The organism is Catellatospora methionotrophica, from assembly GCF_011297335.1.
Taxonomy (GTDB): Bacteria; Actinomycetota; Actinomycetes; order Mycobacteriales; family Micromonosporaceae; genus Catellatospora; species Catellatospora methionotrophica.
Genome location: NZ_JAAOTJ010000009.1, coordinates 56448 through 114118, shown reverse-complemented (window position 1 = coordinate 114118; position 57671 = coordinate 56448). Strand labels below are relative to the sequence as shown.

General features: G+C 71.9%; 41 protein-coding genes and 1 pseudogene (2 of these 42 cut by a window edge). 22 read left to right on the top strand and 20 right to left on the bottom strand.

The annotated features are described in order from the left end of the window. Positions 1-153, bottom strand: partial view of an NAD-dependent epimerase/dehydratase family protein gene (locus tag HAV40_RS21065; protein ID WP_166383853.1) — the 5' portion only. It extends 741 nt beyond the left edge of the window; only the first 153 of its 894 coding nucleotides appear in the window; it begins with the start codon at positions 151-153; the stop codon falls past the left edge of the window. A 211-nt stretch (positions 154-364) separates the two neighbouring features. Between HAV40_RS21065 and HAV40_RS21060 the strand changes: the two genes are divergently transcribed. Continuing rightward, a complete protein-coding gene (locus HAV40_RS21060) occupies positions 365-1555 on the top strand; it encodes an MFS transporter (RefSeq protein WP_166383851.1) in 1191 nt (396 codons plus the stop codon). 31 nt (positions 1556-1586) lie between these two features. On the opposite strand, the gene HAV40_RS21055 is transcribed toward HAV40_RS21060, so the two are convergent. Further along, the gene (locus HAV40_RS21055; protein ID WP_166383849.1) at positions 1587-2720 is read right to left on the bottom strand and encodes a hypothetical protein; all 1134 of its coding nucleotides are present in this window, start codon (positions 2718-2720) and stop codon (positions 1587-1589) included. Between the two features lie 262 nt (positions 2721-2982). Here HAV40_RS21055 and HAV40_RS21050 point away from each other — a divergent pair, with 262 nt between their 5' ends. Both HAV40_RS21050 and HAV40_RS21045 read left to right on the top strand, forming a co-directional pair. Further along, positions 2983-4083 (top strand): type I restriction endonuclease, encoded by a 1101-nt coding sequence (locus tag HAV40_RS21050; RefSeq protein ID WP_166383847.1) that lies wholly within the window; start codon positions 2983-2985, stop codon positions 4081-4083. Positions 4084-4244: 161 nt separating this feature from the next. Continuing rightward, positions 4245-4706, top strand: a complete 462-nt coding sequence (locus tag HAV40_RS21045) for a hypothetical protein (protein WP_166383845.1) — start codon at positions 4245-4247, stop codon at positions 4704-4706. 88 nt (positions 4707-4794) lie between these two features. Here HAV40_RS21045 and HAV40_RS21040 read toward each other — a convergent pair whose 3' ends face one another. Genes HAV40_RS21040 through HAV40_RS21030 form a run of 3 tightly spaced genes read right to left on the bottom strand, consistent with a single transcriptional unit; the run spans position 4795 to position 8910 of the window. Next, complete coding sequence (locus HAV40_RS21040; protein ID WP_166383843.1) at positions 4795-6039, bottom strand: amidohydrolase/deacetylase family metallohydrolase; 1245 nt, start codon at positions 6037-6039, stop codon at positions 4795-4797. Between the two features lie 40 nt (positions 6040-6079). Further along, the gene (locus HAV40_RS21035; RefSeq protein ID WP_166383841.1) at positions 6080-6982 is read right to left on the bottom strand and encodes an HAD family hydrolase; all 903 of its coding nucleotides are present in this window, start codon (positions 6980-6982) and stop codon (positions 6080-6082) included. Next, on the bottom strand, positions 6982-8910 hold the full coding sequence (locus HAV40_RS21030) for an arylsulfatase (protein WP_166383840.1): 1929 nt from the start codon (positions 8908-8910) through the stop codon (positions 6982-6984). The genes HAV40_RS21035 and HAV40_RS21030 overlap by 1 nt, the downstream gene beginning before the upstream one ends. Positions 8911-9022: 112 nt before the next feature. Here HAV40_RS21030 and HAV40_RS21025 point away from each other — a divergent pair, with 112 nt between their 5' ends. The 5 genes from HAV40_RS21025 (at position 9023) to HAV40_RS21005 (ending at position 14450) form a co-directional block, all read left to right on the top strand. Beyond that, positions 9023-9730 (top strand): ZIP family metal transporter, encoded by a 708-nt coding sequence (locus tag HAV40_RS21025; RefSeq protein ID WP_166383838.1) that lies wholly within the window; start codon positions 9023-9025, stop codon positions 9728-9730. A gap of 163 nt (positions 9731-9893) precedes the next feature. Further along, positions 9894-10682 carry an HdeD family acid-resistance protein gene (locus HAV40_RS21020; RefSeq protein WP_166383836.1) on the top strand — a complete coding sequence of 263 codons (789 nt, stop codon included), beginning with the start codon at positions 9894-9896 and terminating at the stop codon, positions 10680-10682. Positions 10683-10750: 68 nt separating this feature from the next. Continuing rightward, on the top strand, positions 10751-11650 hold the full coding sequence (locus HAV40_RS21015) for a formylglycine-generating enzyme family protein (RefSeq protein ID WP_166384149.1): 900 nt from the start codon (positions 10751-10753) through the stop codon (positions 11648-11650). Positions 11651-11775: 125 nt separating this feature from the next. Continuing rightward, positions 11776-13020, top strand: coding sequence for a hypothetical protein (locus tag HAV40_RS21010; protein WP_166383834.1), 1245 nt, complete (start codon positions 11776-11778; stop codon positions 13018-13020). A 101-nt stretch (positions 13021-13121) separates the two neighbouring features. Then, positions 13122-14450: an ATP-dependent 6-phosphofructokinase gene (locus HAV40_RS21005; RefSeq protein WP_166383832.1), complete on the top strand. Its 1329-nt coding sequence runs from the start codon at positions 13122-13124 to the stop codon at positions 14448-14450. A gap of 95 nt (positions 14451-14545) precedes the next feature. On the opposite strand, the gene HAV40_RS21000 is transcribed toward HAV40_RS21005, so the two are convergent. Then, complete coding sequence (locus HAV40_RS21000) at positions 14546-17128, bottom strand: MGH1-like glycoside hydrolase domain-containing protein (protein ID WP_166384147.1); 2583 nt, start codon at positions 17126-17128, stop codon at positions 14546-14548. A gap of 185 nt (positions 17129-17313) precedes the next feature. On the opposite strand from HAV40_RS21000, the gene HAV40_RS20995 reads away from it, so the two are divergent. From HAV40_RS20995 to HAV40_RS20950, 10 genes are all read left to right on the top strand, one after another. Next, positions 17314-19275 carry an amylo-alpha-1,6-glucosidase gene (locus HAV40_RS20995; protein ID WP_166383830.1) on the top strand — a complete coding sequence of 654 codons (1962 nt, stop codon included), beginning with the start codon at positions 17314-17316 and terminating at the stop codon, positions 19273-19275. A 140-nt stretch (positions 19276-19415) separates the two neighbouring features. Then, positions 19416-20756: a glycosyltransferase family 4 protein gene (locus HAV40_RS20990; protein ID WP_239086465.1), complete on the top strand. Its 1341-nt coding sequence runs from the start codon at positions 19416-19418 to the stop codon at positions 20754-20756. Positions 20757-20893: 137 nt separating this feature from the next. After that, entirely contained in the window at positions 20894-22735 is a 1842-nt protein-coding gene (glgB, locus tag HAV40_RS20985; RefSeq protein ID WP_239086473.1) for a 1,4-alpha-glucan branching protein GlgB, read from the top strand. 170 nt (positions 22736-22905) lie between these two features. Beyond that, positions 22906-25212 (top strand): sensor histidine kinase, encoded by a 2307-nt coding sequence (locus HAV40_RS20980; protein WP_166383824.1) that lies wholly within the window; start codon positions 22906-22908, stop codon positions 25210-25212. Further along, positions 25209-25613, top strand: coding sequence for a roadblock/LC7 domain-containing protein (locus HAV40_RS20975; RefSeq protein ID WP_166383822.1), 405 nt, complete (start codon positions 25209-25211; stop codon positions 25611-25613). The genes HAV40_RS20980 and HAV40_RS20975 overlap by 4 nt, the downstream gene beginning before the upstream one ends. Beyond that, entirely contained in the window at positions 25603-25992 is a 390-nt protein-coding gene (locus HAV40_RS20970) for a DUF742 domain-containing protein (RefSeq protein ID WP_166383820.1), read from the top strand. Before HAV40_RS20975 ends, HAV40_RS20970 begins: the two co-directional genes overlap by 11 nt. Further along, positions 25985-26581 (top strand): GTP-binding protein, encoded by a 597-nt coding sequence (locus tag HAV40_RS20965; protein ID WP_166383818.1) that lies wholly within the window; start codon positions 25985-25987, stop codon positions 26579-26581. Before HAV40_RS20970 ends, HAV40_RS20965 begins: the two co-directional genes overlap by 8 nt. A 77-nt stretch (positions 26582-26658) precedes the next feature. Next, positions 26659-28938 carry a hypothetical protein gene (locus HAV40_RS20960; protein WP_166383816.1) on the top strand — a complete coding sequence of 760 codons (2280 nt, stop codon included), beginning with the start codon at positions 26659-26661 and terminating at the stop codon, positions 28936-28938. 9 nt (positions 28939-28947) lie between these two features. Then, positions 28948-30135, top strand: a complete 1188-nt coding sequence (locus tag HAV40_RS20955; protein WP_166383814.1) for a YibE/F family protein — start codon at positions 28948-28950, stop codon at positions 30133-30135. 85 nt (positions 30136-30220) lie between these two features. Beyond that, positions 30221-30634, top strand: a complete 414-nt coding sequence (locus HAV40_RS20950) for a DUF7144 family membrane protein (protein ID WP_166383812.1) — start codon at positions 30221-30223, stop codon at positions 30632-30634. A gap of 98 nt (positions 30635-30732) precedes the next feature. Here HAV40_RS20950 and HAV40_RS20945 read toward each other — a convergent pair whose 3' ends face one another. Together HAV40_RS20945 and HAV40_RS20940 are read right to left on the bottom strand one after the other, a co-directional pair. Further along, positions 30733-32298: a CocE/NonD family hydrolase gene (locus HAV40_RS20945; RefSeq protein WP_166383810.1), complete on the bottom strand. Its 1566-nt coding sequence runs from the start codon at positions 32296-32298 to the stop codon at positions 30733-30735. A 170-nt stretch (positions 32299-32468) separates the two neighbouring features. Next, entirely contained in the window at positions 32469-33227 is a 759-nt protein-coding gene (locus tag HAV40_RS20940) for an SDR family oxidoreductase (RefSeq protein WP_166383808.1), read from the bottom strand. Positions 33228-33452: 225 nt separating this feature from the next. On the opposite strand from HAV40_RS20940, the gene ddaH reads away from it, so the two are divergent. Continuing rightward, a complete protein-coding gene (ddaH, locus tag HAV40_RS20935) occupies positions 33453-34262 on the top strand; it encodes a dimethylargininase (RefSeq protein WP_166383806.1) in 810 nt (269 codons plus the stop codon). Then, positions 34259-35479, top strand: a complete 1221-nt coding sequence (rocD, locus tag HAV40_RS20930) for an ornithine--oxo-acid transaminase (RefSeq protein ID WP_166383805.1) — start codon at positions 34259-34261, stop codon at positions 35477-35479. The genes ddaH and rocD overlap by 4 nt, the downstream gene beginning before the upstream one ends. Positions 35480-35668: 189 nt before the next feature. Here the strand turns inward: rocD and HAV40_RS20925 are convergent, their stop codons facing one another. The 4 genes from HAV40_RS20925 to HAV40_RS20910 form a co-directional block, all read right to left on the bottom strand. Continuing rightward, positions 35669-36721 carry an FHA domain-containing protein gene (locus tag HAV40_RS20925; RefSeq protein ID WP_166383803.1) on the bottom strand — a complete coding sequence of 351 codons (1053 nt, stop codon included), beginning with the start codon at positions 36719-36721 and terminating at the stop codon, positions 35669-35671. Positions 36722-36790: 69 nt separating this feature from the next. Continuing rightward, positions 36791-37429, bottom strand: coding sequence for an SHOCT domain-containing protein (locus HAV40_RS20920; protein WP_166383801.1), 639 nt, complete (start codon positions 37427-37429; stop codon positions 36791-36793). Positions 37430-37491: 62 nt separating this feature from the next. Next, positions 37492-41259 (bottom strand): SCO7613 C-terminal domain-containing membrane protein, encoded by a 3768-nt coding sequence (locus HAV40_RS20915; RefSeq protein ID WP_166383799.1) that lies wholly within the window; start codon positions 41257-41259, stop codon positions 37492-37494. 28 nt (positions 41260-41287) lie between these two features. Further along, positions 41288-42874 (bottom strand): hypothetical protein, encoded by a 1587-nt coding sequence (locus HAV40_RS20910; protein WP_166383797.1) that lies wholly within the window; start codon positions 42872-42874, stop codon positions 41288-41290. A 126-nt stretch (positions 42875-43000) separates the two neighbouring features. Between HAV40_RS20910 and HAV40_RS20905 the strand changes: the two genes are divergently transcribed. Further along, positions 43001-43603, top strand: a complete 603-nt coding sequence (locus HAV40_RS20905; RefSeq protein WP_166383795.1) for an HdeD family acid-resistance protein — start codon at positions 43001-43003, stop codon at positions 43601-43603. A 231-nt stretch (positions 43604-43834) separates the two neighbouring features. Here HAV40_RS20905 and HAV40_RS20900 read toward each other — a convergent pair whose 3' ends face one another. The 4 genes from HAV40_RS20900 to HAV40_RS20885 form a co-directional block, all read right to left on the bottom strand. Beyond that, positions 43835-44650: a patatin-like phospholipase family protein gene (locus HAV40_RS20900; RefSeq protein ID WP_275413488.1), complete on the bottom strand. Its 816-nt coding sequence runs from the start codon at positions 44648-44650 to the stop codon at positions 43835-43837. Positions 44651-44783: 133 nt separating this feature from the next. Further along, on the bottom strand, positions 44784-47390 hold the full coding sequence (locus HAV40_RS20895; protein WP_166383793.1) for a chitinase C-terminal domain-containing protein: 2607 nt from the start codon (positions 47388-47390) through the stop codon (positions 44784-44786). Positions 47391-47820: 430 nt separating this feature from the next. Then, positions 47821-49305 (bottom strand): sensor histidine kinase, encoded by a 1485-nt coding sequence (locus HAV40_RS38925; protein WP_275413489.1) that lies wholly within the window; start codon positions 49303-49305, stop codon positions 47821-47823. After that, positions 49302-50015, bottom strand: coding sequence for a response regulator transcription factor (locus HAV40_RS20885; RefSeq protein WP_166383791.1), 714 nt, complete (start codon positions 50013-50015; stop codon positions 49302-49304). Before HAV40_RS20885 ends, HAV40_RS38925 begins: the two co-directional genes overlap by 4 nt. 323 nt (positions 50016-50338) lie before the next feature. Between HAV40_RS20885 and HAV40_RS20880 the strand changes: the two genes are divergently transcribed. Beyond that, entirely contained in the window at positions 50339-53542 is a 3204-nt protein-coding gene (locus tag HAV40_RS20880) for an efflux RND transporter permease subunit (RefSeq protein ID WP_166383789.1), read from the top strand. 234 nt (positions 53543-53776) lie between these two features. Here the strand turns inward: HAV40_RS20880 and HAV40_RS38515 are convergent. From HAV40_RS38515 to HAV40_RS20860, 4 genes and pseudogenes are all read right to left on the bottom strand, one after another. Continuing rightward, positions 53777-53935, bottom strand: a pseudogene (locus tag HAV40_RS38515) (SDR family NAD(P)-dependent oxidoreductase); the annotation flags it as partial. A 322-nt stretch (positions 53936-54257) separates the two neighbouring features. After that, a complete protein-coding gene (locus HAV40_RS20870) occupies positions 54258-55826 on the bottom strand; it encodes a trypsin-like peptidase domain-containing protein (RefSeq protein WP_166383787.1) in 1569 nt (522 codons plus the stop codon). Positions 55827-55933: 107 nt separating this feature from the next. Beyond that, positions 55934-57478, bottom strand: a complete 1545-nt coding sequence (locus tag HAV40_RS20865) for a sensor histidine kinase (protein ID WP_166384141.1) — start codon at positions 57476-57478, stop codon at positions 55934-55936. A gap of 56 nt (positions 57479-57534) precedes the next feature. After that, positions 57535-57671, bottom strand: partial view of a response regulator transcription factor gene (locus tag HAV40_RS20860; RefSeq protein WP_166383785.1) — the 3' portion only. It continues 559 nt past the right edge of the window; 137 of the gene's 696 nt are visible here — the last part of the coding sequence; the start codon falls outside the window, past its right edge; it ends in the stop codon at positions 57535-57537.

Genomic DNA, 57671 nt, shown 5'->3' with positions numbered 1-57671 from the left:
CCGCTCGTCGACGATCTCGTTGTCGTGGCGGCCCGTGAAGTAGTTGTCGACGGACACGATCCGCGCGGTCGGGCGCGTGTCCAGCAGCGCCCGGATGAGGTGTGTGCCCACGAAGCCGGCACCACCGGTGACCAGCAGCGTCTCGTTCGACATGATTCTCGGCTCCCGCAGTTCTCGACCGGCACGGATCAGCTCCCGGCCGGCCGTGAGCGGGCACGCCGCTCGAACCCAGAGCCTGGCCAGGGCACTGCGCAGCATACAGGCTCAGGCGTGGACCCGGCCGGGCTGCGGGGCGGGCGGACTGCGCATACATTCATGATGTTCGTCCCCGCAGAGGTCTGCCACACCCCCCGGAGCGCCAGCCTTGACCTCGTCACCGCACGACCACGTCCTGCCCCGCCGTGCCCGGCTGGCCGTCTGCCTGCTGTTCGGGCTGTACGGCGTGATCCTCGGCACCTGGACCACCCGCATCCCGGCGATCAAGCAGGACCTGTCGCTCACCGACGGGGCGCTCAGCCTCGGGCTGCTGGCCTTCGCTGCCGGGGCGATCATCGGCATGCAGGCCGCGGGACGGCTGGTCGACCGGTACGGCACGTACCGGCTGCTGCTGCCCGTGGCGCTCGCCGACGGCCTGCTGCTGGTCTCCCCCGCGCTGGCCCCGAACCTGATCGTGCTCGCCGGTTGCCTGCTGGCCTTCGGCATCACCCACGGACTGCTCAACATCACCATGAACACCGCCGCCGTCGAGGTGCAGCGGGCCTGGCAGGCGCCGATCATGTCCTCGTTCCACGCCGTGTACAGCGTCGGCGGCTTCCTCGGGGCGGCCGTCGGCGGGCTGTGCGCGTACGCCGGGCTCAGCGCGGCAGCCACCTTCCTCACAGTGGCCGCGGTCGTGGCGGTGATCGCACCGGTGGCGGCGCGCTGGCGGCTCGCCCCGTCGGCTGTCCCCGTGGCGGAGACCGGTGCGGGCCGGGGCGGGCTGCCGGGCGTGACGTTCCTCGGGGTGCTGGTGTTCTGCTGCCTGGTCGGCGAGGGCGCGGCGGCCGACTGGAGCAGCGTCTACCTGCACGACAGCCTCGGCAGCACGCCGGGCTTCGCCGCTGCCGCGTACGCCGCCTTCTCGATCATGATGATGGCCGGCCGGATGGTCGGCGACCGGCTCACCGCCACCCTGGGCCCGGTCCGCCTGGTCCGCTACAGCGGCGTGCTCGCCGCCCTCGGCCTCGGCACGGCGCTGCTCATCGGGCACCCGGTCGCCGGAGTCGCCGGATTCGGCCTGCTCGGCGCGGGCCTGGCCTGTATCGCCCCCCAGGTCTTCTCCACCGCCGGCGGCCAGGACCCCGCGCGGGCGGGCCAGGCCATCGCGCGCGTCGCCAGCCTCGGCTTCCTCGGCTTCGTCGTCGGCCCGCTGGCGATCGGCGCACTCGCCGAACTGATCGGCCTGCCCGCCGCCCTCACCATCCCTGCGGTGCTGGCCCTGTTCGTCGCCGCGGCGGCGACCTCCCTGCGCCCCCGCGCACCCCACCCCGCCACTGCCGCACCCGTCACCACCTGAGCCGAGCGCCCCAGCCGCCTGCTGCTCGGACCTACCTGCGCAGGGTGGAGGACTTGAGGGTGGGGTTGCGGGCGCCGAGGAAGAAGATGCCGGGCAAGCCCTGGGTCTCGAAGCCGTCGCTGGGGTTGCGCTGCAGGGTGGAGCTCTCGATCGTCATCGTGCCGGTGCGGTCGTTGCTGACGAAGAAGACCGCGCCGCCGCCCTCCTCGGCATGGTTGTCGGTGACGATCGAGCCCGCGATGCGCACCGTGAACAGGTTGCCGTCGGTGTAGATCGCCCCACCGCTGCCGCCGCCGGGCTTGCCCGCGCGGGCCGGGTTCGCGCCGCTGCCGATCGCGCTGTTGTGGGTGAGCACGCTGTTGAGCACCACCCACGAGACGCCGATGCTGCTCAGCGCCCCGCCGTTGGAGCACCGGCCGCCCAGTCCCTTGCCGCCGCCGAAGGTGCTGTTCACGATGTACACCGGCAGGCCCTTGGACTGGCTGAGCACCCGGATCGCCGCCCCGCCGAGATCAGGGCCGGTGTCGTCGCACCGGTTGCGGACGAAGCGCGCGTTGACCACCTTGAGCCGCCCGCCGCGTACGAAGATCGCCCCGCCACCGCCGCCCTCGCCGGTCTCGCCGGTCGAGTTGCCGTCGGCGAAGGTCAGGTTCTGCACCGTCAACTGCGGGTGATCCTGGTCCTGGCAGTGTGAGGTGGTCCAGCCCTGCGCCTTGTCACACGTGTTCATGTAGAGGATGCGCCGCTTGCCGCCGCCACTGAGGGTGATCTTCCCGCCGCCGTCGAGCACGATCTTCGGCCCGTTCGCGTTCTTCACCTTCGCGGTGGCGGCCATGGTGATCGTCAGCGGATGCGGCCCGCAGTCGAACGTGATGACCCCACCCGCCGCGACGGCGGCGACCACCGCTTTGGAGGTGCAGCTAGCGGGCGTACCGTTGCCGATCTTGCGGGTCGGCCGCGAGGTGTCCACAGCCTTGGCCTCGGCGGGCACGGCGGCCCGCCCCTTGGGGTTGCCCGTCACGAACGCGGCCGGCGCGGGCGACGAGGGAGCCGCACTCGGAGCCGCCGACGCGGACGGCGGCGCGGCACTCGGCCCAGCCTCCACCCAGTTGCCCTGCGGCCCCTCGGGCACCTCCGACCCGCACCCCGCAGGCAAGACCGCCATCAGGGCACCGGCAACGACCGCGACACAGGAACGCCAACGCACCGCAGGAGCCTAAGCCCCCACCTGACATCCCGCCTCCCGAGCAGAGCCCAGCCTCTCCGGCACCCCGCACCCATCGCAGCGCGATCGAGGCAGCACGATCACGCCTTTCCGTCGTTCCGAGCCGACGAAAGGAGGATCAACTCGGCCGGTTTCGCCGCTTTGCGCTACTCGATCACTAGGTAGCATCCCGGTACGCCTGGTTCACAAAGGAGTGTGCTTTATGGAGTTTGAGGCAAGAGTCGCCGCGCTCGCCGAGAAGGTGCGAAATCAGCGGGACGTCATTCTGACCGAGGAAGCCGCCAAGAACGCCTTCATCATGCCCTTCATCTCCTTGATCCTCGGCTACGACGTGTTCGACCCGATGGAGGTCGTGCCCGAGTACATCGCCGATGTGGGGATCAAGAAGGGCGAGAAAGTCGACTACGCGATCATGCGTAACGGCGAGGTCCAGATCCTCATCGAGTGCAAGCAGCCGCGGGATGCGCTCAGAATCGAACACGCCTCACAGCTCTACCGGTACTTCGCCGTGACGAACGCGCGGATCGCCCTGCTCACCAATGGGCAGGTCTACCACTTCTACACCGACCTCGACGCCCCCAACAAGATGGATGCCAAGCCGTTCCTGGTGCTGGACCTCGACGACGTGGACGAGGCACTGCTGCCCGAGCTGCGCAAACTCACGAAAGAGGCCTTCGATCTCGACTCCATCATCAGCGCGGCTGAGGAGCTGAAGTATCTCGGTCAGATCAAGCGCGAGATGGCCGCACAGTTCAGGGAACCCGAGGACGACTGGGTGAAGTTCTTCACGACCAGGGCCTACGACGGAATGTTCACGCAGAAGGTACGTGAGCAGTTTCGGGCACTCGTCGCCAAAGCAGCAACGCAGTTCGTACGGGATCAGGTGAACGAGCGGCTGAAGAGTGCCCTTTACACGAACATCCCCAAGCAGGCCGGCGCCCCCGCCGAGGTCCTCGACAGCGAGGATGTGGCGTTGAGCGACGTCAGCCGCGACACCGAGGTGGAGACCACTCTCGAAGAGCTCACCGGATACCAGATCGTCAAGGCGATCGCGTGTATCGAGGTGAAGCCGCAACGGGTGGTGTGCCGTGATGCCAAGTCGTACTTCGCTGTGCTTCTCGACGACAACAACCGCAAGCCCATTGCACGATTGCATTTCAACGGCAAGGCGCGGAAGTACCTCGGCACCTTCGACGCGAACAAGACCGAGACCCGTCATCTGATCGAGTCAATGGACGACATCTACCTTCACGCCGACGCCATCCGACATGCGGTGCGGAGCCTGCTGGGCGAGAGCGCCTAGCAGCGACAGCAAACGCGTGACCGGCGTCGTGATGATACGTGGTCAGGTGGCTCCCCACGTGGGCTTGGCCGAGTTCGCCCGGAACGGGTCGGCGCGGGATGAAGATGGTCATCTTGGGCCGGCTCTCCCAGCCGGGCCCGCGGCCCCGATTGGAGGACGTCATGCGACGCCTCTCACGCGCAGCCTGCATCCTCTCCACCACCTTCCTCGCCGCAATCGGTTTCGGCGCGCTGCCCGCGGCGGCGGCCGAGCCCACGCCACAGGTCTGCACCAAGACCGCCAAGACGGTCGAGGACGGCCTCAGCGACTTCGCCAAGGAGCTGTCCAAGGTCACCGCTGCCGCCGACGCGGGCAACATGACGGCCGCCAACCAGTCCGTGAAGGCGGCGGGCGGCGAGCTGGTGGACCTCGCCGCGAACCTGCGCACCGATGCGTCGACCGCGGACGCCACGGACGTCAAGACCACGCTCGGCCAGCTCGCCGACGAGTTCGAGTCGCAGGGCAAGAGCCTGACCGACATGAACTCGCTGCAGAAGCTCGACGTCGCGCGCATCGACGCGCTCTCCGACCAGATGATCGCCATCTGCGGCGCCGCCTCCGGCACCCCGGCGACGCCGCGCTGACCGAGCCCCGCTTGCACCGCCTGTCCCGATCTGGATGAGTTGTGGTCGTCCCGACGATCACAACTCATCCATTACCCGCGTGGAGCGGTCATCGCGGGAACTGCTCGTCGAGGCCGCCGGGGGTGACCAGGGGTGTGGTGAGCAGGTCCCGGACCAGGCGCGAGCGGTGGGCGAGCGCGTCGCGCTGGGCTGTGGTGAGCGGCACCCAGGGCGGTGGCGGGGCGGGCAGGCTCGGTGGCAGCAGCCGCCCGGCGACGTACGTGGCCTCGTTGCGCAGCCGCAGTGGTGCGGTCCGCAGCTGCCCGTGTACGTCGGCCAGCGGAAAACCGCCCTCCTCCAGCGCGAACACGGCCACGTCCGCCGGTGCGCCGACACGCAGTGTGCCGCCGGACAGGCCGAGCGCGCGAGCCGGGGCGATCGTGGCCGAGGCGACGACCGTGGCCAGCGGCACGCCGACGGCGAGCAGCTTGGCCATCGTGGTCGGCAGGTCGAACGCCGGGCCGTGCAGCGAGCGCGCGTGCAGGTCGGTGGAGACCGTGTGCGGCGGCATCCCTGCCGCGAGTTGCGCCTCCAGCACGTCGTACGCGAAGCCGCCCGAGCCGTGTCCCAGGTCGAACAGGACCCCGGCGTCGTACGCGCGGCGCAGGGCCGGATCGAGGCCGCCCCGGCCCAGGGCGATGCCGCTGGCGCAGTGCGTGACGATGTCACCGGCCCCGAGCAGCGGTAGCAGTTCGCCGATCGCGGGCGGCGCGAGCCCGATGTGGACCATCACCGGCAGCTCGCAGGCACGGGCGACGGTGATCGCCCGGCGTAGCGGCTCCAGCCCGTTCGCCCCGACCGTGTTGGCGTCGATCCGGGCCTTGATCCCGTACACCAGGTCACGGTTCGCGGCGATGGTGGTGACGGCCAGGTCGACGTCGCACGCGGCGAGGTCGCGGGACTCCCCGGTGAGCCCGGTCAGCCCGACCGCGGAGATGTTGAGCAGCACCGGCACCCGCACCCGGTAGCCGTTCACGGCGGCGCGCAGCGCGTCCAGCCCGTACGCCCCGGCGGAGCCCGCGTCGACCCAGGTGGTGACCCCGGAGCACCAGGCGGCCGGGCCGGGGTCGATGCCCCAGTAGGTCGCGCCGGGAAACACGTGCGTGTGCAGGTCGACCAGGCCGGGAGTGACCAGCCGACCGCGTGCGTCGACCAGTTCACGGGCGTTCTCGCGGGCCAGGCCGGTCCCGACGGCGGCGATCCGGCCACCGGTCACCGCCACGTCGGCGATCCCGTCGACGCCGCCGTCCGGGTCGATCACGTGTCCGCCGGTCAGCAGCAGGTCGTACGCCATGCCAGGGCTCCTAGGGTCGGTGCTCCGACCCTAGCCAGGCTCACGCCGGGAAGACCACCGACCAGTCGTCGCGCATGGACACGACCGTCCAGCCGAGCCGCCCTGCCACGGCGGTGATCGGCTCGGTGTCCTTCATGGTCACCGCGGCGGAGGCGTACGCGTACTCCCGTTCGGCGTCGTCGTGGTCGACGAGCAGGGCCAGGCTGGGCGTGCCGGCGGTGCGGGCGTACTCCAGCATCTCCCTGTCGCCGGCGGAGTTGCCGGCGGCGAAGATCGGGCGGCGGCCGAGCTGGGTCTGGATGTGCTCGACCTTCGCCGGGCCCTCGTTGACCTCGCCGTGCGCGAACGCGGTGCGCACCAGCGCCGGACCGGCCTCGCGAGCCTCGTAGTGGTACTCGACGAGCGTGCCGACGACGTCGTCGGGGCGTACGCCGTAGAGGTCGCGGCTGACCGCGCGCACGAACTCGGTGCCGCCGCCGGTGACGATGAAGACGTCGAAGCCGTGCCCGCGCAGCGCCTCCAGCAGCTCCAGCATCGGCTGGTAGACCATCTTCGGGTACGGCGCGCCCCGGCCGGGATGCTTCTCGGACGCCATGAAGTCGCGTACGCGGGCGGCGAAGTCGTCGGGTGTCCAGCCCGCGCAGAGCTCCAGCAGGGCCATCGCGATGCGCTGTAGGCCCAGTTCGCCGAGCGCGGCCCGGTCGCCGTCGAGCAGCGCCCGGTACTCGGGCCGGTCGCCGAGGCTGCCGTCCTGCTCGGCGGCGGCGTGCAGGGTGCGTACGAGGAAGTCGTACTGGGTGTAGTTCGGTTTCTCGCACCACAGGGTGCCGTCGTTGTCGAGCACGGCGACCCGCTGGTCGGCGGGCAGTGCCAGGGACTCGTCGAGGAACGACGTGATCGCGTCGCGCGCGGCTCCCGGCCGCCAGGACGGCAGGAACGCCATCAGTGACTCCCGATCCCTTCCTTGATCTTCTCCATCACCTGGTCGACCGTGAAGCTGGCCGCGTGCTGGCGGGGCGGGAACTCAGCGAAGCTGGCCATGAACTCGGCGACCAGCTTCTGCGCGGCCAGCACCATGTACGCCCGGTCCAGGAACCAGGAGTAGTAGGTGTTGGACGTGACGTCGGCCCGCTCGAACGGGTCGGTGCGCAGGTTGAACAGTTTGGGCACGCGCAGCGCGGTGAACGGTTCGGCCCACACGCGCAGGGTGCCCGGGGCACGCTGCTCCATGAAGACCGCCTTCCAGTTGTCGAAGCGCAGCGCGGTCAGGTCGCCGTCGTCGGAGAAGTAGAAGAACCCCTCGCGCGGGCTGTGCGGCTCCTCGCCGAGCAGGTAGGGCAGCAGGTCGAAGCCGTCCAGGTGCACGTGGAAGTGCTTGCCCGCGGCATCGTGCCCGGCTTCCAGCTCCGCGACGATGTCGGGGTCGCCCGCCGCGGCGAGCAGCGTCGGCATCATGTCCAGGTGGCTGACGATCTCGTTGGAGATCCGACCCGGCCGGATGTGGCCGGGCCAGCGCAGCATGGCGGGCACCCGGTACGCGCCCTCCCAGTTGGAGTTCTTCTCGTTGCGGAACGGGGTCATGCCCGCGTCCGGCCACGAGTTCATGTGCGGGCCGTTGTCGGTGCTGTACATGACGATCGTGTCGTCGGCGATGCCCAGTTCGTCGAGCAGGGCCAGCAGTTCGCCGACGAGCCGGTCGTGGTCGACCATCACGTCGTGGTAGTCGGACTGCCACGGCCCCGCCCAGCCCTTGATCTCCGGCCGGGGATGGGTCTTGAAGTGCATGTGCGTGGTGTTGAACCAGACGAAGAACGGCGTGTCGGCGCTTGCCTGGCGCTCGATGAAGTCGGCCGCGTGCGTGAACACCTCGTCGTCGATGGTCTCCATGCGCTTGCGGGTCAGCGGGCCGGTGTCCTCGACCTTCTGGCCGCCGTCGGGCAGTGCCCAGCAGTGCAGCACACCGCGCGGGCCGAAGTTGCGCTTGAAGTCGGGGAAGCGCCGCGGGTCGGGGTAGTCCTCCTGCTCGGGCTCCTCTTCGGCGTTGAGGTGGTACAGGTTGCCGAAGAATTCGTCGAAGCCGTGCATGGTCGGCAGGAAGCGGTCCTTGTCGCCGAAGTGGTTCTTGCCGAACTGCCCGGTGGCGTACCCGTGCGGTTTCAGCAGTTCGGCGATGGTGGGGTCCTCGGCCTGCAGGCCGACGTCGGCGCCGGGCAGGCCGACCTTGGACAGGCCGGTGCGGAACACCGACTGCCCGGTCAGGAACGCGGCCCTGCCCGCGGTGCAGCTCTGCTCGCCGTAGTAGTCGGTGAACCGGATGCCCTCGTCGGCGATCCGGTCGATGTTCGGGGTGCGGTAGCCCATCAGCCCGTCGCTGTAGCAGCTCAGGTTGGTGATGCCGATGTCGTCGCCCCAGATGACCAGGATATTCGGCTTGCGGCTAGCGCCGGTCGCGCCTGCGGCGGCCCGGGGCGCGGACTTGCGCGCCGGACCCCGGTCTGCCGCGGTGCGGGTGGTCGCGCGCGAGGGCGGTGCCTTCTTGGCGGGTACGCCGACCGCCGCCTTCTTGCCCGGACCGGCCTTGCGCGCGGTCGCCGTGTTCGTGGCCGCCGCCCCGCGCGCCTGCTTCGCGGGCGACCGCTTCGCCGGAGCCGCCTTCGCGGGGGCTGCTTTCGCGGGAGCTGCCTTCGCGGACTCGGCCTTCGCCGCTGCCGCGGTTCTCGTGGACGCCTTCTTCGCGGTGGCCTTCGCCGCGACGGACTTCGTCACCTTGGCTGGGGCGGCGCTGCGGGCTGCCGCCTGCGGCGGGGCCGCCTTCTTCGCCGCGGTGGCCTTGGCGGTGGCCTTCTTCGCCGTGGACTGCGTGCGGGGCATGTCGCCTCCCAGGGGACACCGATACCGCGTTCCAGTATTCCGGAGATGCGAGCCTTATTTCCGTTAACACCGTAATGCGTTGATAACGTCGTGTGCGGACGATGGAGGTCGCATGGGCGTGCTGGCGGCTGCCGGATGGGGTGCCCTCGCGGCGTTCTCCCTGGTCGTCGGCGCGTGGCTGGCATACCAGCCGCGTCCGGTGCCACCGACCAGGGTCGGCATGGTGATGGGTTTCGGCTCCGGGGCGCTGCTCGCCGCCATCGCGTACGAGTTGGTGCCCACTGGCTTCCACCAGGACGTGCTGCTGTTCTCCGCGTTCGGCCTGGGCGCGGTCGTCTTCTTCTTCGCCGACGCGCTCGTCGCCGGGCGGCGCACCATGGGCGCGGCCTCGGCCGAGCGGTCCCTGGTCATCGGCACGCTGCTCGACGGCGTGCCGGAGTCCATGGTGCTGGGCATCGGCGTGGCCATGGGCGGTGAGGTCGCGGTGGCCTTCCTGGTCGCGGTCTTCGTGTCCAACCTGCCCGAGTCCATCGGGGCCACGGCCGCCATGCGCGAACACGGGCACACCAGGGCGCAGACGTACCGCATGTGGTGGCTCATCGTCGCGGTGTCGGCGCTGGCGGCGGCCATCGGCTTCCTGCTCTACCACGTGGTGCCGCGCGCCGACGGCGGTTACGTCGAGGCGTTCGCGGCTGGCGCGGTGCTGACCATGCTGGCCGACTCGATGATCCCCGAGGCCTACCGGCAGGGCGGCAAGGCGACCGGCCTGCTCGCGGTCCTCGGCTTCGCGGTGGCGGGCGCGCTGTCCGCACTCCAGTAGGACCGATTATTCGGGACAGATTGCCGAAATACCGCATAGCAGTATGAGACGGTGCATAGTCTGCAACCGGATGGCTCTCACTTCCGGCGGGACGCTGGAGCAGGCGCGGCGAGCACCTCAGCCGGTCCGTTCACACCGCCGACGAGCGCAGCGAGGAGAAGGCATGAGCACCGCAACGCCCAGCCCGAGCGCAGGAAAGCCCGGTAAGACCGCCGGTGCGGCCGCCGGAGCAGCCGCCGGGGTCGGCGCCCACGCGGCGAAGGAGGCCGAGGGCGTGGTGACGGGCACCGCCCGCGCGGCGAACACGGCCGCCCCCGGCCCCATCCCATCGGGCACGACGTCGGTCGGCGACGTGTTCGGCAGCGGCACCCTGCCCGCGTCGCGGGTGCCCTGGTGGCTGTTCCTCATCACCGGCGTCTGCTGGATCATCGTGTCCTGGTTCGTGCTGGCCCTCAACCAGTCACCCGTCCGCAGCATCGGCACCGTCGCCGCGCTGGCCGGCATCGTGGTGCTGGTCGCCGGGGTGTTCGAGCTGTTCCAGGCGTTCACCGCGCCCGGCTGGCGGTGGCTGCACGCCATCCTCGGCGTGCTGTTCCTGATCACCGGCATCATCTGCTGGATCAACCCCGGCGGCACGGTGTTCTGGCTGGCCGCGTTCATCGGCTGGTACCTGCTGTTCAAGGGCGCGGCCGACATCGTGCTGGCGTTCCTGACCAAGAAGGAGCACGACGGCTGGTGGCTCGGCCTGGTCGTCGGCATCATCGAGATGCTGCTCGGCTTCTGGGCCGCGGGCCGCTTCACCCGCTCGTTCTTCCTGCTCATCGTGTTCGTCGGCGCGATCTGCCTGGCCCGGGGCATCACCGACTTCATCATGGCGTTCCGGGTCCGCGACCTGAAGAAGAAGGCCGAGCACGGCCTCGTCGGCCCCGGCGGCACGGTGGCCCACGCGTGAGGCGCACCGACATCCTGACCGAACCCGGCCGGGGCGGCGAGGCGACTGCCACGCCGCCCCGGCCGGGCATGGTGTGGCTGCCCGGCGGCACGTTCCGGATGGGCTCCGACGCGCACTATCCCGAGGAGGCTCCCGCGCACGCGGCGCGGGTCGGCGGCTTCTGGATGGACCGGCACCAGGTCACCAACCGGAACTTCGCCGCGTTCGTCCGGCAGACCGGCCACGTCACCGTCGCCGAGACCGCCCCGGACCCGGCCGACTACCCCGGGGCCGACCCGGCGCTGCTGGTCCCGGCATCCGTCGTGTTCGTCAGGCCGCCGGGCCGGGTGGACATGCGCGATGTCCGCAACTGGTGGCAGCTGATGCCGGGCGCGGACTGGCGGCATCCGTACGGGCCCGGTTCGGACCTGCGCGGCCTCGACGAGCATCCCGTGGTGCACGTGGCCTGGGCCGACGTCGCCGCGTACGCGGCCTGGGCGGGCGGGGACCTGCCCACCGAGGCCGAGTGGGAGTACGCCGCGTCCGGCGGGACGACCACCGAGTACGCCTGGGGTGACGAGCTGACCCCTGGCGGCGAACACCGGGCCAACCTGTGGCAGGGCGAGTTCCCGGTGCTCAACCTGGCCGCCGACGGCTACGAGACGACCGCTCCCGTCGGCTCGTTCCCGGCGAACGCGTTCGGGCTGTGCGACCTGATCGGCAACGTGTGGGAGTGGACGTCGGGCTGGTACGGGCCGCACGAACCGCAGCAGACCTGCTGTGCTCCCGCCCGCCCGCGCGGCGACGCCGAACGGGCCAGCTACGACCCGGCCACGCCCGGCGTACGCATCCCGCGCCGGGTGATGAAGGGCGGCTCGTTCCTCTGCGCCCCGAACTACTGCCGCCGCTACCGCCCCGCCGCCCGGATGGCCCAGGCCGTCGACACCTCCACCTGCCACCTCGGCTTCCGGCTGGTCGTCCGCCCCTGACCGCCTGGCACGTGGCGCAAGATACGCACACATGCCCGGCAAGTCGGGCGACTTCGGGGTGACGGTCGCCGCCGGGCGGGGACCCGGGCTGCGGGCGGGCAGGGGTTCCGGGGAGGATTCTGTCCATGTCCTCAGCCCCCGCCGCCGTCCTCGTCCCCGAGGTCCCGGCGACCGCTCCCGAGGACCTGCCGCGCTGGCGGCGCAGGGCGGCGGCGCTGTTCCCGCCTGTATCGGCGTACCTGGTCAGCCATCTCGTCTACACGGTCGCCGGGCTGCTGGTGGCCGAGCCGTTCCTGCCGGTATCCGGCCGGGTACGCGCCGACTCGGGCCTCTACGCGCTGGTCGCCTCGCGCGGCTACGAGCTGTTCCTGTGCGACAGCGACCCCGCCCTGGGCCCGATGTTCGCACCGGGCGCGTGGTGCGGGACGGCGGGCTGGTTCCCGCTCTACCCCGGCCTCATCCGCGTGATCACCTGGCCGACCGGCCTGGGCGAGTACGAGGCCGGGCTGCTCGTCACCGAGGTCTGCCTGCTGCTGTCGTTCGTGCTGCTGTGGCGGCTGCTGCGGGACACGGCCAGGCCGGTCGCCTCCGCGGTGCTGGCGCTGGCGACCCTGCTGCCCGCCGGGGTCTACCTGCACGCCGTGTTCCCGATGGCGCTGGCCGGGGCGCTGCTGCTGGCCACCGTGACCGCGGTCGCGGCGCGCCGGTGGGTGCTGGCGGGACTGGCGGGGGCGCTGGTCGCGACGGCGTACCCGATGGGGGTGGCGGTCGCCGCGATCGGCTTCGGCGCGGTGGTGACCCTGCTCGGCCGCCGGGAACTGCGGCCGTGGGCCGGGCTGCGGGCCGCGCTGGCCGTATGCGGCCTGCCGCTGGTGGGACTGGCCGCGGTGTTCGGCGTGCACCAGCTGACCGTCGGGCACTGGAACGCGTACATGATGATCCAGGAGCACTACGGCAACGGCGTGCACAATCCGCTGGAGTCGCTGGCCGAGCTGGCCACCGAACCGGCCGTCATCCCGGTCGCCGAGCCACGGCAGGACCTGCTCTGGTCGCTGAACGTGTTCACCGACGCCGAGCTGTGGTGGTCGCTGGCGCTCGCGCTGCTGGCCGTCGCCGCCGCGGTGATCGCCTCGGGCCGGGGGCGGCTGCGGCCGTTCGACGCCGGGCTCGCGATCTACGCGGTCGCGCTGTTCATCGGGCCGCTGATCGCCGGGCCGGGCGTGTCCCAGTACCGCTCGCACACCCTGCTGCTGCCCGCGCTGCTGGTGCTGCGGCACCTGCCCGCGAAGCTGCTCTGGCCGTACGCCCTGGTGTCGGGTGTGATCGCGCTGCCGATGGGCATGCTCTTCTCGACCTGGCTGCTGTTCTGAGCGATGATCCACCCTGACGGGACGCGGCGGCGCAGCCGCGGCCCGGGTGAAACCTCGCCCCGACCGGCCGCTCACGCGGCGGCCACATGTGGAGGACGGCCATGGCTCCGGAGTCCGTTGACCTGACGGTGCGCACGCTCGGCGACTGCCGTATCGCATCGCCGCTGGCACCCCTGCTGGCCTCGACCGAGAGCACCGAGCACTACGTCGACGAGAACGACCGGGTGCTGTTCGACGACACCGTCAACATGATCGCCGCGCGCAAGGCGAAGCTCGACGCGCTGCCCGGCTTCGAACCCGGCGGCCCCCGCCGGAAGATCTTCTTCCAGCCGTCCAAGACCCGCGTCGGCATCGTCACCTGCGGCGGCCTGTGCCCCGGGCTCAACGACGTCATCCGTGGCCTGGTGCTGGAGCTGACCTCGCACTACGGCGTCACCAAGATCTACGGCTTCCGCAACGGCTACCAGGGCTTCATCGCCAAGTACGGCCACCCGCCGATCGACCTCGACGCCGAGGCGGTCAGCGGCGTCAACGAGTACGGCGGCACCATCCTGGGCACGTCGCGGGGCAGCCAGGACCCGTACGAGATCGTCGACTGCCTGGAGTCGATGAGCATCAACGTGCTGTTCGTCATCGGCGGCGACGGCTCCATGCGCGGCGCGCTGACCATCGCCGACGTGGTCAAGGAGCGCGGCCTGAAGATCGCCGTGATCGGCGTGCCGAAGACCATCGACAACGACATCCCGTACATCGATCAGAGTTTCGGCTTCCAGACCGCCTTCTCCAAGGCGACCGAGTCGCTGCGCAGCGCCCACGTCGAGGCCCGCGCGGTGCCCAACGGGGTCGGCCTGGTGCAGGTCATGGGGCGCCACTCCGGCTTCATCGCCTGCTACGCGGCGCTGGCCAACAACGACGCCGACTACGTGCTCATCCCCGAGGTGCCGTTCCAGCTCGACGGCGAGGACGGCTTCCTGTCCCACCTGCGGCGGCGGGTCCGCGAGCGCGGCCACGCGGTGGTCGTCGCCGCCGAGGGCGCGGGCCAGGAGTACCTGGAGTCCGGCGAGCCCGGCCAGGTCGACCAGTCCGGCAACCGCAAACTCAAGGACATCGGCCTCTTCCTGCGCAGACGTATCGCCGACGACTTCGCCGAGCACGGCATGGAGACCAGCCTCAAGTACATCGACCCGAGCTACGCCATCCGCAGCGTGCCCGCCAACCCGTACGACAGCGTCTACTGCATCCGCCTGGCCCACGCCGCCGTGCACGCCGCCATGGCCGGCCGCACCGCGATGGTCGTCGGCCGCTGGCGCGGCCGCTTCGTCCACGTCCCCATAGCCCTCGCCATCAGCAAACGCCACCAGGTCGACCCGGCCGGCGACCTCTGGATGTCCGTCCTGGAGACCACCGGCCAACCCCGCCGCTTCGCCTGACCCGCCCGGGGCGCCGGCGGATCCGCCGGTGATGATCGCCGGTTGAGGTCAGAAAGTGTGGCCTGACCAAAGCTTTTGTCCACAAACAGTGATCATCACCGGGTGTGGGTGGGGCGGTTGCGGGTGAGGATGAGGTCTAGGACCAGGGCGGTCCAGCCGCATTGGTGGGTGGCGCCGAGGCCGAGGCCGTTGTCGCCGTGGAAGAACTCGGGGAAGGTCAGGTGCTGGGTCCAGTCGGGGTGGTCGCCGAGCAGGGGGTGGACGGGCAGGTAGGGGCGGTTGCCGTGCTTGTCGGGTAGGAACAGGCTGATGAGGCGGTCGGAGAGGTCGTCGGCGATATGGTCGAGGGTCATCTTCTGGCCGGAGCGGGTCGGGTACTCGACCAGCAGGTCGTCGTGGAAGAACCGGGCGTAGTGCCGGATGCCCTCGATGAGCAGGTAGTTCGTCGGGAACCAGATCGGGCCGCGCCAGTTGGAGTTGCCGCCGAACAGCCCGTTGTTCGACTCCGCGGGCTCGTACCCGACGGTGTAGTCGTGCCCGCCGAGCCGGATCGTGTACGGCTTGTCGAGGTGGGCCCGGGACAGGGTGCGCAGCCCGTAGTCGGACAGGAACTCCTCGGGGTCCAGCATCCGGCTCAGGATGCGCCGCAGCTGCTCGGGGCCGACCACCGCCAGCAGGCGCTGCTGCTGCCCGCCGTCGGAGATCCGGCGCGCCCCGACCACCTCGGTGAACTCGGGCCGGTTGGTCAGGAACCAGCGCAGCCGGGCGGCGATCTCCGGCAGTCGGACCAGCGTGACGGAGCTGAGGGTCGTCGTCGCGCACAGCGGCAGCAGTCCGACCACCGAGCGCACCTTCAGCGGCACCTCGCGGCCGTCGGTGCGCCGCAGCAGGTCGTAGAAGAAGCCGTCCTCGTCGTCCCAGAGCCCCTGGTGGGAGGCCGCGTTGGCGATGTAGGCGAAGTGTTCCAGGAACTTGGTCGCTATGTCGGTCCAGACCCGGTCGTGGGTGGCCAGGACCAGGGAGATCTCCAGCAGGTTGAGGGCGTACATCGCCATCCAGGCGGTGCCGTCGGACTGCTCCAGCACGCCGGGCACGGGCAGCGACGCCGACCGGTCGAACGGGCCGACGTTGTCCAGGCCGAGGAAGCCGCCCTCGAACAGGTTGTTGCCGCCGGTGTCCTTGCGGTTGACCCACCAGGTGAAGTTGAGCAGCAGCTTGTGCATGACGCGGGCGAGGAACGCGTAGTCGCGCCCGCCGTCGATCTCGAACACCCGCAGCGCCGCCCAGGCGTGCACGGGCGGGTTCACGTCGCCGAACGCCCACTCGTACGCGGGGAGCTGGCCGTTGGGGTGCAGGTACCAGTCGCGCAGCAGGAGCAGGATCTGCTCCTTGGCGAAGTGCGGGTCCACGCGGGCCAGCGCGACGCAGTGGAAGGCCAGGTCCCAGGCGGCGTACCAGGGGTACTCCCACGGGTCCGGCATGGAGATGACGTCGAAGCTGGTCATGTGCCGCCAGGCGCTGTTGCGCCCGAACCGGCGGCCCTCCGGCGGTGCGGGCGAAGCCGGGTCGCCGTCGAGCCAGCGCGCCACGTCGTAGTGGTAGAACTGCTTGCCCCACATCAGCCCGGCGACCGCCTCGCGCACGACCTGCGCCTGCGCGGGCGGGGTGCCCGTGGGCACGAGCCAGTCGAAGTACTGGTCGGCCTCGTCCCGGCGCGCGGCGATGACCCGGTCGAAGTCCTCGCCGAGCGAGGGCACGGGCCGGGCCTTGCCGCCCGGCGCGGCGATCTGGCTCAGCCGCAGCCTGAGCTGCGCAGTCTCGCCCGGCGGCACGCACAGCACGTAGTGCAGCGCGGCCTTGGTGCCGGTGCCCTGCGGGTTGACCGTCGGCAGGCCGTGCACCACGTGGTCGGCGATGCCGTCCTTCGGGTAGTCCGGCGTCTCCTCGTAGCCCCAGAGCCGCGCCGCGTTGGTCTCGTTGTCGCAGGCCAGCGCTACCGGGGTTCCGTCGCCCTGCAGCATCAGGCGGCCCAGGATGCGGTGCTGGGCCCGCAGCTCGCTGCCGTCCGCCACGATCTCGGGCTTGTCGTCGCGGCCGGGCAGGCCCCACGACCAGGTGTTACGGAACCAGAGCGTGGGCAGCACGTGCAGGGTCGCCGGGTCCGCGCCCCGGTTGGTGACCGAGACGAGCATGCACATGTCCGTCGGCGAGGCCTTGGCGTAGTCGACGGTGACGACCCAGTAGCGGTCGTCGGCGAAGACCCCGGTGTCGGCCAGCTCGTACTCCGGTTCGGAGCGGTCCAGCTGCCGGTTGACCGCGACCAGCTCCGAGTACGGGAACTCGCGCTGCGGGTAGTGGTAGCGCCACGACATCCACGAGTGCGTCGGCGTGGAGTCGGTGTACCACCAGTACTCCTTGGCGTCCTCGCCGTGGTTGCCCTCGTTGCCGGTCAGGCCGAAGATGCGCTCCTTGAGGATCGGGTCGGCGCCGTTCCACAGGCCGAGGCTGAAGCAGAACGTCTGCCGCTCGTCGCAGATCCCGGCGAGCCCGTCGTCGTTCCACCGGAACGCGCGCGAGCGGGCGTGGTCGTGCGGGAAGTACTCCCAGGCCGTGCCGTGTTCGCTGTAGTCCTCGCGCACGGTGCCCCAGGCCCGCTCGGACAGGTACGGCCCCCACATCCGCCAGGGCTCCGCCCCGGCGTCCGCATCGGCCAGCCTCCTGCGCTCCGCATCCGTCACGCGACATCCCCGCTCTGCTCGCCCACCCGGTGATTGTCTCCTGCCTCTGTTACACGTCTGCGTAACTTTGGCGGAGTCGCGCGATCACCATCCCGATTGACCCGATTTTTTGACAGAGTTGCTGCATGCGATTCGGAACTCAGGTATGCGGCGACCCGGCCCTCGGCGCGGCGCGCGAGTGGCTGGTGGCCGACGGGCGCGGCGGGTACGCGATGGGCACGGTGAGCGGGCTGCGCACGCGCCGCTACCACGGGCTGCTGGTGGTCGCGGGCGACACTCCGGCGTCCCGGCACGTCGGCCTCGCCGCCCTGGATCCGGTGGTACGCCTGCCCGGTGGCCGGATCGTGCGCCTGGGCGTGCACGAGTGGGCCGACGGCGTGATCGCCCCGCAGGGACACCTCCTGCTGGAGGAGTTCGCCCTGGTCGACGGCCTGCCCCGGTGGCGCTGGCGGATCGGCGCGACGGTCCTGGAGCGCACCCTCGCGATGCGCCACGGGTCGTCCTGCGTCGCCGTGATCGACACGCTCGTCGCCGGCGGCCCGGTGGAGCTGTCCCTGGAGGCCCTGTGCACGTGGCGTGATCAGCACGGCGAGCGCCGTGCCGGCGACCTGCCGGTGCGCGAGGTCGCCGGGGGCGCGGTCGTCGCCGACGCGTACCGGCTGCGGGGACGGCTGGCCGGTGGCGGTCATCCGGGGACCGCGCCCGCCGGACCGCCGGACACCCGGCCGTGGGCCGAGCGCGCCGGAGACGCCGTATGGGCACCGGACGGGACCTGGCTGCTGAACGTGCACCACCGGATGGAGGCCGAGCGCGGCTACGTGCCGAACGAGGACCTGCTGCTGGCGGGCCGGTTCACCGCGACGCTGGCCGCGCCCGGCGACGCCCTGGAGACCACCGCCTGGGCCGGTGACCTGGGTGTCGAGCCGCCCCCGGCGGCGAGCATCGTGGCCGCCGAGCGCGACCGCCGCCGCATCCTGACCGCGGGCGCGGTCGGCGCGACCGCGGAGCTGACGCTGGCCGCAGACGCGTTCGTGGTCGCCACGGCGACCGGGCCGGACGTGGTGGCCGGGTACCCGTGGTTCGGCGCGTGGTCACGCGACACGATGACCTCGTACGAGGGGCTGTTCCTCACCACCGGGCGGCTGGAGCAGGGGCGCGAGCTGCTACGGGCGTACGCGGCGACGCTGTCGGAGGGCATGCTCGCCAACACCGCCGACGGCGGGGCGGTCGGCTACAACACCGCCGACGCGACGCTGTGGTTCCTGCACGCGATCGACCGGCACGTGCGCGCGGCCGACGACGACGACCTCGCCGCGGAGCTGGTGCCCGCGCTGGACGAGGTGCTGGCGGCGCACCTGCGCGGCACCCGGTACGGGATCAAGGTGGACGAGAGCGACGGGCTGCTCGTGCAGGGGGCCGACGGCGAGGCGCTGACCTGGATGGACGCGCGCGTCGACGGGATGGGCGTGACCCCGCGCGCGGGCAAGGCCGTGGACGTCAACGCGCTGTGGTGCAACGGGCTGGCGGCGCTGGCCGGGCTGCGGGAGCGGGCCGGGCAGCACAGCGACGACGTGCGGCGGCGGCACGCGGTGACCGAGGCGGCGTTCCGGCGGCGTTTCCCCGCGCCGGGCGGGCACCTGTTCGACGTGCTCGATCCCGACGACGCCGCGCTGCGGCCGAACCAGCTGCTGGCCTACTCGCTGCCGTACGCCCCGATGGAGCCGGACCCGGCGGTGCTGCACCGGATCACCGACGCGCTGCTCACCCCGCTCGGGCCGCGCAGCCTCGACCCGGCCGACCCGGCCTACCGGGGCGTGCACGGCGGCACGCTGCGTGACCGGGACCTGGCGTACCACCAGGGCACGGTGTGGCCGTGGCTGATCGGGCCGCTGGGCGACGCGCGGCGGCGGGCCGGGCTGCCGACCCGCGAGGTGCTGACCGGGCTGCTGGCCCACCTGAGTGACTTCGGTCTCGGCGCGGTCAGCGAGACCGCCGACGGCGACGCCCCGCACCGGGCCACGGGCTGCCCTTTCCAGGCCTGGAGCGTGGCCGAGACGATGAGAATTCACGTCACGTCTACTGAGTAGTAGCAGAGCGTAACAGACACGAAACACAAGGTCCCCGACTCGAAATTGGTATCAGTCAGACTTTGTACAACCCCAACGGCGTACACGCACCGAACGTCCGGTGCTCATTCCGTATGCCCGGGAGTCTGCGAGGGGGCCGCATGACCATGAACCTTCCCGTTCCATCGGAGCTGCCGACGGCATCGAAGCCGCTGCGGATCATGATGCTTTCCTGGGAGTACCCGCCGGTTGTGGTCGGCGGTCTCGGCCGGCACGTGCACGCGCTGGCCAATTCGCTGGTGCTGGCCGGGCACCACGTCACCGTGGTCACCCGGCACGCGCCCGGTGCCCCGCTGGAGGAGTACGCTCCCCCGCCCGCACCCGGCTTCCAGGGCGTGCGCGTCGTGCGCGCGCCGGAGGACCCGCCGCTGTTCCCGCTGGCCACCCCTACCCTGCTGGCGTGGACGATGGCGTTCAACCACACGCTGACCCGGGCGGCGCTGCGGGCCGCCGAGGCCGACGACTACGACGTGATCCACGGCCACGACTGGCTGGTCACGCACACCGCGGTCACCCTGGCCGAGCACCTCGGCAAGCCGCTGGTCGCCACCATCCACGCCACCGAGGCCGGTCGGCACCAGGGCTGGCTGCCGGAGGACCTGAACAAGAGCATCCACTCCGTCGAGTGGTGGCTCGGCCACCGCGCCTGCCGGGTGCTGGTCTGCTCGGAGTACATGCGCTGGGAGGTCACCCGGCTGCTCAACCTGCCCATCGGCAAGGTCGACGTCATTCCCAACGGCGTCGACGGCCGGGTCTGGAAGGCCCCCGTGCAGGCGGTCCGCGAGGCGCGGTCCCGGTTCGCCGGGGACGGCCCGCTGGTCGGCTTCGCCGGGCGGCTGGTGTACGAGAAGGGCGTGCAGCACCTGGTCGACGCGGTGCCGCAGCTCGCCGACGAGCACCCGGGCCTGCGGGTGGTCATCGCCGGGGACGGCCCCTACCGCGAGCAGCTGGTCGAGGCGACGCACGCCCTGAAGATCGAGAAGCAGGTCAGCTTCATCGGCTTCCTGTCCGAGCGCGAGCTGCCCGCCGTGCTCGCGGCGACCGACGCGACCGTGGTGCCCTCGCTGTACGAGCCGTTCGGCATGGTCGCCCTGGAGGCGGCCGCGGCCGGTGCGCCGCTGGCCGTCGCCGACACCGGCGGCCTGGCCGAGATCGTCGAACCCGGCGTGACCGGCATGACCTTCCCGCACAGCAACCCCGAGGCGCTGGCGGGCGCCGTGGGCACGCTGCTGGCCGAGCCGGTCAAGGCCAAGCAGATCGCCAAGCGCGCGCTGACCATGGTGTCCAAGCGGTACGGCTGGCAGACCATCGCGGCCAACACCGTCAAGACCTACCGCAGCGCCATCGCCCAGGAGCCCGCGTTCCAGGTCGAGCGCCTGGCCGAGCAGACCGGCGGTGAGCGCCCGCAGATCATCGTCCCCGACGGGAACCTGCTCCGATGAGCGCGCGCCCAGCGGGTCCGGCAGGCCGCCGGACCCGCCCCACCCCGATCCCGAGCGAAGCGATGAGCAGCGAAGACGGTGCGGATACGGCGCCGGCTCGTTGGTCAACGGGGCAACCGGAACGGCGAGGAGAAGCGATGAACCTGATCGGCGATCTTGATCTATACCTCATCGGCGAGGGCAGGCACGAGCGGCTGTGGAAGGTGCTCGGCGCCAATCCGGAGCCCGAGGGCAGCGGCTGGCGCTTCGCGGTGTGGGCACCGAACGCCCGTGAGGTGCAGGTCATCGGCGACTTCTCCGGCTGGTGGCCGGACGACGGCATCCCGATGCGCCCGCAGGGTGACAGCGGCGTCTGGGCGGCGACCGTGCCGGACGCGGTCGCCGGGCAGCGCTACCGCTACCGGGTGCACGGCGCGGACGGCCGCTGGACCTACCGCGCCGACCCGCTGGCCGTCGCGGCGCAGTGCCCGCCGGAGAACGCCTCGGTGCTGTTCTCCTCGGACTACACCTGGAACGACGAGTCCTGGATGGGCACGCGCGGCAAGCGCGCCGACCACCACGCCCGGCCGATGTCCACCTACGAGGTGCACCTGGGTTCGTGGCGGCCGGGGCTGTCGTACAAGGAGCTGGCCGACGAGCTGGTCGCGTACGTCACCGACCTGGGCTTCACGCACGTGGAGTTCCTGCCGGTGATGGAGCACCCGTTCGGCGGCTCGTGGGGCTACCAGATCACCGGGTTCTACGCGCCCACGGCCCGGTTCGGCGACCCCGACCAGTTCCGGCACCTCGTCGACCGGCTGCACCAGGCCGGGGTCAGCGTGCTGCTGGACTGGGTGCCCGCCCACTTCCCCCGGGACGAGTGGGCGCTGGCCCGCTTCGACGGCACCCCGCTCTACGAGCACGAGGACCCGCAGCGCGGCGAGCACCCCGACTGGGGCACGCTGGTGTTCAACTACGGCCGCCGCGAGGTGCGCAACTTCCTGATCGCCAACGCCCGCTACTGGTGCGAGGAGTTCCACGTCGACGGCCTGCGCGTGGACGCGGTCGCGTCGATGCTCTACCTCGACTACTCGCGCGGGGACGGGCAGTGGTCGCCGAACATCCACGGCGGCAACACCTACCTGGAGGCGGTCGACTTCCTCCAGGAGCTCAACACCGCGGTGTACGCCGACCAGCCGGGCATCCTCACCATCGCCGAGGAGTCGACGGCCTGGCCGGGCGTCTCCCGCCCGGTGGACGCCGGCGGCCTGGGCTTCGGCATGAAGTGGAACATGGGCTGGATGCACGACACCCTGGAGTACCTCCAGAAGGACCCGTCGCACCGCAGCTACCACCACGCGCAGCTGACCTGGCCGAGCTGCTACGCCTTCGACGAGCAGTGGGTGCTGCCGCTCAGCCACGACGAGGTGGTGCACGGCAAGCGCTCGCTGATGGGCAAGCTGCCCGGCGACCGCTGGCAGCGGCTGGCCGGACTGCGCGGGCTGCTCGGCTACATGTACGCCTTCCCCGGCAAGAAGCTGCTGTTCATGGGCGCGGAACTGGCCGGTGAGTCGGAGTGGAGCGAGCAGTTCGGCCTGGACTGGGCGCACGCCGACTACCACGGCGACGTGCGCGGGCTGGTGCGCGACCTGAACCGGATCTACCGCGAGAGCGCCGCGCTGTGGGCCCGCGACACCGAGCCGGGCGGGTTCAGCTGGATCGACCCGCACGACTCGGGCAGCAACACCGTCTCCTTCGTACGCCACGGCAAGACGTCGAAGAAGCTGCTGGCCTGCGTGGCCAACTTCTCCGGCATCCCGCTGCACGCCCACCCGATCACGCTGCCGCGCACCGGGGCGTGGGTGGAGGTGCTCAACACCGACGCCGAGGTGTACGGCGGCTCCGGGGTCGGCAACATGGGCCGGATCCGGACCGACGCCGAGGGCAACGCCGTCGTCGCGGTCGGACCGTACGGCGTGGTCTGGTTCGCACCGGCGTAACGACGACCGTCAGCGCATGACCGGCACCGGTATCGGTGCCGGTCATCGTGTTTTCGGCGTCCTAGCTGGTGAACTGGGGGCACCCGAGGGGTGTGCCGGGGGCCTGAGATCAGTAGTATTTCCACGTTTCCTCGCGTGGTCCCCACCCCCGGTGCGCTTAAGAGGTAGTCATGCCCCGACGCTTCTTCTCCCAGCAGAGCTGGTCGATCCGGTCGCGGGTGATGCTGCTCCTGCTGGCGCCACTGGTGCCACTGGTCGGCATGTGGCTGCTGAGCACCACGGCGACCCTCGGCCCGGCGACCAACCTGCTCGACGTGAAGTCCGGCGTGGACCTGTTCGGCACGCCCGCCTACGAGCTCGTCGCCGAACTGCAGGCCGAGCGCGCCCTGTCCATGCGGGTCGTCACCGGCGGGCCGGGCGCGGCGACCGAACTGGACACCCAGCGGGCCGAGACCGACGTGGCGCTGGGCGAGTTCCGGCGGCTCACCGAGAGCGAGGACGCCGAGGACGAGGCGAGCGAGCTCACCCGCCAGCACCTGGCCGCGGTCGCCAAGGCGCTGGAGGAGCTGCCGGTGGGCCGGGCCGTGGTGGACACCCGGCAGTACGACCGGGTGCAGATCATGCGGCTGTACAGCGGGATCATCGACAAGACCTTCGGCCTGTACGGGTCGGTCTCCGGCCTCGACGACCACGAGCTGAACCGCCAGGCGGGCACCGTCATCGCCCTGAGCGAGGCACGCGAACTCTACGCCCGGGAGAACTCGCTGGTGAGCGCGACCATCGCGGGCGGCGGCATGTCCCCGGCGGAGCGGGCCGAGGTGGTGGCCCTGGTCGGCCTGCAGCGGCGCGCGCATGACACGGCGACCCGCTACCTGCACCCCGACGACGCCCACCGGTACGACGCCATCCTGGAGAGCGCGGCCTACCTGCGGCTGCGGGCCGTCGAGGACCGGCTCGCCGACCTGGGCCGCCCCGCCCCGGCCATCGACCCCCAGCAGTGGACGGCCGACTACGGCATGGTCGACGGCAAGCTCTACGACCTGGAGTCCGCCGCCGCGTCCCGCACCATCGACGCGACCATGCCCGCGGCCACCGCGATCCTGGTCCGGCTGGCCCTGGCCGGTGGCGTCGGGCTGATCGTCATCGTGGTGCTGGTGCTGGTCTCCCGGCGGGTGGCGCGCTCGATCATCCACCGCATCAACGCGCTGCGTACGCAGGCCCTGCACGTCGCCGAGCACAGCCTGCCCGACGTGGTGGCCCGGCTGCGCGCGGGCGCGGACGTCGACGTGGACGCCGAGGTGCGGCCCCCCGGCGCGGTCGAGGACGAGCTCAACGAGCTGGAGAACGCGTTCGCGCAGGTGCAGCGCACCGCCGTCGCCTCGGCCGTGCAGGAGGCGACCCTGCGCAACGGCCTCAACCAGGTCTTCCTCAACATCGGCCGGCGCAGCCAGGTGCTGCTGCACCGCCAGCTCGCGCTGCTGGACGCTATGGAGCGCCGGGTCACCGACCCGCAGGACCTCGAAGACCTGTACCGCGTCGACCACCTCGGCGCGCGGATGCGCCGCCACGCCGAGGACCTGGTGATCCTGGCCGGGGCCAAGCCCGGCCGGGGCTGGCGCCACCCGGTGCCGCTGCACGACGTGATGCGCTCGGCGGTCTCCGAGGTCGAGGAGTTCACCCGGATCACCGTGGTGCCGACCCAGGAGCTGGCGCTGCGCGGCCGCGCCGTCAGCGACGTCATCCACCTGCTGGCCGAACTGTTGGAGAACGCCACCGCGTACTCGCCCCGCGACACCCACGTCACGGTCGCCGGTCAGCTGCTGCCCAACGGGTACGCGATCGAGATCGAGGACCGCGGCGTCGGCATGCCCGCCGATGCGGTGGACGAGGCGAACCGGAAGCTGGCCGACCCGCCGGACTTCGACCCCGCGCACAGTTCCCGGCTGGGCCTGTTCGTGGTGGCGCGGCTGGCCGCCCGGCACGGCATCCGGGTCACCCTGCGCCCCTCCCCGTACGGCGGGCTCACCGCGGTGGTGCTGCTGCCGCGTGAACTCGCCGTCGACGGCAGCGCCCCCGCCGCACCGGTGCCCGCTGTGCCGTCCACCCTGGCCACTCCCCTCGCGGCCCTGACGGCGGGTGCCGCGAGCACCCCGGTCGCCGTCGGGGCGCTCACCGCGCCACCGGCCGCCGACGTGCTCGAAGGAGGCCCGTCGACCGAGGCCGAGCTGCCGGTGCGCGCACCGCAGACCCACCTCGCCGCGCCGCTGCGCGAGGAACCGCTCATCGTGCTCGACGCCGCGCCGGTCGGCAGCGTGCCCACCGCGCCGCCACGGGCCGCCGAGCGCACCCGCAACCTCCTGTCGTCCCTGCTCTCGGGCGCGCACCGGGGCCGGGTCGCCGCAGGGGTCCGCACCGGATCCACCCCTCCCGCTGACACCCCGGCAGCGGCCGAACCGCCTGAGGAGCCGACATCATGACCAATCCCGCGGGCCTGGACTGGCTGCTCGACGACTTCGTGGACCGCATACCCGCGGCACTGCGAGCTGTCGTGTTCTCCGTGGACGGGCTGCTGCTCGGCGCGTCCCGCGACCTGTCCCAGGCCGACGCCGACCACATGGCCGCCATCGCGGCCGGTTTCGCCAGCCTGTCGCGCAGTGCCGGGCGGCACTTCAAGGCCGGTCCGGTGCGCCAGGCCGTGATCGAGATGGAGGAGGCCGTCCTGCTCGTCACCGACGCCGGTCAGGGCAGCTGCTTCGCGGTGCTGAGCAGCGCCGACTCCGACATCGGCATGGTCGCGTACGAGATGGCCATGGTCGTCGAGCGCATCGGGCACAGCCTCGGCACCCAGCCGCGGCCCACCTCGACCCATGCGCGCTGACGACGACGATGCGCACGAGTGGCTCGATGCCGAGGCCGGGCCGCTGGTGCGGTCGTACGCGGTCACCGGCGGCCGGGCGCGTCCCGGCGCGAGCACGTTCGACCTGCTCACGTATGTCGTGGGCACACCGGCAGGGCAGCGCCGCCACGCCGTGCACCTGCAACCGGAGCATCGGGCACTGCTCGCTCTGGCTGCCGAACCCATCTCTGTCGCCGAGTTGTCGTCCCGCGCCGGGTTTGCCCTCGGCGTGGTCCGGGTACTCCTGGCAGACCTGCTCGACGAGGGCGCCGTCACCTGCTTGGCGCCAGCCGTGGCCCCCGGCCACATTCCGGACGACCACATCCTCCAGGCGGTGATCCTTGGCCTCCGTCATGCGTGACGAGCGTGCCCGGTCCGTTCCCACGGCGATCAAAATACTGGTCGCCGGGGGCTTCGGCGCAGGTAAGACGACAATGGTGGGCAACGTCAGCGAGATCATGCCGCTGCACACCGAGGAGGTGCTCACCTCCGCCGGGACCGACGCCGACGACCTGTCCGGGGTGGAGGCCAAGCGCACGACCACGGTCACCATGGACTTCGGCCGGATCACCATCGGCGACAGCGCCGTGCTGTACCTGTTCGGCACGCCCGGCCAGGACCGGTTCTGGTTCCTCTGGGACGAGCTGGCGATCGGCGCGCTCGGCGCGGTGGTGCTGGCCGACACCCGGCGGCTGGCCGACAGCTTCCCGTCCATCGACTACTTCGAGCGCCGCGGCATCCCGTTCGTCGTCGCGGTCAACTGCTTCCACGGCCACCAGCCGTTCGAGGTGGACGCCGTACGCGGGGCGCTGTCGCTGGACCCGGACGTGCCCGTGGTGATGTGCGACGTACGCGACCGCCGCTCCGGTCGCGAGGTGCTGGTCACCCTGATCGAGCACGTCAGGTCGATCACGATGGGCCCGGCGCACTCCGCAGTGGCGGGCGCCTGACCGGTCGCACCGTGCCGATTCTCCGGGGGACGTCACAGCCGTAGGCGTGACCCGCGTGTCGCCGGTACGCTGCGCCGGTGCCGAACCCCGACCGCCTCGCCAGCCGGAGCCTGCCGGCCGTCCTGCGCGACGCCCTCGCGCTCGCGGTGAAACAGTGGCGCGGCCTGCTGGTGGTGGCCGCCGCCGCGCTCGTCCCGGCGCTGCTGGCACGGGAGGTCATCGGGCTGTTCGCGCTCAACGGCAGCGCGACCATCGTGGACGGCGCGTTCACCCCGGCGCCCGCGGCGGCGGCGGGCGGCGCGGGCCTGGTCGCGCTCGCTTTCGGCTGGGTCGTGGCGCTGGTCGCGTCCATCGCCGTGGCGAGCGGCGGGCTGCGCGGCATTCCCGTCGATCCCCGCGCCGCCCTCCTGCTGGCCCTGCGCAGGCTGCCCGCGCTGGTCCCGGCTCTGCTGCTGCTCGCCATCGCCGCCGTCGGGCTGCAGATCGTGACGCTGCTCGCGGTCGCCTTCTTCGACATCGCGCTGCCGCAGGACGTGGCCACCGCCGCCGTCTTCGGCCTGTTCGTGCTGTCCCTGGTCGTGCTGGCCAGCAGGCTGCTGGCGGTGCCCGCGATCGTGCTGGGCGACGGCGCGGCCGCCTGGCTCCCGCACACGCACGCCCTGGCGGCAGGCCGCCTGCTGAACACGGGCGGCGCGCTGGCGACCGGGGTGGTGGTGACCCCGGCGCTGGTCGGCATGGGCGCGGCGGCGCTCATCGAGGCGTACCCCTCGCTCGCCCTGCTCGTCGCCGCCGTCGCGGCGGTCATCGTGCCCGCCCTCCAGGCCTGCGCCCTGGTCACCGTCTACCTGCAACGCCGACCGGCCGACAGCAGCGGCACGCAGGCCGACCTCGACCGCGTCGACCTGCTGCTGGCCACCCTGTCGCCCGTGGCAGTCGCGCCTGTAGCAGCGGAACCCACCGGCGAGCCGGCCGCCGCGTCCGTGCCGGCGGGACGGTCCACCGGCCCGCGCCACGGCGCGGCGGCGCGGGCGGGGCAGGCCGACACGCTCGCCCGCCAACTCGCGTTCCTCCGGACGGCAGCCGTGGCGGCCTCCCGGGCTGTCTCGCGGCTCGCCAGGCCGTGGACAGGCCGGGCCGCGCTCGCCGCCGCGCTGGCCTCGCTGCTGCTGCCGGCGCTGCTCGGGCTCGGTTTCGCGGCCGCCGATCCGTGGGACGGGCCGCACGTGAGCCGCCACGGTGTCTCGTGGAGCGGCGAGGTGCTGGCCACGGCGTGGCCGGCCGGGCGCCATCCGGTCGTGGTCACCGACTACGGCCCGCACTGGTGCCTCGACGACGCATGCCGTGAGGTCCGTTCGCGCAGCTCCGAGCCGCTGATGCTGGGCGCGCCGATGCCCGCGACCGCGATCACCGCCGACGGCGACGTGCTCTCGGCGGGCATCCGCGGCCGGGAGAACCGCGCGGTCAAGACGAACGGCGACGACGCGGTGCAGATGCAGCGCTGCACCGCCCCGTGGGCCTCCGCCACCGCCCGGCCCAAGCCCGGCACCTGCGAGGACGGCATCACGCACTGGCACAGCGGCGGCCGGGAGGGCCAGTCACAGCTGGCTGTCGCCGCCGGTCCGGACGGCTCGGTCGTGGTCGCCACGGCCCGCCCGCTCGTGGTCAAGGCGGGAGCCCGGCCGCGGACCCAGCTCGCGGTCACCCGCTGCAACACGGTGCACTGCAACCGGCGCACGCTGGACGTGCTCGGCATCGTCGAGGTGGAGCTGAGCGGGTGGCTGCCGGACGGCATGGTGACCGCGCCCGCGTACGCCCCGCTGCTGCAGTTGACCCTGGACGGCGCGGACCGGCCGACGGTGCTGCTGCGTGATCCTGCCGGGCGACGGGCCTGGCTGGCGACGTGCCCGACGGCCGCGTGCGACGCCCCCCGGATCACCGAGATCGGCGCCCCGGAACGCGCCACCGACCAGGCGGTGCTGCTGCCCGGCGACGTGCCGCGGCTGGTCGCGGGAGGTGACGCGATCACCTTCCACGCGCCGGTGGCGGTCGCCGCGAACGGTCCCGGCCTGTACGTACTGGGCACGGAGTCCGATCTGGCCGCCCCGGTGCCGCTGGCCCCGGCCGAGTACGGCAGCGGGCGGCTGGTGCTCTGGCACTGCCCGCCGGGCTCGGCGGAACGCGCCCGGCGGACGGCGCTGCCGGTGCTGACCGGCGAGCTGTTCCACGTCGCGCTGGTGACCAGCGGCGACGGCCGGATGCTGGTGACGTACTCCGACAGTGGCCGACGGTACGCCGTGCTGGTGACCGGACCCGCCAACCCGGGCAAAGGCCCCTACTGCGCGGGGTTCGGCGGCTAGGTTCGGCTCATGGGGGCCGGACACAGTCACGAGCCTGGCGAGTCGCTGCCGCCTGCCCCGGCCGAGCTGCGGCGGATCGTCACCGCGATCATCGTGCCGCTGGTCGTGGCGACCCTGGTCGGGCTGGTCGTGCTGTGGCCGCGCGGGCAGTCCCCGCAGCAGGCCTCCGACACCGCGCAGCGGCTGCACGGCGAGATCGTCTCGGCGACCCCGGCCTGCCCGCGCGAGGTCCCGGCGCAGCCGGGCGGCGACTGCGGGACCGCGCAGGTGCGTATCGGCGACACCGTCGTGGACGCGGTGGTGCCGAGCGGGCCGAGCGCCCCGGTCGTGGGCGTCGGCGACGACGTGGTGCTGATCGGCTCGGTCGACGCCGAGGGCGGGCAGCGCTACGCGGTGGTCGACCACGACCGGTGGGGCTGGCTGCTGGCGCTGGTCGCGCTGTTCGCCGCCGCGGTGATCGCGTTCGCCCGCTGGCGCGGCGTGGCCAGCCTGGTCGGGCTGGTGGTCAGCTTCGCGGTGCTGCTGGGCTTCATCCTGCCCGCGATCGTGCGCGGCGAGCCGCCGCTGTGGGTGGCGATCGTCGGGTCGGCCGCCATCATGTTCGCGGTGATCTACCTGACGCACGGCGTCAGCGTGGGCACGTCCATGGCGCTGCTCGGCACGCTGGCCGCGCTGGTGCTGACCGGCCTGCTCGGCCTGCTCACCACGAACCTGCTGCATCTGACCGGCTCCGGCAGCGACGAGGCGGCGATCCTGGCCAACGTGCTGGCCGGGGTGGACCTGCGCGGCCTGCTGCTGGCCGGGATCATCATCGGCACGCTCGGCGTGCTCGACGACGTCGCCATCACCCAGCTCGCCATCGTCGGCGAGCTGTCCCTGGCCGACCCCGCGCTGAACGCCCGGCAGCTCTACCGGTCGGCGATCAAGGTGGGCCGGTCCCACGTCGCGTCGGTGGTCAACACCATCATCCTGGCGTACGCGGGCGCGTCGCTCCCGCTGATGCTGCTCCTGGTCACCGCGGGCACCGGCACCCGGGACGTGCTGTCCACGCAGGTGCTGGCCGCCGAGATCGTGCGCGGTGTCGTGGGCACCATCGGGCTCATCGCCGCCGTTCCGATCACGACCGCGCTGGCCGCCTGGGCCATCGCCCGCTCGCACCGCCACGCCGCCGGCGACCCCGCGCCCGGAGCCTCCTGAGGTGTTTCCGGCGTTCGCCCCGATCGGTCAGGTATTCGACGATAACGTGAAGGGGCTTCGTCCGTTTCGCACGAAGGTGGGTGCTATGTCGACCGTGGCGAAAGCGACCGAGCGCATCGGCTCGGGCTGGCTGTCCTTCGCCGGCCTGCTCATTCTGCTACTGGGGGTGTTCAACGTGGTGGAGGGCATCTTCGCGATCGCCAACGACCGGTATGCCGCGTACGCCACGTCGACCCAGGGCGAGTTGTACATCTTCAACCTGCATACGTGGGGTTGGCTGCATGTGCTGCTCGGTGCGGTGCTGATCGCCGTCGGCGCGGGTATCTGGTCGGGCAAGGAGTGGGCGCGCGGCGCGGGCATCGGCCTGGCCGGGGCGACCGCCCTGCTGCAGATGCTCTACCTGCCGGTGTACCCGTTCTGGTCGCTGATCAACATCGCGCTCTGCATCCTGGTCATCTACGCCCTGGTGGTGCCCCCGCGCGGCAGCACCGCCGACTGAACCGGCGCTCCGTCGCCCGGACACTGGGCAAGATCAGCGTTTGCGGTCATGACCTGCGGTGGGACCGCAGTTCATGACCGCAAACAGCGATCTACATCTCAGCGAACCGGAACGTCCACCCACGACTGACCGGCGAACGAGACCGAGCCCAGCCAGCCGTTCTCGTCCAGGTAGAGGCCGTCGTGGCCGTCGACGACCAGCGCGAGCCGGTGCCCGGCGGGCAGGTCCCAGCTGGTCGCGGGCAGCGCGACGTCGACCGTGCGGGCGGTGTCGGCGGTGCCGTTCAGCCACGACACCGGCGCGTGGGTGATCAGCTTCGCGGTGCCGGCCCAGTCCACGTCGTAGAGGTAGGCCACGAGCGTGCCGCTGCGCTCGGTCGGGGTGAACCGGGCGTGCACGGTCGCGCTGCCGCGGATGCGTACCGCACTGGAGGCCTCGTCGCCCAGCCAGACCCCGGCGTTGCCCCGGTCGACGGCGGGCAGCCACATCGTCGGAGGGATGCCGGTCAGCGCCTGCAGCCCGTTGGACAGCAGCACCAGGCCGCCCGCGGCGACCGTGTCGTCGTTGAACCAGGTCCGCCGCGACCAGCCACTGGTCGCCGCGCCACCGAGCCGTCCAGTGCCGGTCAGCCAGTTCACCTCGCCCAGGCCGTAGCGCTTCGTGGCGGTGGCGGTCGCGGCCCAGTCCGGGTACGCCTCCACCGGCCCGCCGGTCAGCGAGCGCAGCACCACCGGCGGCTCACTGTCGATCCCGTTGGCGATGCCGGACAGGTGCCGGTCGAACCAGCGCCGCACCGAGGTCCACACGTGGTTGTCCAGGCCGATCAGGCCGGTCAGCTCGGGGATGGCGTGGTCGCCGGGCGCGAACTCCAGCCGCTTCGGGCCCGCCAGCGCGCCGTAGAAGTCGACGAGCTGGTTCGGCGGGAAGACCGTGTCGCCGTACCCGTTGGCCAGCAGCACCGCCGGGCGGTTGGCGTTGATCCCGGCGAGGTACGTGCCCGCCGAGCGGAGCCGGGCGAACGCCTTGACGCCCGCGATGTTCCGGTTGGCGTAGAAGTCGCCGATGACCGCGTCGAACTCGGCGCTGGTGTCGCCGAGCAGCGCCGCCGTGCCGACCAGCAGCGCCGAGGACTGCAGCCGCCGGGTGTCCCCGCCGTACAGCGAGGCGACCAGGTCGCTCCAGCCGGACAGGGCCGCCACGGCGCGGACCCGGCTGTCGTGGCCGGAGGTGATCAGGCTGATCCCGGCCCCGTAGGAGACGCCCGCCATGCCGATGCGGGACGGGTCGGCGGTGGTATTCGCGACGAGCCAGTCGATCATGCGGGAGGCGTCGGCGATGTCCTTCGGGCCCGCGGTGTCGATCTCACCGCCGGAGGCCCACCAGCCGCGCGGGGTGTACGACAGGACGGTGTAGCCGCCCTGGGCCAGCGCGTTGGCCTGGGCGACGTACTCCAGGTCGTTCAGGGACCAGCTGGCCGGGAAGACGACGGCCGGGTGCCGTCCGGGGCTGGTCGGCTCGATGATGTTCGCCTTGAGCACGGTCCCGTCGGGGACGGTGACGTTCACGAAGCGGAAGCCGGTGGTCGGGGCGGCGGCCTGGGCAGGGACGGGCCAGGTGACGAGCGCCAGCACGACCACCGTCAGGAGGGACAGGGTTCTCCTCACGGCGGGACCTCACGGGGTGTCGGCCTTGCGTCGAAAAAGTTACCGAGAGGTAACCACGCCGTGAGCTAGATCACAATACTGCCAAGTAACTTTTCATAAACGGTGGCCTATCTCATCGAGTTCGATCTACAAAAATTCGATGGGATAGGCCACCGTCTATGACGGACGGGTCAGCCGCGCGGGCCGCCCGCGACGTAGATCACCTGACCGGTGACGAAGCCGGCACCCTCGCTGACCAGGTACGAGATCGCGTGGGCGACGTCGGCCGGGGTGCCGACCCGGCGGACCGGGGTCTCCGCCGCGCGTGCGGCCTGGAAGGCCTCGAAGTCGACGCCGACGCGCGCCGCGGTGGCCGCGTTCATCTCGGTGACGATGAAGCCCGGCGCGACCGCGTTCGCGGTGATGCCGAACGGGCCGAGCTCGATGGCCAGGGTCTTGGTGAAGCCCTGCAGGCCCGCCTTGGCGGCGGCGTAGTTGGCCTGGCCCCGGTTGCCCAGCGCGGACGTGCTCGACAGCGACACGATCCGGCCGTACTTCTGCTCGACCATGTGCTTCTGCACCGCCCGGCTGCACAGGAACGCGCCCCGCAGGTGCACCGACATCACGGTGTCCCAGTCGCCGTCGCTCATCTTGAACAGCAGGTTGTCGCGCAGCACGCCCGCATTGTTGACCAGCGCGGACGGCGCGCCGAGGGTCGCCGCGACGTGCGCCACGGCGGTGTCGACGGCGGCGGAGTCGGACACGTCCGCGCCGACCGCGATGGCCCGGCCACCGGCCTTGGTGATCGCGGCGACGGTGTCGGCGCAGTTGTCCTCGGTGAGGTCGACGGCGGCGACGGCGAACCCGTCGGCGGCCAGGCGCTGGGCGGTGGCCGCGCCGATGCCCCGGGCCGCGCCGGTCACGATCGCTACTCTCTGGCTGTCAGTCATGCGCCGCACTTTAACGACAGTTCAGCGTTGCCCGGAACCGCCCAGCGCGGATGGGCTGACGGGCGGACGCGCGCCCCCGTCGGAGCTGGAGGACCGGCCGGAAAGCGCCTGCCGGGGTTGACGCAACGGATCGTTGGTCGACAGGGCCAACTACGCAAGAAACCAAGGTCATAAGCATGAGCGAATGATGGTTATGCTGCGATCTTCCCCTCTAGCGTTAGGGCCATGCAGAAGCGCTTTCTGATGTGCCGGCCCACCCACTTCGCCGTCACCTATAAGATCAACCCCTGGATGGACCCGGCCGCGCCGTACGACACCACCCTGGCCATCAGCCAGTGGGAGAGCCTCAAGGCCACGTACGAGCGCCTGGGACATCAGATCGAGCTCATCGACCCCATCGCGGGCCTGCCCGACATGGTCTTCGCCGCCAACGGCGGCACGGTGATCGACGGCAAGATGTTCACGGCGCAGTTCCGGCACGCCGAGCGCGCCGACGAGGGCCCGGCCTACCGTGACTGGGCCGACCGCGCCGGGTTCGAGGTGCACGACGCCAAGCACGTCAACGAGGGCGAGGGCGACATCCTGCTCGCGGGCGACTACGTGCTGGCGGGCACCGGCTTCCGCACCGCGCACGCCTCGCACGCCGAGGTCCAGGAGATCTTCGGCCGCCCCGTGATCACGCTGCAGCTCGTGGACCCGCGCTTCTACCACCTCGACACCGCGCTCGCCGTGCTGTCGACGGGCGCCGACGGCAAGCCCGCCAACATCGCGTACCTGCCCGAGGCGTTCTCGCCCGGCAGCCAGAATGTGCTGCGTCAGCTGTTCCCGAACGCCGTCATCGCTAACATCGAGGATGCGGAGGTGCTGGGACTCAACGCGGTCAGCGACGGCGAGAACGTCGTGGTGCCGGTCCAGGCCACCCACCTCGCGGAGGAGTTGCGCAAGGCCGGCTACGAGCCGATCGGCGTCGACGTCTCGGAGCTGCGCCTGGCCGGTGGTGGCCCCAAGTGCTGCACCCTGGAGCTACGGTCATGAACTCGATCGTCGACAGCCGTACGCCGAACGCGGTAGACGAGGCGGAGCGGTACACGGCGCACAACTACCATCCGCTGCCGGTCGTCATCACCGAGGCCGAGGGCAGCTGGGTCACCGACGTGGACGGCCGCCGCTACCTGGACTTCCTGTCCGGCTACTCGGCGCTGAACTTCGGCCACCGGCACCCGGCGCTGATCGCCGCCGCGCACGCCCAGCTCGACCGGCTCACGCTGACCAGCCGCGCGTTCATCCACGACCAGTTCGCCGAGTTCTGCCACCGGCTGGCCGATCTGACCGGCCAGGACCTGGTGCTGCCGATGAACACCGGCGCGGAGGCCGTGGAGACCGCGATCAAGGTCGCCCGCAAGTGGGGCTACCAGGTCAAGGGCGTCCCGGACGGCCAGGCGAAGATCATCGTGGCGGCGGACAACTTCCACGGCCGCACCACCACGATCATCAGCTTCTCCACCGACGCCGACGCGCGCGCCGACTTCGGGCCGTACACCCCGGGCTTCGAGATCGTCGCGTACGGCGACCTGGAGGCGCTGGCCGAGGCGATCGACGACTACACCGTCGCCGTGCTGCTGGAGCCGATCCAGGGCGAGGCCGGCGTGCTGGTCCCGCCGGACGGCTACCTGTCCGGCGTACGCGCCCTGTGCAGCAGCCGCAACGTGCTGTTCCTGGCCGACGAGATCCAGAGCGGGCTGGCCCGCACCGGGCGCACCTTCGCCGTGGACCACGAGGACGTCAAGCCCGACATGCACATCATGGGCAAGGCACTCGGCGGCGGCATCGTGCCCGTCTCCGCGGTCGCCGCCAGCCGCGAGGTGCTCGGCGTGCTCCAGCCCGGCCAGCACGGCTCGACGTTCGGCGGCAACCCACTGAGCTGCGCCGTCGGCATCGAGGTCATCAAGCTACTGGAGACCGGCGAGTACCAGCGCCGCTCCGCCGAACTCGGCGCGATGCTGCACGAGCAGCTCCGCGCGCTGATGGGCCGGGGCGTCACCGCGGTCCGCGGCCGCGGCCTGTGGGCCGGCGTCGACATCGACCCCGGCGTCATGACCGGCCGCCAGGCCTCCGAAAAGCTGATGGCCCGGGGCATGCTCGCCAAGGACACCCACGGCACCACGGTCCGCCTGGCCCCGCCCCTGGTCATCGAGCCCGACGAGGTCACCTGGGCCGTACGCCAACTCGCCGAAGTCATCGGCGCCGCCTAACCGGCCCGCCCACCCACCCCGCGGCTGCACCACCCCGCCCCACCCGCTGCCGGTGAAGCCGGCGGCTGCACCGCCCCGCTTCACATAGACGCTGGCCTATCTGGATGAGTTTTCGAAGATCGAACTCATCCAGATAGGCCAGCGTCTGTCAGTGGGGGTGGGTGGTAGCCGAGCCCAGTGCCGCTCGGGTCAGTAGCCGGGGCGGAAGGTCATCGTCGGGGCGTCGGACATGACGGAGGCGGAGTCGAGTGGACGGCTGCTGGCCAGGGCACCGATGCGGCCGATCTCGACGCCGGGGAACAGCTCGACGATGTCGGACACCCCGAGCTGGCGCGTCGCGCCTCGGCTGAGCTGGAGTTCCCCGTCGGCGGCTCCACCGAGGCGGACCAGGGTGCCGTTCATGCTCAGGTCGGTGACCGAGACGCCCTGGGGCGACAGCGCGACCGACACGTGCGCACGGCTCACCTTGGCGCGGGCGTCCTCGCTCAGCCACGGGCCGAGCTGGATGCCGACCTGGCCCTGGCCGCCGTCGGGGGCGCGGCCGACGACCACGGGACCGGCGGCCGTGACCACGAAGCGGGTACGGATCACACCGTCGACGCGTACGGCCAGGACCTGCTGCGGCGGGCGCGGGCCGGAGTCGCCCAGTGGGGCGTCGTGCCGGGGGCAGATCGGCTGGCCGTTGCGCAGGCGCGGCACGGGCTGGCCGCTGCCGCGACGGGCCGGGCCGAAGTTGGCGCAGTCCGGGTCGGGGCAGTGCCACCAGCGCGCGGTGAGCTGGCGGCCGACCGGCGACGGGCCGGTGGGCACGGGTCCGCGCGGCTGCAGCACGGTGCCGCCCGCGCCGGGCAGCGGCGACCAGACCGCGGGCAGCACCCGCGAGACGATGGGCAGGCCGGTGAGCTCGGAGACCTCGATGACCCGTGCTGCCGCGCCGACGACGACCTCGACGACGCCGTCGTCGCCCCAGCGGCGCATGACCATGCGCTCGTTGGAGGTCAGGTCCTGGTTGGACAGCAGCGACTTGTCGACCACGCAGTATGCCGAGACGTGCTCCTCGCCGACCTGGCGCGCGAGCCCGTCGACCACCATGCCGAGCCGGACCAGGTTGGCGGGGCGGCCGCCGTCCAGGTCGGCGCAATAGATCAATTCAGCCACGTCGAGCACCCCGGCGGCGAGCGCCGGGTCGGTGCCCAGTCGCCGCTCGATCGCATCCAGCACATGACTGACCTCGAACCTCATAGCCACAGACCCTAGGTTCGGTGCGCGACCTGCCGCAACCCGCAAACGTCCAAGGTCACAGCCCGCCGTCTATGCGCCGAAGCCCCGTGGGCGGCGCGGAGGCTCGCTCGCGCCTCCGTTCTCGGACGGCGCGGCCGGTCCGCCGGGTCCCGCCGACGGCGTCCCGGGGCCGGTCGGTGGCGTACCCATGCCGGTAGCCGACCCTGGGTCCGGTCGCGTAGGCGGGGTCACCCCGGCGGCGGTCTCACCACGGTCGGGCCGAGTGGACAGGGCCCCTGCCGCGTCGGTCGTGTCCCGGTCCGGCCGGGCGGTCGTCGGTCCGGAACCGGACGCTGCGCCGTGGGCGCGGGCGGCGTCGAGCAGGCGGGTCTTCTCCTCGGCGAACTCGACGTCGGTCAGCTTGCCCCGGTCGTGCAGGTCGGACAGCAGTCTGAGCTGCTGGGCCGAGTCGCTCGGCGAGTACTTCTCCACGAACTCGCGGCTGGCCTGGTCCATCGCCTGCCGCTCCTGCGGGGTGGCACCGGGCTGGCGGAAGATCAGGTAGATCAGCGTGCCGAGGAACGGCAGCAGGATGACGACCACCACCCACAGCGCCTTGAGCCAACCCGACAGGTCGTCGCGGCGGAAGATGTCCACGATCGCGAAGCCCCAGATCAGCAGCAGCGGAATGAAGATCAGCAGCAGCCAGAAGACGTCCCAGAAGTCCATCTTCCCCCCTTATAAGGCACTCTCCCCCATTCTTGCGGGCAGAGCGCCTCAGCGGGAGACAGTTACCGCATCCGGCCGATGGCCCCCCGCAACCGGGCCACGTCGCGGCGACTCCGCTCGTACGTGATGGCCAGTGCCAGCAGCACCGCCCCGCCGACCGCGATCGGCACCCACGTCGGCAGCAGCCGTGACACCAGCAGCAGCTCGTGCAGCGCCACCACCAGCAGCACTCCGCCGCCGAGCACCACGGGCGCCTGCAGACGGCGTACGGAGCCGAACACGGTCACCGCGAGCGCGCCGAGCCCCAGCAGCAGCCGCCGCAGCGGGGCCTCGTCGGTCAGCGCACCCGCCAGGCTCGGCAGCAGCGCCGCGACCAGCGCCGGACCGGCATAGAGCCAGCTGGACAGCTCCGGCCGCGTCCGGGCCGCGTACCAGCCGACGGCCAGCGCGAGCAGCGCCACCGGCAGGGTGTACGCCTCCAGCAGGCCGACGCCCTGCGCGGCGAGGATCGCGCACCACGCGAGCGCCTCCGCGAGCGCGGCTGCGGCAGCGCGCGCCACCCGCTCGCGGCGCGGGGAGGCCAGCACGGTCAGCCCGACCGCGGCCCCCCACAGCGCCAGTACCAGCGCGATCGACTGCACGTGTCCGTGACACAGCGACAGCGCGACCAGCGCCGCGGCGTGGGCCGCCGCCTCGGCCGCGACCCGCTGCTCCCGCGCGAACGGCGCGTACGCCAGCCCCAGCACGATCGCCGCGACCCCGAGCACGAGGTAGGCCACGACGTCGAAGCGCAGCTCGGCCGCCTCGCCGATCGCGATGACCAGCAGCACCTTGACGGCCGCCCCGGTCAGCCAGCCGACGGTGCGCATCGCCCGGGCGCTTCCGGCCACGGCGACCACCGCCAGCGCCACGGTCAGCAGCGCCAGCCCCGCGATCGTCGACCACTTCTCGGCCAGCATTCCCGCCAGACCGGCCCCGGTCAGCAGCACCCCGAACAGCCCGCCCGCCAGCGTCAGCACGCCGTAGCGCCGCAGCGCGGCCAGCACCAGCAGGCCCGCGCCGAGCACCAGCTCCACCGCGCTGACCGTCGGCCACGGCGCCTGCACGGCGGCCAGCGCCGCGAGCCCGGCTACCCCGGCCACGACTCCCCCGGCCACCGCCATCAGGCGCACCCCGCCGCGCCGGAACCAGGCCGCGACAGCCGGGGCGAGCAGCAGCAGCGCGACCGCGTACGACCAGGACAGCCGGTCGCTCGGGTAGGGGGCCAGGCCCGTGCCGACCGGGTCGCCCGCCCAGATCCGGCCCAGCCAGCCCAGCGGCGCGACGAAGAGCAGGTGCAGAGCCGGTGCGGACAGCAGCAGGGTCAGCGCCAGCACCACCTGCGCCGGGATCTCGGCCCGTGCCCACCGCGCCTGCAACGCGACCAGTGCCAGGGCCAGCGTGCACAGCGCGGCGTAGACCGCCGCCGAATCCTGCGCCATCGGCCCGCCCGGCAGCGCCCACAGCGCCCCGGCCAGGCCGCCGATCACGGCGTAGTCGCGCACCCGTCGCGGCGACAGGTACACCCACAGCGGCGTCAGCACGGCGGCGGCCAGCATGGCGCGGCGCGACCACGGGTCGTCGGCCCCCGCCGCGGCCACCACGCTGTGCACCATGGGCGGCACCAGCGCCAGCGCCACCGCGCCGCTCACGCCGCCGAGCACCCGCACCCCGTGCAGCGCGCTCGCGGTGCTCACCGTGCCGGTCCCGGCGGACGTACGGGTGCCCCCGTCGGGCACCAGGGCGCTGCGCCAGCCGATCGCGGCCACGGCCAGGCCGAGCAGCACCACGCCGCTCAGCGCCCAGGCCGACCGCGCCGGGCTGCCCGAACCGGCGAGCAGGGCGTGTCCGGCCAGCAGACCGGCCACCACGCCCCAGAGCACGAGGTGGCGGCGCAGCAGCAGGGCCACGGCCAGTGCGACGGCGGCCCCGGCCAGGTCACAGGCGAGCGCCGCCCACGGCGTCAGCGCCGGGTGGCCCGGCACCGTCAGCGGGAGCAGCAGCACCGCCACGCCGGCGGCGTACGCCCGCACCGGCTCCGGCACCGGCGGCCCGGTCAGCAGCCACGCCGTGACGGCGACCAGGGCCAGGCTCACCGGCAGCAGCCAGCCGTACGAACCGTCGAAGCGGGCCGGTGCGGCCGCCCACCACGGCAGCGCGTCCTCGATGGACTGCCAGGCGGCGCCCAGCGCCCAGCCCGCGGCGCACAGCGCGGGCACGCTCAGCGCCAGCGCCGCACCACAGATCATGCCGAGACGAACGGCCGGCCAGCGTGCCGACAGTGGGCCGCCCAGCAGCAGCACGAGTGCCGCCACCAGCGCGGCCGCGCCCGCCATCACGAGCAGCCAGTGGTGCGGCCACTGCACGAGCGGTGGTCGTGCCAGCGCCGCGGCGAGCGCCACGGTGATCACCCCGCCCGCCTCGGGCCGCGCGAACCCGGCCGTGGCGCCGATCTGCCAGAGCCCGGCCGCCAGCACCCCGGCCGCCGCGAGCAGCGCCAGCGAGCCGGTCACCGCGGTGTCCAGGTCGGCCCCGAGCAGCCACGCGACCAGCGACAGCAGCCCGCCGATCCCGAGCATGCCCAGGTAGGCCAGCAGCGACAGCACCCGCAGCCCGGCCCGCCCCGGCACTTCCGCCCTGGCCGGCCCAGCCACCGCGACCGGCGCCGGGGAGGCCGCGCTGGGTTGCCTAGGCACGACCTGCTCGGGCGTAGGCTGCCCGGACACCGACTCGGAGATCGACTCGTCCGGCCCGGACGCCGCCGCGACGGACCCCGACGGATCGGTTGCCGCCGCGCCGCCCGCGGTCGCCCCGGTGGCCCCCGCAGTCGGCGCGGCGGTCTCCGTGGCCACCTCGCCTGTAACCGGCACCGCGGTGCTCGAAGCCGCTTCGCCTGTGGTCGGCGCGGCGGCGGGTCCAGCCAGGAGGCGGAAGAGAACGAGGTCGCCGAGTGCGACCGCGGTGAAGATGAGCGACCAGCCCGCGACGTCCGCCGAGGACTCCAGGAAGAGCAGGGGCAGCGCGGGCTGTGCCGCGAGCAGCGCGCCGAAGCGGGTCGCGGCGGTGCCGACGACCCGCGCGTAGCCGTAGCCGAGCAGGGCCGTGAACGTGGCCACCGCGCCCGCATAGAAGCCCGGGTTCCCGTGGTCGGCGACGCCGCCGAGGTTGACGTACCAGATGGCGTACCCGTCGAGCACCACCAGCAGCAGGCCCAGGGCGGCGAAGGTCTCGGCGGTGGCGGTCAGCGCGCGGCGGCGCACCAGCGGCGGCACGGCCAGCACGCCGACGGTGAGCACGCCGAGGATCAGCGCCCGGCCGACCACGTCGAACGTCGCCCAGGCCACGGCGGTGAACACGATCGCGGCGATGCCGAGCAGCAGCCCGCCCAGGACGAACAGCAGGTTCTGCACGGTGCGCGGCGAGGACTCCGGCTGGCGTCCCACGGACGGCGCGGCCTGCGGCAGGCCGCCGGTGGCGGGCGGCAGGCTGCTGGTGGTGGGCGGCAGCGTGAGTAGCGTGGGCTGGTGCGCCGAGCGTTCCCGGGCCACCGCGATCCGGACCCGGGAGGCGTACACCTCCCGGTCGCGGCGCAGCTGCGCCAACTGGTCCGCCAGCGTCTCGTACGCGGCCCGCGCCTGCTCCAGCCGCGTCGTGGTCGCCGCGATCTGCGTCTCGTACGCCAGCACCGCCGCCGCGTCCGGGTCCGGCGCGCGACCGCAGCCAGGGCAGGGGCCGCCCAGCGTGGCAGTGGCTCTGCACAGCGGGCAGGGGTACGAGGCGTGCTCGGTCATGCCGGTCAGCATGCCGTAACCGCGCCAGTTACGGATCGACCGCTCGGCCGGTGGGGTCGCTCGGCGGCTCGTCCGAAGCCGACCGCTGCCCGGCCGGGCCCTGCTCGCGGGGCATCGCCGGACGTTCGGCAGCGCTGCCCGGCTCACCGGATGCGATCCGTGTGGCCTGCTCCGTCGGCATCGGCTCGGACAGCTCCCACGGGGTCGGCGCGTCGGCCGCGGGCTCGGTATCGGCGTCCATCGTGGGCACGGGCGTGGTCGTAGCCTCGGGTTCGGGCCGTGTGGCTGGCGCGAGATCGGTGGGCGGGCCTGCGGGCAGCGGTGTCAGAACCGTGGCCGGCGTGCGGCGGGCGACGGTCAGCAGCAGCGTGGCGAGCGCGGCGAGGACGAACGCCCACACGGCCGTGGCCACCGACGGCCGGGCGAGCAGCCACCAGCCGACCAGCACGCCGAGCGCGATCGCGAACCAGCGGAAGTGACGGCGTACGAACGCGCCGGTCCGCACCGCCCACGACTCCCGTGCCAGCGGCCGCACGGCCCGGTCCACGACGGCGTTCACGCCCCGGCGCAGCAGCACCGCGGGCCGAGACGGACCCGCCAGCAGTGCCCACAGCACCGCGAGCAGTGCCGCGACCAGCACCGCGACCAGGGCGGTGACCAGGAACCGGAGCACCGTGTCGTAGACGTCCAGCGTCACGGAACGGTCCAGGCCACGCAGGGTGGCCCGCTCGGCCACCCGGTCCCGCGCCATCTGATTGGCGATCAGTCCCACGACCAGCATCAGCGCGCTGAGCGACAGGCCGAGGATCAGGCCGCGCCGCCGGTTCGGGGCGGTCCACACGGCGAGCCCGAGCAGCACCAGGGCCAGCGGCGGCAGCCAGTTCGCGCTGACGTCGAGCAGCCGCACGTACCGCTGGATCTCGGGAAGCTGGTCGACCTGCGCGACGGTGTACGGGATGGACATGTCGGGGATGCGGGCCGCCAGGCCGAAGCCACGGTCGACGAGTTCCTGGCGCGCGGCGGCCAGCACCGGGCCGAGGTCGACCACGATGTCGGTGCCGGAGCTGTGCACCAGATCCGTGCCCTGGCCGGTGAGCAGGCCCTCGATGTTCTGGTGGGCGGCACGGTTGACCTGGTTCCACACCACGGGGAAACGCGGGGAGGTGACCAGCTCGTACACCACCTTGTGGATCTGGGTCTGCAGCCACGAGGTAATGGCGGGCAGCACCAGGTCGATGATCGACTGCACCCGCGGCAGGTTGACCGCGCCGGCCAGGTCGCCCGCGAGCTTCTCCAGTGGCAGCCGCGCCATGATCTCCTGGGTGACCCGGTCCGTGACGGCCGTCTGCACCTGCGGATCGGTGGCCAGCGGCGCGACGGTCTCGACGTAACTGTCGGTGTCGAGCAGTTCGGAACGGGCGAACCGGGCCGTCACCGACGCCAGCACCAGCACCGCCGCGAGCAGTGCCAGCACGAACGCGCCGACCCAGCGCAGCGTCCGAACCCCGCCGCCGGTACGCCGGACGGCGGGCGGGCTCGGCTCACGTGTCTCGTGCGAGGCGTCGGCGAGCCGCCGCTCCCAGGCCGACAGGGACGGCTCCGCTGCGTCCGTCATCTGGCGCCCGACTCGGCGACCGCGAACTCGAGCGGACCACGCCTCATCACTGCCCCCTTCGTCTGAGCCTGAGGCTACTCATCCGAAAAGGGAGAAATCACGGTTATTGCGAGTTATCTTCGCACCATGATGGATCCGTACGGAGACGCCGCACTCGAAGCCACCGCGCTGCGCTCGTTCAAGCGCATGTCGATCATCGGTGGGCTGATCTCGATCGCGGCCGGTCTCGCGCTCACCTTCTGGCCCGAGAAGACCCTCGTGCTGATCGCGGCGCTGATCGGCGTATGGCTCGTCGTCGTGGGGATCTTCCGCGTCGTCGAGGGCCTGACAGCCAAGGGCGTCAGCGGCGGCCATCGCGCCCTGATCGCCGTGATGGGGCTGCTCTACATCATCGTGGGCATCATCTGCCTGCGGCACCTCGTCGACTCGATCAAGGTGCTGGCCGTGGTGCTGGGCCTGGTCTGGATCGTCGGCGGGGTGGCCGAGGTGGTGACCGGCTTCGCGCGTACGCACGGCACCTGGCCGAAGATCGGCACCGTGCTGATGGGCCTGCTCAGCGTCGCCGCCGGCCTGGTCCTGTTCTTCTGGCCCGGCATCACCCTGACCGTGCTCGTCTGGATCACCGGCTTCTGGCTCATCGCCCTCGGCATCATCCAGCTCGTCCTCGGCTTCACCTCCGGCCGCGCCGCCAAACGCGCCACCCAGAACTCCGTCCCCGGCGTCGCCTGACCCACGCCACCCACCCTCACCCAGCCCGACCCCGCCCGACCCCGCCTCGCCGGGCCCGACCCAGCCCGGCCCGGCCCACCTCCACCAGGCGCAACTCTTAAAGAGTCGCGGCCTCAGGGGTCCTTTTTGACCGCGACTCTTTAAGATTTGCGGCAGGGGGCGGGGCGGGGGCCTGGGGGCGGGGGCGGGCGGCGGGGCGAGGGCGGGCGTGGAGGGGTGGCCGGGGTGGGGTCAGTGGCCGACGGCGGTGAGGTAGTCGCGGGAGGCGGCGTAGGCCTCGCTGACGCGGCGGCCGACGGCGGCGACGTCGCGGTAGGCCCAGGGGCTCTCGTCGGCGCCCGCGCCGCCGGGCAGGACGTGTACGCGTACGCCCTCGGGGATGGCGGCCAGCTCGCGGGTGAAGCGGACCCGGCGGGCGATCTCCATGGCGATGTTGGTCGCCTCCCACGGCCGCTGCGGCGGCTGCAGCGGCCGCTCCAGCCGGCCGACCTGGAGCATGAAGACCTCGTCCGCGCCCAGCTCGACAGCATGACTTATCGGGTACGCCACCAGGTTGCCGTCGAGGTAGTGCTCGCCGCCGATCTCCACCGGGGGCAGCACGCCCGGCAGGGCGGCAGAGGCCAGCACCGCGTCCACGACCCGGCCGGTGCTGAACCAGTGCGCCTCGGCACGCTCGATGTTCGCCGCGCACAGGTGCAGCGGCACACGCATGTCCTCGAAGGTGACCCCGGCCCGCATCGAGCGCTCCAGCACCCGCTGCAGCGGGGCGGGCGAGTGCAGGTGGGCGCGGGTCGCCAGGCGGCGCAGCTGGCGCGGCACCGAGTCGCCGTACACCTCGCTGATCTCGGGGGTGGCCCACAGCCGGACCAGCTTGTCGGTGACCTCGGGTTCAGGGTCGGCGGCGACCAGCGCGGCGTTGATCGCGCCGATGGACAGGCCGACCACCAGATCGGGCCGGATGCCCGCGCGGAACAGCGCGCGCAGCATGCCGACCTCGACGGCGCCGAGCACGCCGCCGCCGCCGAGCACGAACGCGGTAGTCCCCACGCCGCCATCATGCCGGATGCCGGCCCTCTCCGAGCTGTCAGACCAGCTCAGACGATGACCGGCATCACATTTCACCGCGTGAGGACCGGCCCGGCGCGCCGGTTGGAAGGGGCGGCGCGCCGGGACGGACCGGTTACAGGGCCAGCCAGAGCGCGCCGACGTTCGGCGGCTCCCAGCCGGTGATGGAGGTGTGCGCCTGGCGGCACTGGTACGAGCGGCCGCCGTAGGTGACCCGTGCGCCCGCCGCGTAAGCGGTGTTCGGCGCCCACGCCGGGTAGGCCCCGGGCGAGGTCGACGGGCTCGGCGACGGCGAGGCGCTGGGCGACACGCTCGGCGAGGGCCGCGGCGACGACGACGGCGACACGCTGGGCGACGGCGGGGCCGACGGCGAGGCACTGCCGCCCGAGCACGGGCCGAGGTCGACCCACACCGACGCGGCACCCGGGGTCTCGCCCGAGGTCCACCACTGGGCGCGGTACGCCCGGCCGTTGTACGACACCCGGTTGCCGCCGGTGTACACCTGCGTCGGGCTCCACACCGGGTCGGTGCAGGTGCCGGGCGGGGTGCTCGGCGACGCCGACGCCGACGCGCTCGGCGACACCGGGGTGCTCGGCGAGGCCGTCGGGGCCACCCCGCCCCGGCTGCGGTTGACCGCCAGGTTGTACGTCTGCCCGCCGAAGGTCAGCGTGTAGTTCGACGGCGAGGCGATCGGCAGCACGTAGTTGAGCGTCAGCTCGATCGACGCGCCCGGAGCCACCGTCTGCCAGCTCGGCAGGGTCAGCTTGACGTGGTGGAAGTCGCCCTTGAGGCCGCCGACGTTGTTGCCGGTGTGGCCCGGGGTGACCGCCATCGTCCAGCCGGACTGCTGGCTCATGTTGCCCGGGGCGGAGGTGCCGTAGTCGAAGTCCAGCACCGCCCCACCGGGGATGGTCGTGGCCGTGTTGTTGACCAGCTTCAGCTTCGGGTTGATCGGGTAGTTCGAGTCACCCAGGGCGAATCCGCCGAGCTGCACGTCGACGTTGATGGTCTGGGTGGGCAGCGCCGTGTTGGACCGGCTCGCGCCGTACGGCGAGGCGGACGCGAACTTCGCGGCGATGGTGTTGGTGAGCGTGTTGCCCATCCGGTACTCACCGGCCGCGGCGTCGAAGGCGTAGTCGCCGGCCAGCTCCCAGATCATGATGCCGCCGATGCCCCGGTTCACCACGTAGTCGGCCTTGGCCCCGATGGACTGCTCGTCCTCGGTGGACAGGAAGACCTTCTTCTGCGCGTTCCACAGCCACGGCGCGACCAGCGTCGAGGAGTAGTTGCGCACGTACGTGCCGGTCAGGGTGTCGGCCGGGTCGGTCGCGGGGGTCAGGCCGTACGCCGCCCGGTAGGAGCCGGCGATGCCGTTCTCCAGGTTCTTGGCGTGCCACATCGGGTTGGACCCGGCCGGTTCCTCGTTGCCCGCGGGGTCGTTGTCGTGCCACAGGTTGTCGATGCCGATCGCGCCGTTGCCGCAGGGGCTCTGGGTGCCGATCGGGCAGTTCGCGGTCTTCGCCGCAGTGCCCCAGAGGCCGTTGGTGCCGCCGGTGACGTCCTTGTGGCCGCGGGTGTAGTACGGCACGCCGATGTTGATGCGCCCGCTCTGCGCCGCCCCGCGGAAGTAGTGGTAGGCCCAGTCGGTGTTCAGCGAACCGATGCCCGCGTAGGCGTTGTAGACGCCGCCCGCGATCAGCTCGTTGTCCTGGCCGTCGTCGTACAGGGCCGCGTTCGGGCCGACGTACTGGTTCCAGGCGCCGTGCAGGTCGTACGACATGATGTTGATGTAGTCCAGGTACTGCGTGGCCTGGAACGACTCCATGCCGCGCAGCAGCCAGCCGGACGCCGGGGCCGCGACGGTGACCATGTAGTACCTGCCGTCGGAGGCGGCGGCGGTGTCCAGCTTCTCCCGCAGCGCCTTCATCAGCACCTGGTACGAGGCGTTCAGCCCGGCCCGCCGCGCGTTGGACTGCGCGAAGTCGAGCGGGTGGCCCGCGTCCTTGTTGGACGTCGGGTACTCGTAGTCGATGTCCACGCCGTCGAAGCCGTACGTGCGCAGGAACGTCACCACGGAGTCGGCGAAGGCGTTGATGCCGCCGGTGTTGACCGAGCCGTCGGCGTTGGTCGTCATCCGGTAGAAGCCGCCGGAGTCGATCCGCGCGCCGCTGCCGTCGAAGTACGCGCCGGTCTCGGCCCAGCCGCCGACGCTGACCAGCGTCTTGACGTCCGGGTACTGCTTCTTGAACTTGTTGAGCAGATTGAAGTGCCCGGTGTACGGGAACGCCGGGTCCATCTCCGCGCCGGCCACGCCGGGCCAGGTCATGTTCGTGGAGGCGTTGTTGGCCTCGGCCGGGTTGCCGATCGAGATCTTGTTGGCGCCGTCCACGTGCGCGAACGCGTAGTTGATGTGCGTGATCTTCTGCCACGGGATCTGGTTGGCCAGGTACGCCGGGGCGCCGTTCTTGCCGGTGCGCCAGTTGGTGAAGTAGCCGATGATGCGGCGCGGGTGGCCCGCCCCCATCGCCTCGCGGCCGTTGGTGTCGTAGACGTCGCAGTACGGGACGGCCACGCCGGGCGTCTGGTACATGCCGTCGGGGCGGCAGGCGTTGTGGTCGACGGCGGCACTGTTGGCGGTGCCCGCGACCGCGACGGCCACAGCGGTCCCGACCAGCGCCGTCGCGGTGGCGACGAACAGGTTGAGGAGCGGTTTGCGTTGCATGATCACCCTCCTGGGGGCGAAAGGCAGCTCTGAAATAACCGTTAGTTAAGTTTGCTAAAAGTTAATCCCGTGACCCCGGCCACACAAGAGGTGACCGCCGATCTTTAACCCCCACTTAAGGTTCGCGACTGGCGCGCGCCTGGCCCGCGGCCGGCTGGCGGCCGGCTCGGGGTGCCGCCGGGGGCGATGATCGCTGTTTCAGGTCAAAAAGTGAGGTCCCACCACAGGTTTTGACCTGAAACAGCGATCATCCCCCGGTCCGTCCAACGGCGACCGTTAGGAAGGGCACCTTCCTCCACGCATGGCGTTAGGAAGGTGCCCTTCCTTCGCCAACAGCGCGGCGAGGCGCGAGGCCGGGCTGGCGGCCACCGGCAGTCGACCCCCCGGCCTCCGGCGGCCCGCCCCGCCGGCCCGGCCGGGGCAGCGCGAATCAGGCGGGCCAGACCGGCAGCGCGATCCGGAAGGTCGCGCCGCCGCCCGGGGTCGGGCGGTGACAGATCTCGCCGCCGTGCGCCGCGATCAGGGCGGCCACGATGGACAGGCCCAGGCCGGACCCGGCGGCGGGCGAACGCTCGTGGTCGCGGGCGCGCGCCGGGTCGGCGCGGTAGAAGCGTTCGAAGACCCGCTCGGCGTGCTCGGGTGACAGGCCGGGGCCGCTGTCGATGACCTGCAGCACGGCCCGGTCGCTCTCCACGCCGACCCGCACCGTCACCGGCGTGCCCGCCGGGGTGTGCGTGAGCGCGTTGCCGAGCAGGTTGGTGACGACCTGCCGGAGCCGGTCCTCGTCGCCGAGCACCACCGGCGGATCGCCGTCGAGCAGTTCCAGCCGCAGCGGCCGGTCCAGCTCGCGCAGCTGCGCGGACTCGATGGCGTCGGCGGCGATGGGCACCAGGTCGACGGGTTCGCTACGCAGCGGCCGCTGCTCGTCGAGCCGGGCGAGCATCAGCAGGTCCTCGACGAGCAGCCCCATCCGGGTGGCTTCGGTCTCGATCCGGGCGAGCAGCGCGGACACCTCGGCCGGGTCGGTGACCACGCCCTGGCGGTGCAGTTCGGCCAGGCCACGGATGCCCGCGAGCGGGGTACGCAGCTCGTGCGAGGCGTCGGCGACGAAGCGGCGCAGCCGCGTCTCGGATTCGGTGCGCTCGGCGAAGGAGCCTTCGATCTGGGCCAGCATCGTGTTGAGGGTGCGCGACAGGCGGCCCATCTCGGTGCGCGGCCCGACCTGCTCGGGCACCCGGCGGGACAGGTCGCCGCCCGCGATGATCTCCTCGGCGGTCTGCTCGACCTCGGTCAGCGGCCGCAGGCCCATCCGGATGACCCATACTCCGAGTGCGGTGGCCAGGCCGAGCACGGCGAGCGTCACCGCGATCTCGATCGCGCCGAGGCGGGCCATGGTCTTGGCGACACCGGTGAGGTCGTACGCGATGACGACGCTGCCCTGTCCGTCGGCCCGCTCCCCCACCAGCACCTGGTAGCCGGGGTGCCGGTGGTAGGAGACCGCGTTGGGGACGAAGAACGGCTTGTCGGCCAGCCGCCGCACCGAGGCGACGTCGAGGGACGGCAGGGCGGGCGAGCCGCGGCGCTCCTCACCGGCGTCGCCGGGGAACCGTTTCTGGACCCGGCCCTCGTTGTCGCGGAACTCCAGGATGTACGCGTCGAAGAAGGTCTTGCCCTCGGTCTGCTCCTTGGAGAACTGCTCGACCTCGGCGGGGCTGAACTCGTCCGGATCGCGCTTGGTCAGGTCGTGCATGGCGACGGACAGCTGCTCGTCGATCTGCTCGATCATGTACATGCGCAGCAGCGACACGCTGGCCATGTCGGCGACGACGAACCCGGCGCAGACCAGCGCGAGCACTCCGGCCAGCAGCCGGGCGCGCAGTGACCAGCGCTTCGGCCCGCGCAGCAGCCGCCTCACGAGCGCGGCAGCCGCAGCGAGTAGCCGAACCCGCGCAGGGTGTGGATCAGCGGCGGGTCGACCGTGTCGACCTTGCGGCGCAGCAGCGAGATGTAGGACTCGACGATGCGGGCGTCGCCGCCGAAGTCGTACCGCCAGACGTGGTCGAGGATCTGCGCCTTGCTGACCACCCGGTCGGCGTTGACCAGCAGGTAGTGCAGCAGCTTGAACTCGGTCGGGCTGAGCCGCACGAGCTTTCCGGCCCGGCGTACGTCGTGGGTCTCCTCGTCCAGCTCCAGGTCGGCGAAGCGCAGCGTGGTGTCGTCGGCGGGCGGGCCCGCGCCGGTGTACGTGCGGCGCAGCACGGCGCGGATCCGGGCGACGACCTCCTCCAGGCTGAACGGCTTGGTGACGTAGTCGTCGCCGCCCACCGTCAACCCGGTGATCTTGTCCTGAACGCCGTCACGGGCGGTCAGGAACAGCACCGGCACGTGCGCGCCACCGGCCCGCAGGCGGCGGACCACTTCGAAGCCGTCGCAGTCGGGCAGCATCACGTCGAGCACCAGCAGTTCGGGCTTGAACTCGGCGGCCACGGCGAGCGCCTGCGCCCCGGTGGCGGCGGTGCGCACCTCGAAGCCGACGAATCGCAGGCTGGCCGACAGCAGCGACACGATCGTCGGCTCGTCGTCGACCACGAGCAGGCGGCGCTGCTCGCCCTTCTCCGGTTTCATCGACGACTCCCAGGGGTGCGGTGCTACATCGGGCGTGGCCAGTGTGCCCGAGCCGACCCGCATGCCTGCTGCACGGAACCCGCATAAATGCTGAAAGTCACCGGGCTCACGCCCGATTTCGGCCGATTCACCGATCGGCGGCTTGTAACTTGGGGACCGTTCCCCCTGTCTCACCCGGCAACTGGCGAAGAACGACTGTGACGAACTCGTACCGGCTTTCGGCTGGCTTTCAGGTTTGGTTCACAGTTCCTGCGCGTAGACCTGGTTGACTGCGGCGGTCGCATTCCCCCATAACGCTCGACCGTGATGCACCTGGAGTCGTCATGTCATTCCTGGCCAGGCTGAGCCTCGCCAACCGCGGACTAGTCGCGCTGATCAGCGTGGCGATCCTCGGTGCGGGTGCTTTCGTGCTGCCGCAGCTGCGCCAGCAGATGTTCCCCGACCTGCAGTTCCCGATGGTCTCCGTGGTCGCCGCCTACCCGGGCGCCACGCCGGAGATCGTCGAGCAGCAGGTCGCCATACCGATCGAGCAGGCGGTCGCCGGCGTCAGCGGGGTGACCAGCGTGACGTCGACGTCGCGTAACGGCTCCGCGTCCGTGAGCGTGGCCTTCGACTTCGGCGCGGACATCGACCAGGTCGAGGGTGACATCCAGCAGGCGCTGGCCCGCATCGACGCGCGCCTGCCGCAGAACGTCGACCCGGCCGTCTTCGCGGGCACCACCGACGACATCCCGGTCATCCAGCTTGCCGCCAGCGGCGCGGGCGGCGACGACCAGGAGCTGGCCCGCCGGCTGCGGGCCACCGTCCTGCCTGCCCTCAACAACATCGAGGGCGTACGCGAGACGACCCTGTCCGGTGACCGCACCCCGCAGGTGACGGTCAACCTGGACCCGGTCAAACTGGCCGCCAGGGGCCTCACCGCGCAGGCCGTCACCGGCGTGCTGACCGCCAACGGCATCAGCATGCCCGGCGGCGTGATCACCGACGGCGGTCTGGTCTACTCGGTCGCGGTCGGCAGCCGCTTCACCACCGTCGAGCAGATCGCCGACCTGTACCTCGGCGCGGCCCGCCCGGTAGCCGGCAAGCCCGCCGCCCCGGCCGCTCCGACGCAGCTCAAGGACGTCGCCACGGTCACCTCGGCGCCCGCCGACGCGACCACGCTGACCCGTACCAACGGCAAGCCGAGCCTCGGCGTCGGCGTCACCGCGCTGCCCGGCGCGAACGCGGTCGAGATCTCGCACCAGGTCAACGACAAGCTCCCTGAGCTCGCCGCGCAGCTCGGCGCGGGCGGCGCGTTGCAGGTCATCTTCGACCAGGCTCCCGAGGTCGAGCGCTCGGTGAGCAGCCTGACCACCGAGGGCGCGCTGGGCCTGGCCTTCGCCGTGCTCGTCATCCTGGTCTTCCTGCTGTCGGTCCGCTCGACGCTGGTCACCGCCGTGTCGATCCCGGTCAGCGTGGTCATCGCGCTGATCGCGCTGTGGGCCGGCGACTACTCGCTCAACCTGCTCACCCTGGGCGGCCTGACGATCGCGATCGGCCGGGTGGTCGACGACTCGATCGTGGTCCTGGAGAACATCAAACGTCACCTCGAGTACGGCGAACCGAAGAAGGAGGCGATCCTCACCGCGGTGAAGGAGGTCTCCGGCGCGGTGACCGCCTCGACGCTGACCACCGTCGCGGTGTTCCTGCCCGTCGCGCTGGTCGGCGGCATGGTCGGCCAGCTGTTCGGCCCGTTCGGCCTGACCGTGACCGCGGCGCTGCTGGCCTCCCTGCTGGTGTCGCTGACCATCGTCCCCGTCATGGCGTACTGGTTCCTCAAGTCCCCGCAGGGCACCGCCGAGGAGCTGGAGGCCATCCGGGCCAAGGCCGAGGCCAAGGAGCTGCGCAGCCCGCTGCAGCGCGCGTACGTGCCGATCCTGCGCTGGTCGCTGGGCCACCGGGCGATCACCCTGCTGGTGGCATTCGGCATCATCGCGGGCACCAGCTACCTGGCGACCCGCATCGAGACCAGCTTCATCGAGAGCTCCGGCAACTCGTTCTCGATCACCCAGACGATGCCGATCGGCACCTCGCTGGCCACCACCGACGAGGCCGCCAAGCGGGTCGAGACGATCCTCGACTCCACCGACGGCGTGAAGTCGTACCAGGTGACGGTCGGCGGTGGCGGCGGCATCTTCGGCGGTGGCGGCGGCGCCAACACCACCCAGGCCCGCTTCCAGGTGACCTCGGAGACCGGCACCGACCAGAAGGTGCTCACCGACTCGCTGCGCGACAAGATCGACGCGCTGGACGACAGCGCCGTCGGCGAGGTCGTGGTCGGCGCGGTGCAGGGCGGCTTCGGCGGCAACGGCCTGGAGGTCGCGGTCGAGGCGGCCGACGACGCCACGCTGCGCGCCGCGGCCGAGCAGATCCGCGCTGCCGTCGCCGAGCTGCCCAACGTCACCGAGGTCGACAGCGACCTGGCCGCCAACACCCCGCAGGTGCAGGTCACCCTGGACCGGGTCGCGGCGGCGCGGGCCGGGCTGAGCGACGCGGCGCTGGGCCAGCTGGTCGGCGCGGCGTTCCGCGGCACCACGCTGACCCGCGTCGTGATCAACGGCATCGAGCAGCCGGTCGTACTGCGCAGCGGAGCGGCCCCGGCCGACATCGCCGCGCTGCGCGCCCTGCCGATCGGCCCCGGCTTCATCCTGGACGACGTCGCCGACGTCAACACGGTGGCCGGTCCGAGCCAGATCAACCGCGTGGACCAGGTCCGCACCGCCAAGGTGACCGGCACGCCGAGCGCCGAGGCGCTGGGCACGATCAACGCCGAGCTGGACAAGAAGCTGAAGAGCCTCGACCTGCCCGACGGCGCGTCGTACTCCATCGGCGGTGTCACCGAGGCCCAGCAGGACGCCTTCGGCGACCTGGGGCTGGCCATGCTGGTCGCCATCGCGCTGGTGTTCATCATCATGATCGCCACGTTCCGCGGGCTGGTGCAGCCGCTGATCCTGCTGATCTCGGTGCCGTTCGCGGCGACCGGCGCGCTGGGTCTGCTGGCCGTCACCGGTCAGCCGCTCGGCCTCGCCGCGATGATCGGCCTGCTGATGCTGGTCGGCATCGTGGTCACCAACGCGATCGTGCTGCTCGACCTGATCAACCAGTACCGGGCCGACGGCTACACCACGCGTGACGCGATCATCGAGGGCGGCCGCCGCCGCCTGCGCCCGATCCTGATGACGGCGGTGGCGACCATCTTCGCGCTGCTGCCGATGTCGCTGGGCCTGACCGAGTCGAGCGCCTTCATCTCGCAGCCGCTCGCGGTCGTGGTGATCGGTGGTCTGGTCAGCTCCACGCTGCTCACGCTGGTCCTGGTGCCGGTCCTCTACTCGCTGGTGGAGGGCCTCAAGGCCCGGATCAAGCGCAAGCGCAACGCGGGCAAGCACGTCGCCCCGCGCCACGAGGGTCACGCCGAGCCGGCCGCCGCGCCCGCGCAGCAGCCGCACACCGGCCTGACCGACGAGGACCTGGCCCAAGCCCTGCGCTGACCCAGGCCCGCCACCAACCCTGCCCGTCCCGGGGCCGCCTCCCCGGGACGGGCAGCAACCAACTGGAGCAAGATCGCTGTTTGCGGTCGTTTCCTCGGGTGTAACCGCAGATCTTGACCGCAACCGGTGATCAAGCCCGCAGCAGCGGGCACCGGTTCCGCCCGCCGCCGTCACGCTCGTGATCCGGTCGTCGTCGACGTCGTCGAGGTCGAAGCCCTCCACGTAGGCGGCACCGTTGTTGATCAGGACATCGAGGTGTTCCGTCCGCGTGGCCAGGGCCGCGGCGAACTCGCGTACCGCATCCGCATCCGCGATGTCGCAGCGAAACGCCGTGGCCTGTCCCGGCCCGTCGCGGGTGACCGCATCCGCGACATGCTCGGCCGCCGCCAGCGACCGCGCAGTGACGAAGACCTGCGCACCGCACGCGGCGAAGCTTCGGCCCGCAGCCGTCCCGTGTCACGTCCAGCTCCCGTGACAGCCACCCGTGATCCCTCACGGGCCACAGCCGACAGTGGAACACCTCAACCGTGGTCGAGGTCGACAACGCTCCCACCGCCAGGTCCGGCTCCCGCCGTCGCGAGCGTGAGATGCCGAGCTGAACCCGCACGGGCCCTGCTCAGGGCACAAAGGTGGCGGCGGGTGATGGTGACCAACCCCGATGGTCACCACCACCCGCCGCCGGGTGGGGAGGAGGCACAGATCCTGTGCGCTGCTATTAGGACGCTTCGCCGAGCGTCACCGTTGCAGTCTTGGCCTCGCCGTTTCGGGTGAACTCGACGGTCACCTGCTGGCCGACGGTGCCCGATTGGACGGCAGACACCAGGTCGTCGCTGTCGTTGATGATCTTCCCGTTGAACTTGCTGATGATGTCGCCCTTCTGCAGCCCGGCCTTGTTCGCCGGGCTGTTCTCGGTCACCGCGCTGACGGCCGCGCCGCCGGTGTCGGAGGCGGTCACCGAGACGCCCAGGTACGGGTGGCTCACCGGCTTGCCGTTCATGATCTGCTCGGCGATGGCCTTGGCCTTGTTGCTCGGGATGGCGAACCCGACGCCGATGTTGCCGTCGCTGCTGCCGTTGGTGGCGATGGCGGTGTTGATGCCGATCACCTCGCCCTTGGTGTTGACCAGCGCGCCGCCGGAGTTGCCCGGGTTGATCGGCGCGTCGGTCTGCAGCAGGCCGGACAGCGAGGTCGAGCGGCCCTCGCCGACCGAGATGGTGCGGTCGCGGGCGCTGATGATGCCGGCGGTCACCGAGCCGCGCAGGCCCAGCGGGCTGCCGATGGCCAGCGCGGTGTCACCGACGGAGACCTGGTCGCTGTCGCCGAACGGCGCCGGCGTCAGACCGGTCGCGGTGGCCTTGACCACGCCGAGGTCGGTACGCGGATCGGTGCCCACCACCTTGGCCGGCACCTTCTTGCCGCTGGACAGGGTGACCGAGACGTTCTGCCCCTCCGCCCCGGCGACCACGTGGTTGTTGGTGAGGATGTAGCCGTCCTCGGTGAGCACGATTCCCGACCCCTCGCCGGTGCCGGTGCTGATGTTCACGACGCTGGGCTGCATCGCCTTGGCCACCCCGGCCAGCGACGAGCGGTCCACCACGGGCGCGGCGGCGGTGCTGCCCGACGACACCGTGATCTTGCCGTCGTCGGCGTACTTCGTGGCGATCACCGCTCCCGCTACGCCGGAGGCCAGCGCGAGCACCACCGCGGCGACCGAGCCGAGCGCGAACTTCGCGATGGTCCCGCCGACGCTCTTGCCGGGCGTGCTGGGCGGGGTCCACGCGGGCTGGCCGGTGGTCGGGTAGGAGCCCGTCGGGTAACCGGCGGCCGGGTAGCCCGCCGCCGGGTAGCCGGCCGGGGTGCCCGGGTACGCGGAGCCGGGCTGCGCGGACTGCGGGTAGGCCGACGGCGGGGCGGACTGCGGGTAGGCCGACGGCGGGGCGGACTGCGGGTAGGCCGACGCGGGGGCGGACTGCGGGTAGGCCGACGCGGGGGCGGACTGCGGGTAGGCGGTGGCCGGGTAGGCGTGCGCGGGCGGCTGTGGACCGGCCGGCGGCTGCGGGCCGGGCTGGGCTGGCGCGGCGGGCTGCGACCAGGCCGCCGGGGCGGGCTCGACCGGCAGGCCGGCCGCCGGGGCCTGGGGCGCGGTGACCGCGGTGTCGTCGGGTGCCGCGTGAGCAGGAGTGCCCGGCACGGTGCCGGCCGTCGCCTCCGGACGCGGGGGTACGGCGGCGGTGTCGGCTTCGGCCGGCTGCGCTGCGGTCTGGGGCTTGTCGTACTCGCTCATATCCTCAGTCTTCCGTGCGACGCTGCGTCTGATCTGGGTTGGTTCTGGAAAATATCTGTGAGTCGCGATTCGTCACGGGTCGAAGGCGGGGTCGAAAGCACGGTTCATCAGGCGTCCACCTGCTGCGACGTGCTGTCGGACTGATCATCGGCATCGTCGTCGACCTCTACCAGCGGCACCCGCACCCGGAACACGGCGCCCTTGCCGGGCTCGCTGTCCACCTCGATGGTGCCCCGGTGCGCCTCGACCAGCGCGGCCACGATGGCCAGGCCGAGTCCGGTGCTGACGTCGCCGTTGGCGCGCCGGGTCCGGGCGGGGTCCGCGCGGTAGAACCGCTCGAACACCCGGTCCCGCTGGGCCGGGTCGAGGCCGGGGCCCTCGTCGGCCACCTCCAGCACAGCCTGCCCCGCTTCGGTACGCAGCCGCAACTGCACCCGGGTGCCCGCCGGCGTATGCGCCAGCGCGTTGCTCATCAGGTTGCCGATGACCTGCCGCAGCCGGGCGTCGTCCCCGGCGACCACCAGGTGGCCGGCGTGCGGCGCGACGACCAGCTCGATCGGCCGGTCGGGGTCCATCACGCGGGCGGCCTGCACCGCCTCCACGGCCAGCACGCGCAGCTCGACCGGGGCCGGGTGCAACTGGCGCTCCTGGTCCATCCGGGCCAGCAGCAGCAGGTCGTCGACGAGCAGGCCCATCCGCTGGGACTCGTCCTCGATCCGCCTGACCAGCGACGCGGTCTCCTCGGGCGCGCGGGCCGCGCCCTGCCGGTAGAGCTCGGCGAAGCCGCGGATGGTGGTCAGCGGCGTACGCAGTTCGTGCGAGGCGTCGGCGACGAAGCGCCGCATCTTCTCCTCGGAGCGGCGGGCGCGTCCCTCGGAGACCTGCGCCGCCACGGCGGCGTCGCGGGCCGAGGTCTCGGCAGCACGGGCCGATGTCTCCGACGCGGCGCGGGCCCTGAACGCGGTCTCGATCTGCGCCAGCATCGCGTTGAGGGCGCGGGCCAGCGAGCCGACCTCGGTCCGGGGCGTGACGCAACCCTCCTCGGGGTCGGGCACGCGCTGGGTCAGGTCGCCGCCGGCGATCGCCTTGGCCGTCTTCTCGATCGCCGCCAGCGGCCGCAGGCTGCGCCGGACCAGCTCCGTTCCGATCATCGCGGCCAGGATGAGCACCGCCGCGCCGCCGTAGATGTTGATCCACAGCAGGCGGTGCACCGCGGCGTCGATGGTGGTGGTGCGCTCGGCGACGATGAGGACTCCGGTGGGGCCGCCACGGAACTTCAGCTCACCCACCATCACCCGCCAGTGCGGCGCGCCGTCGCGGGCCTTGACCGTGAAGTACTCACCGGCCCGGCCACGCAGCTCACTCGGCGACGGCAGCTGCGGCAGGTCCTGCGGGGTCACGTTCGGCGGCTTCTCGTACCCCCAGGGGTCCTCGCCGTCGGGCAGCGGTCCCGCCTTCTCCCAGCCGATGATGAAGTCGCTCGGCAGGAAGACCTCGGTGCTGGTGCCGGGGCGGGACGATTTGGACATCTCGCTCTCCAGCAGCAGCCGGGCTCCGGCCAGGTCGCTGTCGACCCGGTCGGTCAGGTAGCGCCGCATCGCGAGGTGGCTGGCCACCCCGATCAGCACGATCGCCAGGACCAGCAGCAACATCGTGTACGCCGTCAGCTTCACCCGCAACGGCTGGTCGCGGGTGAGCCGCGGGAGCCTCACGACGTCGGCTTGCGCAGGACGTAACCGACGCCGCGCAGGGTCTGGATGAGCCGGGGCGAGACGTTGTCCACCTTGCGGCGCAGGTACGAGATGTACGACTCGACGATGTTGTCGTCGCCGCGGAAGTCGTAGT

Coding starts and splice junctions, on each gene's coding strand:
- HAV40_RS21045 (WP_166383845.1), top strand. CDS start 4,245: ATGCGACGCCTCTCACGCGCAGCCTGCATCCTCTCCACCACCTTCCTC.
- HAV40_RS20970 (WP_166383820.1), top strand. CDS start 25,603: ATGCGCGCTGACGACGACGATGCGCACGAGTGGCTCGATGCCGAGGCC.
- HAV40_RS21010 (WP_166383834.1), top strand. CDS start 11,776: ATGTCCTCAGCCCCCGCCGCCGTCCTCGTCCCCGAGGTCCCGGCGACC.
- HAV40_RS20920 (WP_166383801.1), bottom strand. CDS start 37,429: ATGGACTTCTGGGACGTCTTCTGGCTGCTGCTGATCTTCATTCCGCTG.
- HAV40_RS20980 (WP_166383824.1), top strand. CDS start 22,906: ATGCCCCGACGCTTCTTCTCCCAGCAGAGCTGGTCGATCCGGTCGCGG.
- HAV40_RS21005 (WP_166383832.1), top strand. CDS start 13,122: ATGGCTCCGGAGTCCGTTGACCTGACGGTGCGCACGCTCGGCGACTGC.
- HAV40_RS20940 (WP_166383808.1), bottom strand. CDS start 33,227: ATGACTGACAGCCAGAGAGTAGCGATCGTGACCGGCGCGGCCCGGGGC.
- HAV40_RS20910 (WP_166383797.1), bottom strand. CDS start 42,874: ATGACGGACGCAGCGGAGCCGTCCCTGTCGGCCTGGGAGCGGCGGCTC.
- HAV40_RS20895 (WP_166383793.1), bottom strand. CDS start 47,390: ATGCAACGCAAACCGCTCCTCAACCTGTTCGTCGCCACCGCGACGGCG.
- HAV40_RS21030 (WP_166383840.1), bottom strand. CDS start 8,910: ATGCCCCGCACGCAGTCCACGGCGAAGAAGGCCACCGCCAAGGCCACC.
- HAV40_RS21055 (WP_166383849.1), bottom strand. CDS start 2,720: ATGGCGGTCTTGCCTGCGGGGTGCGGGTCGGAGGTGCCCGAGGGGCCG.
- HAV40_RS20925 (WP_166383803.1), bottom strand. CDS start 36,721: ATGAGGTTCGAGGTCAGTCATGTGCTGGATGCGATCGAGCGGCGACTG.
- HAV40_RS20915 (WP_166383799.1), bottom strand. CDS start 41,259: ATGACCGAGCACGCCTCGTACCCCTGCCCGCTGTGCAGAGCCACTGCC.
- HAV40_RS20955 (WP_166383814.1), top strand. CDS start 28,948: ATGGGGGCCGGACACAGTCACGAGCCTGGCGAGTCGCTGCCGCCTGCC.
- glgB (WP_239086473.1), top strand. CDS start 20,894: ATGAACCTGATCGGCGATCTTGATCTATACCTCATCGGCGAGGGCAGG.
- HAV40_RS21020 (WP_166383836.1), top strand. CDS start 9,894: ATGAGCACCGCAACGCCCAGCCCGAGCGCAGGAAAGCCCGGTAAGACC.
- HAV40_RS20990 (WP_239086465.1), top strand. CDS start 19,416: ATGACCATGAACCTTCCCGTTCCATCGGAGCTGCCGACGGCATCGAAG.
- HAV40_RS21025 (WP_166383838.1), top strand. CDS start 9,023: ATGGGCGTGCTGGCGGCTGCCGGATGGGGTGCCCTCGCGGCGTTCTCC.
- HAV40_RS21050 (WP_166383847.1), top strand. CDS start 2,983: ATGGAGTTTGAGGCAAGAGTCGCCGCGCTCGCCGAGAAGGTGCGAAAT.
- HAV40_RS20880 (WP_166383789.1), top strand. CDS start 50,339: ATGTCATTCCTGGCCAGGCTGAGCCTCGCCAACCGCGGACTAGTCGCG.
- HAV40_RS20865 (WP_166384141.1), bottom strand. CDS start 57,478: ATGTTGCTGCTGGTCCTGGCGATCGTGCTGATCGGGGTGGCCAGCCAC.
- HAV40_RS21035 (WP_166383841.1), bottom strand. CDS start 6,982: ATGGCGTTCCTGCCGTCCTGGCGGCCGGGAGCCGCGCGCGACGCGATC.
- ddaH (WP_166383806.1), top strand. CDS start 33,453: ATGCAGAAGCGCTTTCTGATGTGCCGGCCCACCCACTTCGCCGTCACC.
- HAV40_RS20885 (WP_166383791.1), bottom strand. CDS start 50,015: ATGAAACCGGAGAAGGGCGAGCAGCGCCGCCTGCTCGTGGTCGACGAC.
- HAV40_RS21000 (WP_166384147.1), bottom strand. CDS start 17,128: ATGTGGGGGCCGTACCTGTCCGAGCGGGCCTGGGGCACCGTGCGCGAG.
- HAV40_RS20995 (WP_166383830.1), top strand. CDS start 17,314: ATGCGATTCGGAACTCAGGTATGCGGCGACCCGGCCCTCGGCGCGGCG.
- rocD (WP_166383805.1), top strand. CDS start 34,259: ATGAACTCGATCGTCGACAGCCGTACGCCGAACGCGGTAGACGAGGCG.
- HAV40_RS20870 (WP_166383787.1), bottom strand. CDS start 55,826: ATGAGCGAGTACGACAAGCCCCAGACCGCAGCGCAGCCGGCCGAAGCC.
- HAV40_RS20950 (WP_166383812.1), top strand. CDS start 30,221: ATGTCGACCGTGGCGAAAGCGACCGAGCGCATCGGCTCGGGCTGGCTG.
- HAV40_RS20965 (WP_166383818.1), top strand. CDS start 25,985: ATGCGTGACGAGCGTGCCCGGTCCGTTCCCACGGCGATCAAAATACTG.
- HAV40_RS20975 (WP_166383822.1), top strand. CDS start 25,209: ATGACCAATCCCGCGGGCCTGGACTGGCTGCTCGACGACTTCGTGGAC.
- HAV40_RS21040 (WP_166383843.1), bottom strand. CDS start 6,039: ATGGCGTACGACCTGCTGCTGACCGGCGGACACGTGATCGACCCGGAC.
- HAV40_RS21015 (WP_166384149.1), top strand. CDS start 10,751: ATGGTGTGGCTGCCCGGCGGCACGTTCCGGATGGGCTCCGACGCGCAC.
- HAV40_RS20905 (WP_166383795.1), top strand. CDS start 43,001: ATGATGGATCCGTACGGAGACGCCGCACTCGAAGCCACCGCGCTGCGC.